The following is a 57462-nucleotide window of genomic DNA, read 5'->3' as shown; positions in this document are numbered from 1 at the left end:
ACTCGCGGCCCAGGGTCAGGAAGGCGATCAGGCCGGCGAGAAGCGTAAGGCCGGCGCCGGTCATCACCAGGCGAGGCCGGGCGATGGCGCGCTCCAGCAGCGGGGCGTATCGGGCCTTGGCGGCGCGGGTGAGCCGGGTCTCCTCATGATCCGCCTTGGGTTCCCTGACCAGCAGGGCGGCCATGGCGGGCACGAAGATGAAGCTGAGGACGAAGGCGGCGGCCAGGGCCAGCATGACGGTGGCGGCCATCGGCCCGAACATCTTGCCCTCCACCCCCTCGAACATCAGCAGGGGCGCATAGACCAGGAGGATGATCGCCTGGCCAAAGGCGGCCGGACGCGCCATCTCGCGCGCCGATGCGGCGGCGACCGACAACCGTTCGGCGACGGTCAGGGGACGCCCAGCCTCCGTGCGCTTCAGACCCAGACGGCGCAGGGTGTTCTCGATCACCACCACGGCGCCGTCGACGATGAGACCGAAGTCCAGCGCGCCCAGGCTCAGCAGATTGGCGCTGATGCCGAACCGGTTCATGGCCGAGGCGGCGAACAGGAAGCTGAGCGGAATGACTAGGGCGGTGATGATCGCCGCCCGCACATTGCCCAGGGCGAAGAACAGCACGGCGACGACCAGCAGGGCGCCGAGCAGCAGGTTGTGCTCCACCGTGCGGATGGTCGCCTCGACCAGTTCCGTCCGGCCCAGTTCGGGCCGCAGACGAACGCCGGGCGGCAGGCTGGGGGTGATCTCTTGGAGGCGGGCGCCAACGCGGCGGGCCACCTCGCGCGAGTTCTCGCCCTGCAGCATCAGTGCCGTTCCCACCACGGTCTCTCGGCCGTCGGCGCTGGCGGAGCCCAGGCGTGGGGCGCGACCGATCTCGACCGTCGCCACGTCCGACACGCGGATCACCTGGCCGCCCCGGTTCAGGATCGGCGTCTGGGCCAGATCTTTCAGGCTTTTCAGACGGGCGTCGGCGCGCACGATATAGGCCTCGCCCGCGCGGTTGACGTAGCCCGCGCCGGCGATGCGGTTGGCGTGCTCCAGCGCCTCGACCAGTTGCACCAGGCCGACGCCATAGGCGGCCAGGCGGCTGGGGTCGGGATGGACCGCATACTCCTTCACATAGCCCCCCAGCACGTCCACGCCAGCGACGCCGGGGACGGTCTTGAGCTGGGGCGCGACGATCCAGTCCTGGACGGTGCGCAGATAGGTGGCCTTCTCCTGGTCGGTGACCAGCCGCTCGCCCTCGGGCGTGAAATAGACGGCCCCGGGCCGGGCCGCCGGGCCCGTCAGCTCCAGCGTCCAGATATAGACCTCGCCCAGGCCGGTCACGACCGGTCCCATCGAGGGCGAGAGGCCCTCGGGCAGGTCTGCACGCGCGCCCTGCAGCCGTTCGTTGACCAGGTTGCGGGCGAAATAGATGTCGGTCGCGTCGGTGAAGACGGCGGTGATCTGCGAGAAGCCATGGCGCGACAGGGACCGCGTCTCGGTCAGGCCCGGCAGGCCCGCCAGCGCGGTCTCCAGCGGGAAGGTGACCTGGCTTTCGACCTCCTCCGGTCCCAGCGCCGGGGCGACGGTGGTGATCTGCACCTGCCGATTGGTGATGTCGGGCACGGCGTCGATGGGCAGATGCAACAGCTCGCGCCCGCCCAGTATGGCCAGCACCACGGCCAGTCCGACGACCAGCCAGCGGAAACGCACGGAGGCGTCGATGATCCGGTTCAGCATGATCAGTGTCCGTGCTCGGCTTCGCCCTTGGCCAGTTCGGCCTTGAGCAGGAAGGCGCCGGCGCCGGCGATGCGTTCGGACCCGGTCAGGCCCGACACGATCTCGATCCGACCGTCGGAGGTCCGCCCGGTCACGACCGGCCGCGCGCGGAACCCGCCGCCCTCCTGCACGAAGACGGACGGCGTTCCCTCAATGGTCTGGACGGCGTCCAGGGGCACGACGGGCGTTCCCGTCCCGACGCCGGTCGAGACGCGGGCCGACACGACGGACCCCGCCGGCGGGGTTTCGCCGGACGGATGGGCGCGAACGATGACAACGCCGTTCGCATTGGCCGGCGCGATGGCGATGACGACGCCCGACACGACGCGCGATCCGGCGATCGTGCTGTCCAGCGTGTCTCCGACTTTCAGGATCGCAGCCGCCGCAGGCGGGGCCTCGAACATCAGCTCGACGCGCCCGGGATTGGCGATTGCTGCGACCTGCAACGCCTCTTCGTGCAGCACCTGGCCGGGTGCGGCGCTCAGGCGGGTGACGACGCCGGCGATGGGGCTGCGCACCACCGTCAGCCCGTCCGACCCGGGCGCGCCGAAGGCGCCGACGCGGGCGCGGGCGGCGCGGTGCTGCGCTTCCGCACGACGGGTCTCGGCCGCGGTGACGTCCAATCGCGCCTGCGAAACCCAGCCCTGTTCGAACAGGGTGCGGTCGCGACGTTCGGCGGCGCGAGCTGCCTCGACCGTCGCACCGGCCGCGTCCGCGTCGGCGCGTGAGGCGGCGCCGTCCGGGCTTCGTACGGTGATCAGCGGCGAACCGGCCGCCACGCGATCGCCCAGGCCGACATGAACGCGCACCACGGCGCCGCCCAGAGGGGCGTCCACGGCGGCCTCGGCGCCGGGCGCGAAGACCACGCGGCCCGGCAGCTTCAGTTCGGCCCCGCCGCCCTGCTGCACAGCGGTGACGGAGACGCCGGCCCGCGCCGCCTCCTGGGGCGTCAGGGCGACGAAGGCCTCTTCGCCGGTTTCTTCGGCGTGGCCCGCCTCGGCATGTTCGGCCTCGGCTGGAGGACAGTCCAGAATGCGGGCGGCGCCGAAGCCCGCGCCCAGGGCGATGACGACGGCGGCGCCGGTCATCAGCCAGTGTTTCTTCAAGGTCATGATCGATCCTCGCCCGGCGCACGGCCGGGCCCAGAGTTCAGGACGCGCGGCGTCTCCGCCACGCGCAGGGCTCAGGAAGGGCCGGACGCCAGGTCCTGCCGAGGATCAGATCCTGGGCGGCCGCTCGGGACCGTCAGGCCGCCCGAGTGAGAAGGCGACGCTGTCGCTCCACGCCTGGGGCTGGCCGAAAACCGCGACGAAACGCGGCGTCGCCATGTCGTTGGACACGGCCGAATGCGGCGCATGGCAGCAGCCGTCGGCGCAGGCCGGGCCGCAGTCAGGGCACTGGGCGTCTTCGCCGGCCCCCGCATCGACGATCTCGACGCTGGTGGGCGCCTCCGTCTCGCAGGCATGGCTTTCGAAGGCGGGCATGGCGAACGCCAACGTCAGCAGCAGGGTGCTGACGAAGCCAAGTCGACGGACCATTTCCCGCAAAGATTTGAGCATTGCAGATGCGCTTATCACCCTTGGCCCTCAAAGTCCTCGCTGGAAAAGGCAGCGCTTCCCAGTCGAAGGAACGATCTGCAAGACCATGCGAAAAGGCGTCGATCCGCTGTCCTGCGGATCGACGCCTCATCGTGGGTCGATCAGAACCGCTTGGTCAGTTGCACGCCGTAGGTGCGCGGTTCGTTGACGAAGGCGGTCAGGTTGTTGAAGTCGATGCCGCCGATCACATTCTCTTCGTCGGTGATGTTGCGGACATAGGCGGCCGCCTCGATGCCGCGGTTCAGGTCGCGCCAGCCCGCACGCAGGCCGCCTTCGAACGCCGTGTCCTGCATGAACTCGACCGATTCATAGAGGAACAGGTTGAAGTCCTTCTGCATGACCCAGTCGGTCGAGGCGAACAGCTCGGTGTCGTTGCCCAGCGACCGGACATAGTTCAGCGTCACGTTGGCGGTGTATTCCGGCGCCTGCGGGAAGGGGTTGCCGTCGATGTTGGCGCGACGGGTCGTGCCCACGGTGACGATCGGATCGGTGACGGTGCAGTTGGCGCCGCAGATGGCCACCAGCAGATCGCTGTCCTTGATCTCGGTGTGGTTCCAGGCGGCGCCGGCCGACAGGCTGAAGCCCGCGCCCAGATCGATGTCGCCGTCCAGTTCCAGGCCGTAACCCTCGCCCTTATCGGCGTTGATCAGGCGGTTGGAGTTGTCCGCGCCGCCGATGGCGGTGAACTGCATGTCGCTGACTTCATAGACATAGGCCGTCGCGTTGAAACGCGCGCGGCCGTCCAGCAGGCGAGCCTTCAGCCCAGTCTCGTAGGACATGACCGTCTCGGAGTCGGCCGTCGTCAGGACCGGCAGGTTGCGGCCCTGGATCGACGGACCGCGATAACCCTTGGCCGCGCGGGCGAACAGATTGAGGCTGTCGTTGACCTCATACAGGGCGCTGACGTCCCAGCTGACCTGTTCGTCGCCGACGGAGACAGCGCCCGTGCCGCCGGCGCCCGTCCCCAACACGATGCGCCCGTTGTAGTCGCGGTTGTCGTCGGTGTAGCGGACGCCCGCCGTCACCTTCAGAGTGTCGGTCAACTTGTAGCTGCCCTGACCGAACACCGACCACGAGTCCGACTTCTGCACGATGTCGGTTACGCGCGTCGGCTGAAGGCCGCCGACGCCGTTGAACGTGCCCGAAACCAGGTTGATCCGCTCGTCCCAATAGAAGGCCCCGACCTGCCAGCCGATGCGTCCGTCGCCGTTCGAGGCCAGGCGCAGCTCATAGGTGTTCTGCAACAGGTCGCTGGAGAGGGTGCCGGTCTCGGAGTTGAACGGCGTCTTGTAAGGGGCGGTCGCCGGGGCCGAAGCCACGCCGCCGTCGATGTCGCCGTCACCCTGAGACCAGCCCTGGTACGAGCCGACGATGCCGGTCAGGGTGGCGGGGCCGAAATCATAGGCGACCTGCAGCGACTGCGAGGTCGTCTTCTGCTTCTGGAAGTTGTTGCGGCCGCCGTCGTAATAGACGGTGTCGCGGTCGAAATTGCCGTTCAGTTCGTTCGAGCCCTTGGTCAGGGCGTTGGCGCGGTTCATCGTGCCCGTGCCGTCATAGTCGCGAGCCTGAAGGGTCAGCAGGGTCGACAGACGATCGGTCGGGGTCCAGGCGACGTGGACGCGCGCGGCCAGATCAGTGAAGCCGCCCAGATCATCCTTGTCCGCATTGGCGAAGGACGGGTTGAAGGCGTTGTTCACCCAGTCGTCGCGGTGGTTCCACAGGATGGCGCCGCGCACCTGAAGCGTGTCCGATGCCGGCAGGGTGACGGCGGCCTCGGCCCGGGTCGAACCCAGGTTGCCGTAGGTCAGCGAGCCGAAGCCGGTGAAGTCATCCGACGGTTTGACGGTGTCGATCTTGACCACGCCGGCCGGCGTGTTGCGGCCGAACAGGGTGCCTTGCGGACCGCGCAGAACTTCCAGCTGCTGCACGTCGAACAGGGGGAAGCCCTTCAGATAGACGCTTTCCAGCACGACATTGTCCAGCACGACCGAAACCGGCTGCGAGGCGGTGAAGTCGAAATCCACATTGCCCAGGCCGCGGATGTAGAAGCGCGGGGCGTAACGGCCGTTCGAGCTTTCGACCTGAAGGCTTGGCACGCGCGCCGACAGCGACAGGATGTCGGCGCCGCCGGCCGAAACGTCCTGCAGGGTCTGGGTGTTCAGGGCGGTGACGGCGAACGGCACCTCGCGGATGTTCTCGCTGCGGCGCTGGGCGGTGACGACGATGTCGTCGACGCCGGCGGGTTCGGCGGCGGTGTCCGTCGTCTGGGCGAGAACCGAGCCGGCGCTCAGCAGGGCGATGCCGCTGACGGTGGCGGCCAGAAGGGCTTGGCGAAGCATGGGCGAGATTTCCTTGGCGACAGGGAGGAGGACGTGTCGCGCGACGCCGTAGAGCTTCGCAACGACAGCCGCCAGTGCAGAGCGCGCCTGTTTCTTGAACCTTTGAAGACGCAGCCACACCCGTGTGACAATCTGTCCTTCGGCGGCGTGTGCAGCGCCGGCCGGCATTGTGCCGCGAGGGGCGAAATGCGATGTTGAAAGGGTGCGTGAGTCCGCTCCGCACGCCCTCCCAGACATCGTTTGGATAGCGTATGCCCCTCGTCACGCCCTCCCGTCGCCGGCTCCTGCAACTCGCCGGGGCGACGGCGTTCGCGCCAGGGCTGACCGGGATGAAACGGGCGGATGTGATCGGCCGCGTGCTGGCCGTATCCGACATGCATTCGGCCTATGAGCGGACCGCCCAGTTGCTGGCCGCCTTCGAAACCGAAGTCCGCTCCAACCCCGTCCCCCATGTCATCGCCATCGACGGCGACATTTTCGAGCACGGCAATGTCGTCGCCGTGCGGTCGGGCGGCGTGGTGGACTGGGCCTTCCTGGCGGCCTTGCCGGCGATCGCGCCGACGGTGTTCAACCTGGGCAATCACGACAACGACCTGACCCCCGACCTGGCCCAGGTCGTCGCCCGGATGAAGAGCCTGGGCGTTCATGTCGTCAGCACCATCGGCGATACGCGCACGGGCGCCGGCTATGCAGACCCGTCCACGACCCTGCCGTTCGGTCGTCGTTCACTGCGGGTCGTGGGCCTGGCGACCAATTCGCTGACTACCTACCCCAAGGCCTCGCGCGACCAACTGTCGATCCCGGCCGCCGCCGACTGGGCCAGCGCCAATCTGGCCGATAACCTGGCCGGCGCGGATCTGGTCATGGTGATGAGCCACGCCGGGGTGGCCGCCGACCGGGACATCCTGCCGCTATTGCCGGACGGCAGCCTGATGATTGGCGGCCATAACCACCTGCTGTTTCAGCATCGCCAGGGCCGCAGCGCCTATATCCACACAGGCGCCTGGACCGCTGCCTATACGGTGGCCGAGTTCATGTCGGACGGCTCGGTCACGGCCAGATCCCACGCGGTCGCGCTGGACGCCCCCGCCTCTCCCGTGCTGGCGGACCTCATCGCCGCGACCCTGGCCGCCGACCTGACCGACGAGGAGCGGACCATCCTGGGGACCAGCCCTCGCGCCCTGTCGTTGGGCGACACCGGACGGCGCGTCGCAGCCGGCCTGGCCCAGGCGGCCAATGCCGAAGCCGGCTTCATCGGCCACACCACCTTGGGCACGGGCGTCCCCGCCGGCCCGGTCAGCCACTACGTCTTCGATTCCGTCGTTCGCTTCGACGGCAAGCTGATGGTCACGTCCATCTCGCGCGCGCAGTTCGACGGCTTCATGGCCCGCGCCAACCAGGACCGCCCGATGTCCCTGGCCGACCGCAGCGGCGACTTCCTCTACGCCTCAGGCGTTTCGCCGAAAGCCGATCCAGTCCGCATTTGCACGACCGACTGGTGCGCGACGAACCAGCGGGAGTATTTCGGAACAACCGGCATGATTTTCGAAGAGCGGTCAGATCTTAAGGTCAAGCATTTAGCCGCAGAGGCTCTGCTGGACAGTTAAAAGGGCGCGCATCCGCTCGGGCTTAAGCCCTTTTGGGATCGTTAGACTGGAGGGGTGCGTAAACGCGGCGGATCAGGCTCATGGCGCGACCTGCGTCTGCGTTTCGATCTCCACCATCACCACGTCGTGGACTCGCATTGCCACGTCCATTTGACCTCGCCCATCTGCGCCGACCGTCAAGACACGAGTTTCCGGCTCGTCCTGCGTCAACGCCTGTAGCTCGCCTAGCTGGGCGTCGCTGAGCGCCGCCGGCGATCCCATTTCCAGATAGGCCGTGTAGGCGTCATTGGCCTTGAACCCGACGCGGCGGACGCTGGCGGTGTGAACGCCGGGGCGCAGGCCCCCCACTTCGATCCGCAAGGGCGCCGCAGCGGCCGGCTCGCGCACCTGACGGAAGAAGGGCCGGTTGCTGATCGGCTGATCCGGCAGTTCATAGCGCCAGGCCAGCACCTGAACCGTGTCCCCCTTCAGCGCTGCGATGCTCTGGGCGTCGCCGGTCGCCAGCTCGCGGTCGCCCAGGCTGTTCAGATATTTGTAGGCGAAGAAGGTCGGCTTGCGGATCCCTTGCGGATTCATCAGGCCGAACCCGCCGTCGAACGGCTTGGTCTGCGGCCCCGGCTCCTCGAACAGGTCGCTGAAGGCCCAGTAGCTCATGCCCTGAACCAGGCCCTCGCTCTCGCGCAGCTTGGTCAGGATGTAGGAGGCGCCGAAATAGTCGTCGTGGATCGGGTCGCGCGGATTATAGCTGGTGCTCCATTCGGTGAAGAACAGCGGCAGGCCCGGCCGGGTCGAGGCCTCGATCTCGCCCCTCACCTTGCGCACGTCGCTGACCACGGCGTCGGGCGCGCGCGACAGCTTGTTGTCGCCCTCCCCCTTCTCGTCCAGGAAGCCGCCCTCGACCCCATAGGTATGGGTGGTGACGAAATCGACCGGCAGCTGATGCTGGTCGGCATAGGCCAGGAACTCGGGCACCCAGGCCGCGCCGGCGGTCGACGGCCCGCCCACTCGAAGCGTCGGATCCACAGCCTTGATGGCCCGAACCGTACGTCCGTAATAGTCGAAATAGGCCGCCTGATCGGCCCGTTCCCAGAAGCCGTCCAGATTCGGCTCGTTCCAGAACTCGAAATACCAGGACCGCACCTCCTCTGCGCCGTAGCGGTCGATCAGATGACGCACGAAGGCGTCGATCAGCCCGGTCCATTTCTCGGGCTGCGGATGGGAGGTGTTGCCCTTCCAGTAGAAGATGGTCTGGTCCGAGGTCTTCATCGCATCCGGCGTGAAGCCCAGCTCGATGAAGGGCTTGATCCCGATGCCCAGGAAGCGGTCGTACAGTTGATCGACCCGGGTCCAGTCATAGACCGGCCGGCCGTCCACCTCGCGATAGACGCCCATGTCGTCGTGGAAGATGTCGTGGAAACGAATGTATCGGAACCCCAGTTCGTCGCGCACCGTTTTCAACTGGGCCAGCGCCTCCTCGCGGATCGTCGTGCCCGGATAGTCGGCGCCCACCGAGAACTCGGCCATTCTGTCGCGCGGCGTCCCCGGTGCGGCCGCGTCGATCACCAGCGACCTCACCATCGGCCGATCTTGGGCGTTTGCAGCACTGGCTAGCCCGCCCAGACCAATCACCGCCGCCATTACAAGCCCGCCCAGCGCCGCCTTCCGCATCACTTCCACCCATGATCATGTTTTCATCATTGGTAGCGCTATCATAGTTGCGCCACAAGCAGGATCGATCTGCTGCCGCATGCGGCTCGACGTTCCGGAGACGCGCGCCAGAAAGCCGTACACCAGGTTCGCGACGCCATGTCCCCGTGCGCCAGGAAAGACGGAATGATGGGTTGGCGGTTCTGTCAGTCTAACGCTAACTCGTCTCCGCTTCAGGGCCGCTTCAGGGGCTGATCGGAGCTCGCATGTCGTGCAGCCGCTATCGCTTCACCGCAGCGGTGATCCGCCAAACCGTATGGCTCTACTTACGCTTCAGCCTCAGCCTTCTTGACGTTGAAGAGTTGATGGCAGCTCCAAATTACGGGTGAACAGCCCGAACCTTCATCGCCAGGATTTCGCGGGTGCGGCGGGTGATGCCGTAGAGCATGCCGGGCTGGGTCTCGTCCCAGTCGACTGCCTGTCCCTCGGCCTCGATGCCCAGCGTCTCGACGTGATCCAGCACGCCGCCGCCCATCGGGAGGGCCACGACGTAAAGCTCGGGCAGATCGTGGCCGGTCAGATACAGCCGCCCATCCGGCCCCCAGCCGCCGCCGGAGATGCTCATCGGCGCGATCCGCTCCAGGATCGAGGGCGGCAGGGCCCACCCCTCAAGCCGGCGCCACTCGTCGTCGAAACGGACCAAAGTGGTGTGGCGATGATCGCGCGGCGCCTCGCCGCCCCGCCCGTCATAGTTGGCGAACATGGCCCACCATGATCCCTCGTGACGATCAACCCAGGTGATCGAGCCGGTTCCCAGGCCTAGCGACAAGCTGCGCTTGTGGTGCAGATTGATCGGATCGAACACCTCGACCGTGCTGACGTGCGGCGTGGCGGGAAAGTTTGAGCTGGCGCAGACCAGTTCGGCCGCGATCACATTGCACGAGTTGATGTGCGGAAACCGCGCGCGGTCGCCGGTCCATTCCGCCTGTTTCTCGCCGCTGGCCTTGTCATAGCGAACGAGGGACCAGTTCGAAACCGCATAGACGGCGTCCGGCCCCACCGCCACGCCCTGGCGCGCGTCCGACGCATAGCGCCGCAGGGTCTCGGCCCTCCCCGCCAGAACGACCGGCGCAGGCGCGGCGTGTTCCACAGGCGCCGGCGCCGCCTGGACGGCCGACAGCATCAGGGCGGACAGGCTAGAGACGGACATGGCGGACCTTTCGAAGGCGAGAGCGGCGGCCCCCCTGAAGGAAGCGACCGTTCGAATCGGGATCAGAAGCTGGCCGACAGACCGACCCAGTAGGTCCGGCCATAGTTGGCCGATTCCTGCAGATAGGTGCGGCCCGGTCCGGTCACTTCGCGACGGCCGGAGTTCGACAGGTTCTGACCCTCGGCGAAGACGGTGACGCCGTTGGCGAACCGCCAGCTGACCGAGGCGTCATAGGAATGGCGGCCCTTCCAGTACTGGTCGGCATTGGGGATGGTGTCGTTGATCGTCTCCAGGAAACCGCCGATATAATTGTGCGATACCCGCGCCTCAATCGGCCCGCGCTGGTACCAGATCGACTCGTTTGTCGTGGTCGAGGGCTGCTGGAACAGACCCGTGTGACGCTTGCCCGCTGTGGTCAGGAAGGTGAACTCGGTGTCCAGGAAGGTGGCGTTGGCGCTGACGCCGAACCCGTCGAACGGCGCCGGCAGCATGGTCAGGGCCTGCTGGAACGCGACCTCGACGCCGCGGATCTTGGCCGTCTCGGCGTTCGTAGGCGTCGAGACGATCACCGCCTCAACGCCCCGGCCCACGTCCAGGTTCTGGACCGAGTTGAGGGTGAAGATCTCGTTGGCGATGTCCTTGGTGAACAGGGCGACCGACATCAGGCCGTCAGTCGGGTAATATTCGAAGGACAGGTCCAGCCCTTCGCTCTCGCGCGCCTTCAGGCCGGGGTTGCCGCGTGACAGCGTCGCCTGAGACCCGTCGAAACTGACGTTCTCGCTGGCCGCCAGCGAGCCGAAGTCGGGCCGGCCGATGGTGTTGGTCCAGGCGGCCCGCACCACCACGTCGTCGCGTACGTCCCAACGCAGGTGAAGGCTGGGCAGCCAGTTGTCGTAGTCGCCGCTGTTCGACACCGGCGTCAAAGTCGTTCCCGTGGCGCGCACGGCGTCCGAACCTACCTCGGTGCTCTCGTAGCGAAGTCCGCCCAGAAGGGTCAGGTCGCCCATCCGATAGCTGGCCTGGGCGTAGCCTGCGAAGACGTCCTCGTTGACGTCATAGTCCCCGGTCGGCGCGGCGGTTGTCGCGACGAAGTTGGCGACGTTGGCCTCATAAAAATCTTCGGCCGTCGCCACGTCGATGCGCGGGGTCAGGCGATACTGCCCCTCAATCAGCTTGTCCGGTCCCGGCCGATCAACCTGATCCAGCGTGTAGATGAAGCCGGTTCTGGCGGTGTAATCCGTGCGGCTGGAGGTATAGCTGCGGTCGCTGGAGCGCAGCACGGCGCCGAACTTCGCCTTCAGATTCCGCGTGTCGCCGCCGTCGTCGAAGGCGAGGTTGAACCGGGCCTGGGTGGTGTTCTCGTCGGTCTCGACCAGCGAGACGCGGCGTTGCTGAAGATTGAACAGGGCCGGATTGCTGAAGGCCGTCGGGTTGGTCGGCGTGAAGACCGGGAAGAAGTCCGACGTGTCGTAGCTGAAGCCGAAGTTGGCGTTCGACGCCGTGCGGAACTCCATCGAGGTGTTCGGCGTCTCCAGCCCGGCCTGCGAATAGACCAGGTCGCCGTCAAGTCGCCATTGCGGCGTGGCGTCCCAGCGGAAGGCGGTGCGGCCCAGGCCGATCTCACGGCGAGTGATCGGCTGGTTCAGGCCGACGATGTTGCGGCCCGTGGCGAAGCTGCCCGAGGTGCGCGTCTGGTTGGTCACGTTTCCGGTCGGCTCGGTGCGGAACTCGATGCGTTCCTCGTCGTCTTCCATACGGGCGTACAGCGCAGACGCCTCCCAGCGGAAGTCCACGTTCGGCCGCCACTCCAGCTTGCCGTTCACGCCCGAGCGCTGCTTGGTGTTGTTGTACCAGAACAGACGCAACTGGGTCGGCACCTGGATGCCGTTGCCGGTCGCCGCGCCTGAGTTCACCGGCGCGCCGGCCGGGGTGTATTCGCGGATCGAGGGGGCGGCGGCCTCTACTTGGGGAATGTCGTAGTCGAGCTGTTCGTGCGAGGCGCCGATCACCACGCCCCATTCGTCGGCCGCGCCGAACCGGCGACCGGCGGCGAAGGACAGGCGATAGGACGGATCGTCATTGCGCACGTCGCCGTGCTGCTCGTAGACGCCATAGGAGGCCATGCCGTTGAAGAAGGGCCTGGAGGCGTCGAAGGCGCTGCGGGTGGCGATGTTGATGACGCCGCCGATGGCGTTGCCGTCGTTCTCGGGCGTCACCGTCTTGATGACCTCGACCCGGCCGGCCATGACCGAAGGCACAATATCCATCGGCACGGTGCGCGCGCTCTCATCCACCGAACCGACGAAGGCGCCGTCGATGGTCGTGCGGTTATAGGTCGAGGCCAGACCGCGCAGGATCGGCCAGCGTGGCTCGCCCTGGTCCTCCATGACCGACACGCCCGGAATGCGACGCAGGGCGGCGGCGGTGTTGTGATCGGGCAGTTTGCCGATGTCGTCCGCCGACACCGCGTCCATGACCTCGAACTCGGCGCGTTTGACGGCGATGGCGGCGCGCTGGGCCTCGCGCTGGCCGGTCACGACGATCTCGTCGACCTCGGCGGCCTGATCTGTTTCCTGTGCCCGCGCCGAGGCGGCGAAGGCGGCCGTGGCCAGGGCTGTGGTGGCGAGAAGCAGCGGCCCATAGGCCCGCCGTGCGATCTTGATGGTCATGGCATCCCCCGATGTCGATCAGACGACCGCGCCCTAAGGCGAGCCGATGACGCTCGGATCACTCTTCGACGGCGCCTGGACGAACTCTTGGTGACGCGGGCGTTGCGGATCGGTCGTCACGCGGAGCAATCAACGCGGGGTGGTTAGAGCTTGAGGTGCAAAATGTTGGGATGCGGAAAACAGCAGCGCCCAACTGTCTCTCGGTGGCCCCCGACGCTTCTGTGAATGCCGCTTAGGCTCGAAGCGCCCTGCCCCTGCTTGCTTACCTTGGTCTGCAAGGCGCCTTGGCCGATCACGGAGAGCGGCAACCCAGCGGTGCTGTCAGTCTAACGCTAACTTGTCTCCACTTCAGACCGCCTAATGGCCTGATCGGAGATCGCATTTCGTGAAGCCACTCTCGTTTAAGCGCCATCGCTTTCCAGCGGCGGTGATCCGGCAGGCCGTGTGGCTCTACTTTCGCTTCAGCCTCAGCCTTCGCGACGTCGAAGAGCTGATGACCGCACGCGGAATCGACGTCAGCTACGAGACGATCCGTTGTTGGACGATCAAGTTTGGACCTCAGATTGCACGACGGCTGAAGAAGCTTCGCCCCTCCCCTTCTCCCCGCTGGCATCTCGATGAGGGCGTTTGCTCAATCGGGGGAAAGCGGATGTTCCTATGGCGCGCGGTCGATGATGAAGGCGAGGTGCTGGAAGTTGTTGTCCAGCGACGGCGGGACACCGACGCGGCCTTGAAGCTGCTGCGGCGCTTGCTGCGTAACCAGCTTGTCGAGCCCGAGAAGATCGTCGGATCGTTTCCAAGCAATGAATTTCCCAGCGGGATGGGCCGCGCGAAGCGGAATGCCGATCGGCGCATTTCCAGACAAGACGCCGTGTGCGCCTAATGCGCACTGTCGCCTGAACCCTTCGAGGAGCCGAACATGGCGATGACCGTCGCAGACCTGCTGGCGAAGACCCTGGCCTCGGCCGGCGTGCGCCGAATATGGGGCGTTACGGGCGACAGCCTGAACGGGTTGAACGACAGCCTGCGCCGCTTCGACGACATCCAGTGGATGCATGTCCGCCACGAGGAGACGGCCGCCTTCGCTGCGGGCGCCGAGGCGGCGATCACCGGCGAACTGGCGGTCTGCGCCGGCAGCTGCGGGCCGGGAAACCTGCATCTGATCAACGGCCTGTTCGATTGTCATCGCAACCGGGTTCCGGTGCTGGCCATCGCCGCCCACATCCCCTCCTCCGAGATCGGCCTGGGCTATTTCCAGGAGACCCATCCGCAGGAGCTGTTCCGCGAATGCAGCGACTTCTGCGAACTGGTGTCCAATCCCGCCCAGATGCCGGGCGTCCTGGCGCGCGCCCTGAACACCGCCGTCGGCAAGGGCGGGGTGGCGGTGATTGTCCTGCCCGGCGACGTGGCCCTGGCCAAGGCGCCCGACGGCGCCTCGCCCGACTGGAGCCCGCCCGGCAAGCCGCGCATCAGCCCTGCGCTGGCCGATGTGGCGCGCGCGGCCGAACTGCTGAACGGCGCCGACAAGGTCACCATCCTGGCCGGCAGCGGCTGCGCCGGAGCCCACGATCAGGTCCTGGCTCTCGCCGAGGCGCTTCAGGCCCCCGTCGTCCATGCCCTACGCGGCAAGGAGCACGTCGAATGGGACAATCCCTATGACGTGGGCATGACCGGCCTGATCGGCTTCTCGTCCGGCTACCACGCCATGATGAACTGCGACGCCCTGGTCATGCTGGGCACCGACTTCCCCTATCGCAACTTCTATCCGTCGGACGCCAAGATCATTCAGATCGACCATGACCCGTCCAGCCTGGGCAAGCGCGCCCACCTGGCCCAGGGCGTGGTCGGGGACGTGGCCGAAACCGTCGCCGCCCTGCTGCCGCAGCTGAAGCCCGAGCGGTCTTCGCGCTTCCTTGACGCCGCGCGCAAACACTATGGCGAGGCGCGCGAAGGCCTGGATGATCTGGCGCGGGCGTCGGCGAAGGGGCGGCCCATCCATCCTCAGTATGTGGCCGAGGTGGTCAGCCGACTGGCCTCCGACGACGCCATCTTCACCGCCGACGTCGGCACCCCGACCGTCTGGGCGGCCCGCTATCTGAAGATGAACGGTCGGCGGCGGCTGCTGGGGTCGTTCAACCACGGCTCCATGGCCAATGCGATGCTCCAGGGCATCGGCGCCCAGGCGGCCGCGCCGGACCGTCAGGTGATCTCCCTGTCCGGCGACGGCGGCTTCACCATGATGATGGGCGACTTCATCAGCCTGTCGCAGCTGAATCTGCCGTTGAAGGTGGTGGTATTCAACAACGGCTCGCTGGGGTTTGTGGCCATGGAGATGAAGGCGGGCGGCTTTCTGGACACCGGCACGGACCTGAAGAACCCCGACTTCGCCGCCATGGCGACGGCCATGGGCGTCAAGGCCTTCCGCGTCGAGGAGTCCGACCAGCTTGAGGACGCCATCGCCCAAGCCCTGGCCCACCCCGGCCCCGCCCTGGTTGATGTCGTCACCGCCAGCCAGGAACTGGTCATCCCACCCAAGATCAAGCTGGAACAGGCCAAGGGCTTCAGCCTGTTCATGCTCAAGGCCATCATGAATGGCCGCGGCGACGAGGTCCTCGAACTGGCTCGCACCAACCTCTGAAGTCCGGACAGCAAAACACCGCCCCGCATCGCTGCGGGGCGGCGTCTTCATATCGAGCCGATCAGGACTGGATGAAGGCCAGCAGGTCCGGGTTGATGACGTCGCCGTGCGTCGTCAGCATGCCGTGCGGGAAGCCTGGATAGATCTTCAGCGTACCGTTCGGCAGAAGCGCGGCGGCTTTCACGGCCGCATCCTTGTAGGGGACGATCTGGTCGTCATCGCCCTGGATCACGAGGGTCGGCACGGTCATGACCTTCAGCTCTTCTGTGAAATCGGTCTCCGAGAAGGCCTTGATGCCGTCGTAGTGGGCCTTGGCGCCGCCGATCATACCCTGACGCCACCAGTTATCGACCACCGCCGGCATCTGCGTCGCGCCCGGACGGTTGAAGCCATAGAAGGGACCGGAGGCGACAGCCTTGTAGAATTCGGCGCGGTTGGCGGCGAGGCTGGCGCGGAAGCCATCGAAAACTTCGAGCGAGGTGCCCTCGGGATTGGCGGCGGTCTTCAGCATCAACGGTGGGACCGCGCTGACCAGCACGGCCTTGGCCACACGTCCGGTGCCGTGTTTGACGACGTAGCGCACCACTTCGCCGCCGCCGGTCGAGTGGCCGATGTGGACAGCGTTGCGCAGGTCGAGATGTTCGAAAACGGCTGCGGCGTCGGCGGCGTAATGATCCATATCGTGCCCTTCGGACACCTGGCTGGAGCGGCCGTGACCCCGGCGGTCATGGGCGACGACGCGGAAACCTTTCAGGACGAAATACATCATCTGGGCGTCCCAGTCGTCCGAGCTGAGCGGCCAGCCGTGGTGGAAGACGATGGGCTGGGCGTCCTTGGGACCCCAGTCCTTGTAGAAGATTTCAACGCCGTCCGAGGTGGTGACGTAGGCCATGGTGTCGTCTCCGTTTGAAAATGCCGAAGCGGTCGATGCCGCCGAGGCGAGGGAAGGAAGAAGGGAGGACAGTCCGAGCGCGACGCCCCCGGCCAGAAGGCCGCGACGAGACGCCTGGGGGAAGTCGGATGCGAATGCCGTCATTTGCACAGGTCCCAGTGGGTCACGCGGTGCGGCCGCGCCCGTAATCGACACCGGCAGATTGACCCTGTGGTCCGGCGCGGTCTTGGACCGAACCGCTGCACTTGGCGCCGCTGCATCAGCGAGCGTGTCAGGCAGCCATCCGACTCTCGCGCCGCCATTGGAACGGCGTGGTGTCCAGGTGGCGGCGGAAAAGGCGGGTCAGGTGGGCCTGGTCGGCCAGGCCGCAGGCGTCGGCGATCTGGCAAAGGCTCTCGTCGGTCTGGAGCATCAGGGCCTTTGCCTTGTCCAGGCGGCGGCGCATGACATAGGCGTGCGGTGTCTCGCCGGTCGTGACCTTGAAGGCGCGGCAGAAGTGGCTGGGGCTGAGCCGGGCGCGCGCGGCCAGATCCTCGACATGGATTCGCTCGTCCAGGCTGGCGTCGACGAAGGCCGCCACCTGCTTCATCTGCCAGGGCGCCAGGCCGCCGCGCACCGGTTCGACGGCGCGGACCGATTCACGCGACCGATCATAGGCCTCGCCCGACCAGACCGGCAGGGCGCGCAGCAGGGCCTGGAGCTGACCGACGCCTTGGCGCGCGGCGGCGGCGTTGCGATCCAGCGCGCCCTCGACTTCGGCCAGGATGCGGAATGCCGCCGGGCCCAGGTTCTCCAGCGTCGGCGCGCCGACGCTGGTCTGCGGGAAGGATAAGAGTGCATCGGTCATGGCGGCCTCCAGGCATTTATCTTGCCCCCAGACTGACGCCGCGCGCCACGGGCCGCCATCGCACGAAGGGGTGGTGAAATACCGACTTGGTCTTGCCTGCCTATCCTTTGGTATGGGTTTGGCGCCGCGCGGGTTTCATCCAAGCCTGCAAACGCAGCTTCAGCGATGATGTCGTCATCGCCAGCCTGAAGGATCGCCATGTCATCCGCCGACCCCATGATCACGGACGACCCCTATGCCCGCACGGCCCAAGTCTATCCCCGGCTGAGCGAAGAGATGATGGCGCGCGTGCGCAACTACGGCGAGGAGGAAGCCGTCGCCCCCGGTCAGGTGCTGTTCCGGCGCGGCGATCGACGGGCGGACTTCTTCGTCGTGGTGAACGGCGAGATCGCCATCGTCCGCCAAAGCGACACCGGCGGCGACGAAATCCTGATCACCCATCAGCCGCATCAGTTCACCGGCGAACTGGACCAGGTGTCGGAACGCGCACTGCTGGTCGAGGGTCGCTCGACGGCCGACGGTCGGGTGATCCGCGTCCATCACGGCGACCTGTCGCGGCTGATGTCCTCCGAACCCGACATCGGCGAGCTGATCATGCGCGCCTTCATCCTGCGTCGGATGGGCTTCCTCTACTACGGTCAGGCGGGCGTGGTTCTGATCGGAGAGCCCAATGACGGTGACACCCAGCGACTGGAGCGGTTCATCATTCGCAACTCCTACCCGCTGCGCACCGTCGATCCCAAGACCGACCCGGCCGCCGCCAACCTGATGAAGATCTTCTCCGTCGGCGAGGGCGATCTGCCTGTGTTGATTTCGCCCGACCGGGCGGTGCTGTCGAACCCCAGCCTGCCGGACCTGGCCGATCATCTAGGCCTGACCGAACGGTTCGACCCCGCCGAGATCTGGGACGTGGTGGTGGTCGGCGCCGGGCCTGCGGGTCTGGCGGCGGCGACCTATGCGGCGTCGGAGGGGCTCTCGACAGCCGTGATCGAGACCCTGGCCCCCGGCGGTCAGGCGGGCACCAGCTCCAAGATCGAGAACTATCTGGGTTTTCCCACCGGCATATCGGGCCAGGCCCTGGCGGGGCGCGCCCTGGTCCAGGCGCAGAAGTTCGGAACCCGGATGTCTGTCTCTCGCGCCGCCGTCGCGCTGGATTGCGCCGCACATCCCTTCACGATCCAGCTGGAGGATGACCAGGTCGTGCAGGCTCGCGCCGTGGTGGTCGCGACCGGCGCCCATTATCGCAAGCTGGATGTCGCCGACTATGCCCGGTTCGAGGGCCACGGCATTCACTACGCCGCCACCGCGATGGAGGCGAAACTGTGCAGCGGCCTGGACGTCGTCGTTGTCGGCGGCGGCAACTCGGCCGGACAGGCGGCCATGTACCTGTCCCAGCACGTCGGCCATGTGCATCTGCTGGTGCGCGGCCCGGGACTGGCGGCGACCATGTCGGACTATCTGGTCCAGCGCATCCATCGCTCGCCGCGCATCACCCTGTATACCCACAGCGAGGTGACGAAGCTGGAGGGCGACCATCTGCTGTCCGGCGTGACCTGGACGGACCGATCGACGGGCGCACAGACGCAGGTGCCGGCCCACGCCCTGTTCGTCATGATCGGCGCGCGCCCCAATACGGACTGGGTCAAGGACTGCCTGCCGCTGGACGACAGCGGGTTCGTGATCACGGGCATGCCGTCCGAGACGGCGCCCGGCGCCTCGCCCTACGAGACCAGCCGGCCGGGCATCTACGCTGTCGGCGACGTGAGATCCGGCTCCGTCAAGCGCGTGGCGGCGGGCGTGGGCGAAGGCTCCGTCGTGGTCCAGGCCATCCACGCCTATCTGGCGAGCGTCGATCAGGATTGACGCAAACGAAAACGGCCGCCTCTCGAAAGAAGCGGCCGTTCGATATGTCATTCAAAAGAAGCGCGGGATCGGTCCCGGATGCGGCGTCGGCGCGCCGACATCCACCTCCTGCTGGTCGATGTAGCACCAGCCCCACCCCTCGGGCGGATCATAACCCTCGATGATGGGGTGTCGCGTCGCCTCGAAATGCGCACGGGCGTGGCGGTTCGGGGATTCGTCGCAGCATCCGACGTGACCGCACGCGCGGCACAGCCGCAGATGCACCCACCAGCTGCCGATCTTCAGGCATTCCTCGCATCCCGCCGCGCTGGGCGTCACAGGCGCGATGGTGTTCAGGTGGGAGCAGGTCATGGCGGCCTCGGTCAAAGGTTGAGCGCGCGGTCGAGACAGCGCGACAGATCATCGGCGGAACACGGCTTCTCCAGATAACAGCCCGCCCCCTCCGCCATGGCCCGTGTGCGGGTCACCGCGTCGGGAAAGGCGGTCATGAAGATCACCGGGAGTGCGGGTCGACTGGCGCGTATCACCCGCTGCAGCGCCAGGCCGCTCATCCCGGGCATCTGCATGTCGGAGATCACGCAATCGACCGCTTCGTTCGAACCCGCCAGAAAGGCCTCGGCGGAGTCGAACGCGCGCGCCTGAAGCCCCATGGATCGCAGCAGTCGTGTCAGACTGGAACGAACCATGCTGTCGTCATCGACGACTGCGACCAGAGGGGGCGACTGCATTTTAGGATACTCGGCGACCGCCACAAGCGAGCCAGGTTGGGTGATCAGACGTTTCCGCGACGGCTGGTCTCGAACAGGAACCAGACGCGGCGTTCGGTCTCGTCGATGCAGTTCTCCAGCAGGCTGGTGGTCGCCACGTCACCCAGATCGCTGGTGACGGTGTGGGCGGCGCGCATGCGCTGGGCCAGTTCGGCGTTGTCGTCGCGCAACTCGGCCAGCATATCCTCGGGACTGACGTAGTCGGCGTCATTGTCCAGCACCCGCTGCAGCGTCTTGATCTGGCCGATGGAGCGCAGGGTCGTTCCTCCGATCTTGCGCACGCGTTCGGCGATGGGATCGGTCATGGCGATGATCTGGTCGCCCTGATCGTCCAGCATCAGATGATAGTCGCGGAAGTGCGGACCGGACATGTGCCAGTGAAAGTTCTTGGTTTTCAGATAGAGGGCGAAAACATCTGCCAGCAGGGCGTTCAGCGCGCCGCCGATGTCCTGGGTCGCTTCGGTAGTCAGACCCGTCGGGGTCCGAAGCGGCGCCAGACGGCGGGTCTTGAGGGCTTGGTCATCCATGTCGCGATCCTTTCGGGGCTTGTTCGTTGACTGCACCCTTAGGCCTGCGTGTCGGTAACCTATTGCTCGCGCCCTCTGCAATTTGGATGGAAACGCGGACATCGGATCGGCCGCGTCATCCTTTCGTTGCCGCTGCGCCGCTGCCTGCCGTAAGCGTGGATAGCAGTCAGGGGGAGAAGCAGCGCGATGTCAGTCCGACCGGATCAGGCGCGACCCTGGCCTGCCTCCAAGGCCCTGCGCCGCCTGCGGCTGTGGATCAGTCCTCCGCTGATCCTGGCCATCTTCCTGCTGGACACCTTCACGCCGCTGATCAGCGCCGTCGCCGTCTTCTACGTCGTGCCTCTGCTGATGCTGGGCGAGTTCCTGTCGGTCCGAAAGATCCAGTTCCTGTTTGCGGGAATGATCGGGCTGGCGACCTTCAGCCTGCTGTACGACCATGGCCCCAACCCGGAATTCGCCACCCTGCTGCGGTTTTGCGTCAGCATCGCCGCCATCAGCATCACCGGCCTTCTGGTCGTCAGGACCCTGCGGGACCGTCAGACGCTGCTAAGCCAGGCGGCAGCCTTGCGTGTCAGCGAAGCGCGCTATCGCAACATCTTCAACACCCTGGCCGTCGGCATCTGGGAGCACGATCTCGCCCCACTGAGGACGGCCCTGCGGCGGCTCCGCGAGACGGGGGTGGAGGATCTGCGCGGCTATCTGATGCAGCGCCCCGAGTTCGTTCGCGAAACCCAGCAGATGATCCCGATCACCGACGCCAACGACACGGCGCTGAGGCTGCTGGGCGTCGAACGCAAGGAGGACTTCTTCCAGACGCTGGCGGAGATCCTGCCCCCGACGGGCGGCAGTTTCATCGACTTCCTAGTCGCGTTCGACGAGGGTCACAGCTACTATCAGGCCGAGACCGAGGTGCTGGACCGGCACGGTCGCGCCATACCGATCATCGTCGCCATCACCTTCCCGCCGCCGGGCGGCGAGACGGATCGGGTCCAGGCGGTCATCCTGAACATCGCCGAGCGTCGTCGCCTTCAGCTCGCCTTCGACCTCGCCAAACAGGACGCTGACCAGGCCCTGCGCGCCGCCGCCATGGGCGAACTGTCGGCCTCCATCGCGCATGAGGTGAACCAGCCTCTGGCGGCTATCATGACCTCGTCCGAGGCGGCGCTGCGCTGGATGGACCGGTCCCCGCCCAATCTGGACGAGACGCGCGAGGCTCTGGCCGATGTCCTGCACGCCACCCGCCACGCCACAGGCGTGGTGAAGCGGGTGCGCAAACTGGTCAGCCGCAACCGGCCCGAGACCGAACGGGTGGCCGTGGACGTGCTGACGACCGAGGCGCTGGGTCTGGTCCATCACGATCTCGGCCGCATGGGCGTTTCCGTCAGCGCGCAACTGGCCGCCGCTGACGCCGTCATCCAGGCGGATCGCGTTCTGTTGCAACAGGTCGTGGTCAATCTGTTGATGAATGCGGCCCAGGCCATGACCGCGGCCGAAACACCCGATCCGACCATCGCTGTGCGAACCAACCTGCACGATGGCCAGGCCGTCATCGACATCATCGACAACGGCCCAGGGTTCGACGCCGACAGTGCCCAGCGCGCGTTCGACGCCTTCTACACCACCAAGGCCGAGGGAATGGGCCTGGGCCTGGCGATCTGCCGTTCGACCGTGGAGGCGCACGACGGTAACATCGCCATCATTTCCGAACCGGACGCCGGCGCCAGGCTGTCGATCACCTTGCCTGTCCTCGCCGATTGACGGTCAGGCGCGGGCCTTGGGCGTCAGGTCTTGGGACAGCCGCACGAGATCCGCGACCGTGTGGACCTGCATCTTCCGCATCAGGCTGGATCGGTGCAGTTTGACGGTGACCTCGCTGAGACCCAGCTCAGCCGCCGCCTGCTTGTTCATCAAGCCGCCGACGACCAGGTCCATCACCTGCCGCTCACGCGGCGTCAGTTGTGCATAGCGCGCCTCGACGCCGGCGACGTCTCCGGCGCGTTCGCGCGTTCGACGGTCTCGCTCAAGCGCTTCGTTCACCGCATCGATCAGGTCCTGATCCCGGAAGGGCTTGGTCAGGAAGTCCACCGCCCCGGCCTTCATCGCCCCCACGGACATCGGCACGTCGCCATGGCCGGTTATGACGATGACCGGCGTCGTGACCCCCTGCGCCGTCAACGCCTTTTGAAAGTCCAAGCCGCTGACGCCGGGCATCCGCACATCGGTGATGATGCAACTGACCCGGCTGGGCGCCTGAGCCGCCAGAAAGGCCGTCGCGGATTCATAGAGGGTCGTGGCCAGGCCGATGGACCGGAACAGCGAATCCAGGGCGCGGCGCACCATTGGATCGTCGTCGATCACGATCACGACCGGCGCTTCGAGCTCAGTTCCGGTCAATCGCCCCTCTCCGGATGATCCATTCCCCACCTGCCTACGGAAGCTGGGCCGTCAGATCAATCCGGTGGACGCTCGACCAAGGGTCAGGTCGGATCGACCGCTCAACGCCTCGACATCAGGCTGCGAACCTGAAGCGCGACAGCCATCGTCGCCGCAACGGCGCCGAGCATGACGACGCCGGCCCAGCCGAACTGTGACCAGGCGACCGTGGCGAGCGCCGAACCCGCCGCGCCGCCCAGGAACATTGAGCCCATGAACAGGGTGTTGATCCGGCTGCGCGCCTCCGGCCGCAGGGCGTAGACGACGTGCTGGTTCGACACGAGAGCGCTCTGCACGGCGAAGTCCAGCAGTATGACCCCGACGACCAGACCAGCGATCGAGGTCCAGGCGCCGAAGATGATCCAGGACGCCAGGGTCAGAAGCGCCCCCAAGGCGATCACCTCGTGTGGCCCGCGCCTGTCCGCGATCCGGCCTGCGAGGGGCGCGGCGATGATCCCGACCGCCCCGACCACACCGAAAAGTCCCGCGACATCGGAACCCAGGCCGAAGCGCGGCTCCTGCAACCGCAACGCCAGTATGGTCCAGAAGGCCGCAAAGGCTCCGAACAACAGCGCCTGGGTCAGGGCGGCAAGCCTCAGGGCCGGGAACTCTCGCCACAGATCGATCAACGTGCGCAGCAGGGCGGGATAGGACAGTCGGCTATCGGGCCGGCTTGTCGGCAGGACCGCGAACATCAATCCACCGGCGATCAGGGCTAGCGGCGCACCCAGCCAGAACATCTCGCGCCAGCCGAAGTGGGCGCCGACGAAGCCCGCCAATGTCCGGCTGAGAAGGATGCCGCACAGGACGCCTGACATGACCGTTCCGACCGTCGCGCCCCGCTTCGCCGGCGACGAAAGGTGGGCCGCAAACGGCACGATCTGCTGCGCGACGGTCGCCGTCACCCCGACCACCAGCGACGCGACGATGACCAGGGCCGCACCGGGCGCCGCCGCTGTCGCCGCCAGCGCAAGAGCCAGCACCACGAACTGCCCGACGATCAGCCTTTTGCGCTCGATCAGATCGCCCAGCGGCAGCAGAAGGAACAGACCCAGCGCATACCCCAGTTGAGTGACCGTAGGCACGAACCGCGTCGCGTCGCCGGGTAAATCGCGTTCCATCAGCCCCAGCATCGGCTGATTGTAATAGATGTTGGCGACGGCCAGCCCTGCGGCGACGGCCATGGCGAAGATCAAGCCGCCGCCCACGCCCGGCGCGCTGGCCGCGTTGGCCGCGTTTGCGGGTGCAGGCTGGTTTTGCTCTGTCATAAGAGGTTCCAGTTCAAAGGCGCGGACGTATCCTGCCCAGTCTGACACCCGCGTTCTTGTTCATTTCCGCTACTATGGCTCGACCTTCACCGGTGAGCGCATCCGCGACAAGATCGCGGCCTCCAAGAAGAAGGGCTTTTGGACGGGTGGCCGGGATGCGGCCTGGGCGGTCGCTGTCGCATCAATTTCGCCAGTTCGCGCAAGTTTCGGCCCACAGCGCTTAATCTGACAGCGCTGACCACAGCAGGACGCCCGAAGCCATAGCGGCTTTGGCGAAATATTGGCCGTCAGACAGACTTTGATGATTGCCTTCAAAACCGACGATGAAAGCACAGCAGCAGTTCCAACACCCGGAGACGCCTCATCAGCCGACCAACCCTCCGATGCTTTCGCGCGCGGGCCGAAACAGCTTGGCGGCGGCAGCTTGAGATTTGGTCCGGTCAGGCAGGCTGCATCCCGCGACGTTCAACCTGAGCGCAGGTCGTTCTGATCGGCGCCGTCACAGGCTTCCGGGCAAGACGCCCGGAAGCCTGCATTGGATCAGAAGTAGAAGCGAACGGCCGCCGTGACGGTGCGGCCAGGCAGAGCCTGGGCCAGCACGACGCCGCTGGCGGGAAGCGCGTCGGCCGACACTTCCGTCAGTGCGGTTTCGTCGAACAGGTTGTTGGCGGTCACCGACAGCACGACGCGGTCGATGGGGCGCACCTGGACGAAGGCGTTGACCGTGGCGTAGCCCGGCATCTTCAGCAGGTTGGCATCCTGGGTATAGCTGTCGGTCGTGCCGACGACGCTGGCGCCGACGGTGAACAGGTCCGTCTCGTACTGGGGCATGACCTGGAAGATCAGGTCGGCCTGACGACGCGGCGAGTTGCCGACCAGGGCCGCATCCTCGGCCTTGGTGATCTCGGCGCTGGTCACGGTGGCGCTGCCGGTCAGGCTGAACGGACCGCGACGCACCCCGGCTTCGAACTCGGCGCCCTTGGCCTCGTAGCTGCGCTGGACCAGCACCAGACGGGTGACGCCGCCGGCATCCGCACGGATCTGCTGATTGGTTTCGCTCACCTCGGCCCAGAAGCCCGTGACGTTGGCGAACAGGCCGTTGGCGCGATACTTCATGCCGACTTCGGCCTGATTCACCGGATCGTAGGCCGCGTCCGCCTGCAGCAGGTCGCCGTCGATGGAGCTGATGGCCGGCGAACGCAGGATCTTGTCCGCCGCCGCGCGTGCGCCCTCGCTGTAGCGGGCGAACGTCGAGAAGCTGTCCGAGACGCGATAGTTCGCGCTGACGGAATACGAAACATAGTCGTAGTCGTAGTCGACCGGCGTGGCGCTGGCCGCGGGGGCGAAGGCGAAGGTGCGCTCGGCTTCCGAAATGACGCCATCGTTGTCCACGTCGATCGTGCGCACGTCGGTCAGGCTATTGGCCACGGTGCGGCCGTTGACGTCGCCGCTGTCGAAGCGGATTGATCCGCCCAGCGCCAGCTTGCCCAGCCGGTAGTTCAGCGAGGCGTAGGGCGCCAGCACCTTGTAGGTCACGTCCGTGCGCGAGTTGGACCCGGCGCCCGAAGGACCGAAGAAGTTGACCACCCCGTCCTGGGTGCGGGGCGTGCCATTCGTATTGAAGATATCGACCAGGGCCGAGTTTCCGCCCCCCACGACGTCCTGAAGGAAGGGGATGTACTGGCGATCGAACTTCAGATCCTGCTGGGCCGAATAGACGCCCAAGGTGGTCGTCAGGTCGCCGCCGCCGATCTTCCAGACGCGGCTGGCGCGCAGGTCGTTGGTGAAGTTGTCCAGGCTGTCGATGTCGGTGTGGACCAAGGTCGAATAGGCCAGCAGGCCGTTGCCGTTCAGGGTCGTCGGGCTGGTGATCGCCTGACCGGCGCGCGGTCCCGTCGCATAGGCCAGGGTTCCGGGACGACGGCCGAACGCCAGGGGCGCCTGGGCCGCCGGCACCACGGCCAGCGGATAGTTGAAGGACTGATCGCCCGATTGTTGCGCGTAGCGCATGTGCTCGGAAATGGTCCAGCCGTGCAGGTTGAAGCGGGTCTGGAAGCCCAGCGCGCGCACCTGAACCTGATTGCCGTCCTGCAGATCGACCCGCTTCAGGTTGTTGTCGCCGTCCAGCAGCGGGAAGACTGTGGTGTTGCGCGACGTCAGGGTGTCACGCGTCATCGAGAAGTTCGGAACGTCGCTGTAGTTGGGATCGTCGTTAGTGCCGGACACCAGCAGGGGCGTCGGACCATAGGCGATGACGGTGTCGTCCAGGATCTTGCCGTACAGACGCACGAAGCCGCCGTCGAAGGTCTTGGTGATATTGGCCTTGATTTGGCCGCCCTTGTTGCCCGTGAAACCCGCGTCACGCGGGCCTTCGCCCTCGCGGTAGAAGCCGCCGACATGGAAGCGCACGGTGTCGCTCAGGTGGCCGCCATAGCTGAAGTCGCCGCGGTAGGTGTCGTAATCCAGCCCAGAAGAGACCTGGACCGAGCCGCCTTCGATTTCACCCGTCTGCGAGATCAGGTTGATCACGCCGCCGGGCGCGTTGGAGGCGAAGGTCGAGGACGACCCGCCGCGGATCGACTCGATCTGTCCGACGTTGAAATCGTAACGCAGAAAGTAGTCGGGCGTCAGCGCCAGGATGTCGCCGAACTCCAGGACCGGCAAACCGTCCTCCTGGAACTGCAGATATTTGGAGCCGGTGCTGACCATGGGCAGGCCGCGGATCGTGTAGTTACCGTTGACCTCGCCCGTGCTGGCCTCGGCGCGAATGCCTGGAATGGTGCGAAACAGGTCATTGACCGAATAGGCGCCGATCTTGGCGATCTCGACGTCATTGATCGAGCTGGTCGAGGTCGCGCTGTCCAGCCTGTCGCGCGCCTTGGCCACGCCCGTCACGATCACGTCGTCATTGGCCCGCGTCCGGCTGGCCTCCCAGGCGGTCTGACGCTGGGGCGCAGGCTGCGTCTGCGCGTAGGCAGGCATGGCGAGGATAAGCGGCGCGATCGCGGCCGTGAAGTACAGGGATTTCAAGGAAGCCTCCAAGGCGTTGTCTTGCAGTGCGATGACTGGACAACTGATTTTCGTTCGGAAATTCTTCCATGCAGTTTCTTGCATGGCTCTCATCAATAAAACACGGATGTGTTTGATGATTTATAATGCCAGACTACGGATTAATACTGACATAACGGCGCTTAAAAAGCTCGGATTGCTACGCCGGTTTCTTCTACAATCAACTGGATCGATATCTTAGAACTCGTTCCAGTCGTCATCGGCGGCCTCGCTCGACAGGGCGAGCGCACCGACCGTGCGGATGGCCTTGGGCGCCGGCCTGGGGGGGGACACAATGTCTCGGCGTGGCGCCGGCGCGGCGGACAGCGACCCAGAGGTCGCCGCATTCAGCCTGAACCTCGAAACCAGGGTCGCCAGTTCGTCGGCTTCGGTCGCCAGTATGCGCGCGGCGGCGGTCGCCTCTTCCGCCATGGCGGCGTTCTGCTGGGTCATGCGGTCCATGCTGCCGACGGCGCTGTTGACCTGCTTCAGGTTCTCGGACTGAACCTGCGCCCCGTGCGCGATGTCCACGATCAGAGTGTTGGCGTCGCCGATCTTGGACACGACCCGCGCCAGCATCTCGCTGGTTTCGCCGACGCGATCGACGCCCAGTTTAACTTCCTCCGACGACCGGCTGATCAGTTGCTTGATGTCCTTGGCGGCGTCGACGGTGCGCTTGGCCAGTTCGCGCACCTCGCCGGCGACGACGGCGAACCCGCGTCCGGCATCGCCCGCCCGCGCGGCCTCGACGCCGGCGTTCAAGGCCAGCAGATTGGTCTGCAAGGCGATGGCGTCGATCATGTTGATGATCTCGCCGATCTCCTGCGATCCGGCCTTGATGGCGTCCATCGCGACGATCGCTTCCTCAACGATCACTCGGCCGTCCGCGGCGTCGCCATTGGCCAGGGTGATGGAGTTGCGGGCGTTGGCCGCGCTGCGCGCCGTGTCCCCGACCATGTCGGTGACGTGATTGGTCGCGGTGGTCGTCTGCTGAAGGCTGGACGCCTGCTGTTCGGTTCTCAGCGACAGGGTTTCGGAGGCCGAGCAGATTTGCGTGGCGCCCAGACGAACGCTCTGAGCCGACCCAGCCACGCTGGCCAGACTCTCTTCCAGACCCTGCACCGCCACGTTGAAGGCCGTGCGCAGACGCTCGTACTCCGGAGCGAACGGTGTGCGAATGGTGTGGGTCAGATCGCCGGCGGCCAGAGCTTCCAGGGCCGTGTCCAACTCCTCCACGACGTGACGTTGCGCGGTGTCGGCGACCATCTTCTCGCGTTCGGCCGCGTCCTTAGCCAGGTCGGCGGCCGCCTTGGCCCGTTCGGCATCAGCCTTGGCCAGCGCCGTGTCGCGGAAGACCAGGACGGCGCGCGCCATATCCCCCAGTTCGTCGGCATGGCTGGCGTCCACGACGATGTCGTTGTCGCCCTTGGCCAGCTGGCCCATGGCCTCGGTCAGGACCGTGATGGGACGGGCGATCATGCGGCTGAGCATGGCCGACAGAACCATGGCGATCGTGATCAGGGCGATGCCGCCGACGATCAATGCGATGATCGCCGTGACGATCGCGGCTTCCTGACGCTTCAGATTCGCCTCGGTGACGGCGGCTTCCGCCTCACGCAGATCGCGCAGAGGCAGGACGGCGTCGCTGACCAGCACCTTCTTTCCCGCGTCACGCACCTCTTGCTGCGCCTGCTCGCGCTTGCCCGCCCGCACTTCGGCGATCATGCGATCGCCCCAGTCGGCTCTCCAGGCCAGGGTGGCCAGGCGCGATTTTTCGAGCAGCGCCTGCTTATCGGCGCCTTCAAGTTGCCCCTTCAGCTCGACGACGACCTTGTCGAACTCGTCGCGCCCTTCGAAGTAGGATTTCAGATAGGTTTCGTCGCCGGTGACCAGAAAGCCCCGGAACTGACTGTTCTGACGCAGGATCGCGGTTTCCAGCGACATCGCCTGGGCTTCGATCGTGCGGCTGAGATTGTTGCTCTCGATGGACGAGCGGATCATCATGATCGTCGCGAAGAAGACCGCCATCATGATCGCCGCCGAAACGCAGATCAGAATGAAAGAAAGCCGGAGCTTTCTTGGAATTCGCATCTTAGACATCATGAGCCCGCCCCTTTTACGCACTTATACTTACGACTATGAGGCAGGCCGATTACTCAGCCGACACCACCCCCCATGACCCAAATAATGTCCGAGCCAGTCAAAACACCCTGCTTTTCAGGTGACTAGACCTCCTTAGAGCGCAACGGTTAAAAAGATAGTTAAACTTGGAACGTTGAAATTCGCATGCCAGGGCCGCTTCAGACGCGTATAATTCATCCGTCGTTAAACCATGTGATCATAGGTAAGTCACACTGACGGTCGGCGGTTCAAACAACGCCGGCCCACAACTTCAGGGCGAAATCAGTTTCGCGCCGGAAGTCTACTGGTGACAGTTCGTTTTATTCGGAATGCGTAATGATGCGATTGGTGACTGGATGACTTGCCCCGTCGCCGACCCCTTTAACGACGAGCTCCTGCGCCAGGCCGAGCGTTGCCGCGCCATGGGGTCCCCCTTCATCGCCGAGGTTCTTGACTCGGCTGGCAGACAGCTGTTTCGCGCGCCCGCCACGGCCGCAAGGATACGGGATTGGCAGGGCGATCAGACCGCCGCAGCTCTGGCCCTGCGGCTCAACGGCGCCTTGCACGCTCTGGCGCGCGCAGGCCGATCGCAATCTCTTGCCAGTCTGTATCGTCGTGAACATCAAGACTTCGACGGCGCCGTCGCAGAGGCTTTCGCCCAGAACGACCGATACATTGCCGATTGGATGCTTCAACCGCCGCAAACCAATGAGGTGGCGCGGGCCGCCGCGCTCATGGCTGCACTGATGGCTGCGCCGCTTGAGCATGCGATGCCGTTCGAACTGCTTGAGCTCGGGTCCAGCTGCGGCCTTAACCTGAATCTGGATCGCTACAGCTATTCCTTGGGGCCGGTCAGGGCTGGAGACGCTTTCTCTGAGGTCAAGATCGAGCCTCTGTGGCGCGGCGCGTCACCGGCCCGCAACCCGATCTCGATCGTGGCGGCGCGCGGCGTCGATCTCCATCCCCTCCATGCCGGCAATCCGATCCACCGTGAGCGATTGTTGGCGTTCGCTTGGGCCGACCAACCGGCGCGGGGCCAGCGCCTGGAACACGCCCTGCGTATCGCCGCAGCCCATCCCCCGCGCATTGATCAGGGGCATGCGACGACCTGGCTGGCCGATCGCTTGGCGGAGCCCCAGGCTGAAGGACGATGTCGCGTCGTCATGCACACAATGGTGCTGCAGTATCTGAGCGACGACGACCGACACGAAATTTCTTCGCTGCTGTCGGCCGCCGGCGGACGTGCGGACGCTGCCCATCCTCTCCTCTGGATCAGCTTCGAGTGGACCCCCGACCGCCGCCAGGTGGAATTGCGCCTCACCGTTTGGCCGACTGGAGAAACCCGCGTCCTCGCCCATTGCCATCCCTACGGCGACTGGCTGGAATGGCTGCCCTCTCCCGCCGCAGCCTTGGCGGCTTGAGCCTTATTCAATCATCGCCGCCAGCCTTCGATCCGACGCGCGCCGGTGTTGCGAAGTCAACTTTCGCACGCTCTGCTTAGGTCGCCAGACCACCGATCTCCCTACCAAAAAATGCAGCAACTTCTGTGAGAGATGGATCAAGGAGTGAGCCATCTCGCTCGGGCGCTATCAGTCTAACGCTGATTTGTCTCCACTTCAGGCCACTTAAGGGTGTGATCGGAGATCGCATTCTGTGAAGCCGCTATCCTTCAAGCCTCATCGCTTCCCCGTGGCGGTCATCCGCCAGCAGCTGTTCAAATCCCAAGGCTTCAGCCCAGCGCTTTACTCACCACTCACGCCGCGATCTACAGCACCTTCGACACCGCAACGACATCCCGTCAGCCGACGCGTCCTTCGTCGCTTTCGCGACGGGGCTGAGGCAGCTTTGGCATAAATCCACGTAACAGGTGAAACAGACTTTCGCGACGAAACCGGGTGCGGCCGAAAGTGCGCAGAGACGCGCATCGACATCAGGCTGGAAAACGCGCGAAACGCCCAGAAGTCCAGCGCGGGCGGTTCACAATAGCGAGGCAAATGCGCCAGCTGTCGCGGGCTTAGAGGTCGGCATGCAGAGTAAGGAGTTGCCAGGGTGCGTGGCGGACAGAGAGGAAGTCGTTTCTTCTCGTGAATTCAAAGCCTTGACCCGTCTAACGGGGTGTAAGGCGCATATTGAAATCCCTAGGGATTTTTTCCGTTTGGCTAACCCCTCGGGACGCCGCTCGGACACGAAAAACCCCGCCAGCGTTGCAGCGCTCGGCGGGGTTCGAATGGGCTTGGCACAACACTCAAGGCCGCAGGCATCTTACCCCCTGCCCTACCCGGTCGCAACGTCGGAGGTTCGCTCATGATCCGCCGCCTCGCCCCGGAGAACTTCGTCGCCGAAAAACTGGCCTGGCATCAGCGGATCGCCAGCGACCCCAAGATCAGCCTCCAGGCTAAGGCCGTCGCCGGCTTCATCCTTCACGACCTGAACCCCTGCGAGGGCGGCGCCTGGCGCGGCCAGGAGAGCATGGCGGCCAGCCTGGGCGTCAGCCCCCGCCAACTGCGACGCCTGCTCGACGAGTTGAAGACCGCAAACTATCTCGAGATCGAGGTCCGCAAGGGACGTGGCCGCACCAACATCTGCCGCGCAACCGTTCCCGACGAAGCGGCCGAGGCGCCGCAAAACCGGACATCTGCGACCGATCAAACCCGCGAAAAGCGGACGCAGGCGACCGCTCAAACGCCAGAAAACCGGACATCAGCGACACGAAAAGCGGTCACCGGTGACCGACAATACCTTTATGACCCCATTAAAAGATTTCGCGCCGCCGAAAGCCGACGACCAGATGGGGGCTCCTGGACGACGGCGCGGCCCATCCCGTTCGCCCAGACCGACATCCGCCAGGCGGTCGTCCAGATCGCGGGGGAAGGCGCGGCGGTAAGCTACCTGGATCACGCCAGATGGGAGCCCGACGAACGGCGCATCCTCTGCAATAGCCCCATTGCCTTCACCCGACTGAATGATCTCGTTGGCCGGCCGCTGGCGGCGCGAGGGGTATCCATCGTGCTCCAGCGCCGGGACACCCAGCAGTTGGCGGCCTGATCGAGAGAGGCGTGGCGTCGCCGTGAGAGCCTGGTTTGGGTCAGCGACAATGCCGGTCGTTTGGTCCGGGAGCGGCGGGAGCGTCGGCGATCTGTGATGTCCTGACGGACCGACGCCTAGCCAAGAGGTTGATGGACCTCGTCCACGACCTCTATCTCACCGCCGCGCTTCCCAGTGATTGGGAAATCGAATTTGCCAAAAACATCCCGAGCTGGACTCGTCGCGCACCAACGCTCGCGCAAGCCGCAAAGTTGCTGGAGATCAGTCAGGAGCGTCGCAAGCGAACTGATGGACTCACGATGAGCGTTTCCGAAGGACTTCAAGCTCTCAAGGATTGTGACTTAGAGGATTGGGAAAAAGCGGCTCTGGCTGAACTCGTCGATGGTTGGATGGGCTACTTACAGCTTCGCGACTACAACCACTTGAGCGGGATGCTCCGAAGCCACGGCATCGATTTTCCGCCGGTCGTCGAGTTGAACTTCCGGTTGGGTCGACACGAACTCGCTGATATTGCGCGACAGCTGCGTGTACGAAAGCAGGATGAGCGAAAGGCGAGAAGGGCTGCGAGGATCCCTCAGCCGCGACATCAAACCTCCGGGTCTAAAAAGGGCTGCGGCAATGACATGGCACAGGTCCATGCAGCGATCTTGATGCTGCAAAAGGCGATGGGATCAGCGGACCTGAAGCCAACGTAAATTGCCACGACAGAACGCAGCTCAGCCCCACCTAACCCGCGCCAAGTTCTAGCCGAGTCCATCTGGCGATTTGACATCGGGAGACACTGGTGGCGCGATCTCGCACTTCGACCAGGCTTTCAGCAGTTCATCATGCTCCGCCTTCACCACCTGCCGCGCCTCGTCGCACGTCAGATTATGTTTGCGCATAAGGGTGTCGTAGTCGGTCTTCTCGTGCCGGACGTAGGTGGACATCACGATGCCCACGGCTTGTCCAAGGCTGACCGGCGGCTGCCAAATCCGGTCGGCGATCTCGCCGCCAAAGCGCTGACGCAGTTCGGGCGGGAGCCCAGGATGTTTGTTGTCGAGGTGGGAAAGCACCCGTTCGAGTGTGAACTGGGCGGCCTTCTTCGCGCGGCGTGATTTTGCCATTCGGGTTCCTAACGGCTGAGCTCTGGGCCGCTTCGACCCCGTGAGTGATCGCGCTCCCTCTCGATCTGGATCAACCGCTCATCACCTCGCAGTTCAGCAATAGGCGCGGTCGCCCTTCGGACTGGCTCCGGCGCCGGATATTTCCGCTCTTCCTCGTGCGCGACGCTTCTCAGCGCCTTCTCTAAGGCAGGGTCTGCGAACGTCACCTGGAAGATGGGGTTAAGCGACATTTCGAGGACCGCCGCCCGGAAGGCGGGGCTGCCTTCCACAACAAGCGGCTGGCCGGGGAAGCGATCCGACGCCAGGGCTAGGGCCAGAAACGCGGCTTCGCGTGACAGGGTGTCGGTCCGGACCTCGGCGGCTCGATCCGTGACGCGGCCGCCGTCCTGGGTCTGGTAGACCACATCACCGTTCCGCATGACGGTCGGCATGCGCACCTGATATAAGACGTCCTGCACGGCCCGGAGATCCTGGGCGGTGATGATGTCGCCAAAGGCGCCAGCCCGGCGAATCGTGCGCGAGCGCAGAGCCGACAGGGCCGCCTCATCCCCACGCGATGCTTGCTCCTCGAGAAACCCCTGCCAAGTCGGAAGAGGGTGCGCGGCCTTCGCCGCCGCCCGGTCCTCGGCCAGGAGCCGGTCCCGCTCGGCGTAGGCCGACTTTCTGGACGCTTCGACGCGAGCGAGGGCTTCGCGGCGTAGCGGCCCTCGCAAGTCGTGTCTTATGCGGATGCCCGCCTTCTCCTTGCGATAATGCTCGCGGAGACGCTGGGCGTAGTCGCCGTGCCGCGTATTGACCTCGGCCAAGGCGGCGGCGCGCCCTCGCTCGGCCGCGGTGCGGGCTGCCCGATAGTCGGCGTGCAGACGGCGGGCTTGGGCGCTGCGCTGGACGGCGCCGTCATAGGTCTGTTGCGGTCGCCCATAGTCGTAGAACTGCGCCTTATAGGCGCCGAGACGGTCGGTCAGCGCCTTTGCGGACAGACTCCGGTCGATGCTGCTGGCCTTCACCCAGGTTTTTGTGCCCGGCACGCCGGCGACCAGCCCTGCCCCCTTTGGCCGAAGCTCCAAGCCGTATCGGGCGAAGACCTCATGAACGACCTCCCAAGACGAGGCCGTAGCGGCGACCGTCAGAATGTCATCGCGCGCATGGGTCGCGATCCAGCCCGAAAGCGATTGGCGCCCGGAATGCGCCTCCATCGTCTTGGCCCGTTCCGGCGTCCGCGTCGGCTCCGCCTCCTGGCCAAGAGTGTGGATCTTATCACTGACCAGTCCGTGATTATCCTGAAGGAGATCATGGCGTATCTCCAGCTCGCGACACGCCGCCATCAGCTTGGGATAGTCGTTATGGGGGGCGACATTCCTCAGGGTCTTCGGATGCACCTTGTTGATCGCCACATGGACGTGAAGATTATCCGTGTCGTCGTGGACGGCGGAGATCCGCTGGTGCTCCGAGAAGCCGATGGCCGCGACGAGGTGATCCTCGATGTCGCGGAGTTGCTCCAGTGTCGGCCGTTCGCCTTCGGGAAAGCTGATGACCAGGTGATAGGATTTGTCCGACTGCGACCGTGTGTTCCGGGCCTGCACCAGTTCAATCTCGGTGATGGCCATCTCGAGGTCGTCATCGGCGCAGTTAGTCACCCGCGCGGCGACCACCCGATGCCCGCCGCCGACGCGATCGACGACATAGCCGGCGAGCCGGTCGAAGGCCTGTTCGTCGGTGGGATGTTTGATGTCGAGGATGTAGCAGCCGAGCCGCGCATAGGCGCCGGCTCCCGCCTTGCGCGCGATGTGATGCGCGATCAAAGGGCGCGCACCTTGTGACGGATTTCCTCCGATGTGGCCGCGATCTGCTCGGCTAGGGCCGCGACCTCCTGAGAACTCGCGCCCTCGCCTGGGCGCTGATCGAGCCACAGCTTCAAAAGGTTGCCCAGGCGGTTCAGATCGCCCCTGGTGCGGATAATCTCCTCGACCCGCTCCCCGTCTAATCGGGACTTGAGTTCGACCCCCCTCGTGAGCCGGCGTACCACCTCCGCCATCGACATCCCGGCCCGTGCGGCGGTGGCCTTGATGTGCGCGTGTTCCTCTTCGCTCAAAACGATGCGAAGTCCAGCTGTGGCTGCCGGCCTGCCGCACTGCTCGGCCCACGGATTACGAAAAGCGGCGGCCCGTCGCTTGGCGGAAGCAGGCTGCTCGCCCCATGAAATCATGGCGATCACCGGCCACCAAAGCCTCAAGGAAGTCGAGCGCTACACGCGCGAGGCAAACCGTCGCGGACTCGCCGACGGTGCCATGACACGCATCGCCTAAAGCACGAAGACGGAACAAACCTGTCTAACTTCCGTCAAAGAGTTAGACAAACCAGAGGACAACCACATGAAATGTAATGATATTTTTAGCGAGGTGGCGGACAGAGAGGGATTCGAACCCTCGGTAGGCTTTCACCTACACACGCTTTCCAAGCGTGCGCGATCGACCACTCCGCCACCTGTCCGTTTCACGCCACGTCTTGCGCGCCGCCGGAGGTCGATCCGGCGGGAGGCGGGCCTGATAGAACACACTCGCCCCCTCGGCAAGCGCCTCTGACGTCCCCATATAGGCGTCGAAGTCATTTTTCGTCCGAGGAGCCCCCGATGTTGTTCAAGAAAAGCGCCGAACTGCCCACCGCAGAGACCGCCCTGCCCGGCCGCGCCGAGGCCCTGGCGACCGACGAAAACCATTTCGTCAGCGGCAACCCGCTGAAAGGGCCATATCCCGAGGGTTTTCAGACGGCGATCTTCGGCATGGGCTGTTTCTGGGGCGTGGAGCGGATCTTCTGGTCCCTGCCGGGCGTCTGGGTGACCTCGGCCGGCTATTCCGGCGGGATCACGCCCAATCCCACCTATGAAGAAACCTGCACTGGCCGCACGGGCCACACCGAGGTGGTCAAGGTCGTGTTCGACCCTAGCGTCATCACCTATGCCGAACTGCTGAAGGCCTTCTGGGAAAACCACGACCCCACCCAGGGCATGCGCCAGGGCAACGACATCGGCACCACCTATCGCTCCGCCATCTACACCCTGAACGCCGAGCAGCAGGCCGAGGCCGAAAGCTCGCGCGACGCCTATCAGGCGGCCCTGACGGCGGCGGGACGCGGCACGATCACCACCGAGATCGAACCGGCCGGCGAATATTTCTACGCCGAGGGTTACCATCAGGGCTATCTGGCCAAGAACCCGGCCGGATACTGCGGCATCGGTGGGACCGGCGTGGTCTGCCCGATCGGGATCGGCGTCGACGCCTGACGCATCCGACGGCCGCCGGGTTCCAACCGGCGGCCGACCGGCCTATGGATCGGCGAAAACGTGGGAGTGAGTATGTCCGCCTTCGTCCATCCTGACGAGATTCGCAGCCGGTTCTCGGCCGCCCTGTCCGCCATGTACCGGGCCGAGGTGCTGCAATACGGCGCCCTGCTGACGCTGGTGGCCGACATCAACGCCCAGGCGATCAAGGCCGATGCGAGCGGGTCGGACCGACTGGCGGCGTCGGACGAACTGGCCCGCCTGTCCGAGGAACGCCACGGCGCCATTCGCGTCGGCACGGCCGACGAACTGGCCACCATCGCCCACGCCTTTGCGGTCATGGGCATGGAGCCGGTCAGCTATTACAATTTGGCCCCGGCCGGGGTGCCGGTCCATTCCACCGCCTTCCGCCCCGTCGATCCGGCGGCTCTGGCGCGCAATCCGTTCCGGGTCTTCACGTCCCTGCTGCGGCTGGAGCTGATCGAAGACGAAGCCCTGCGCGAAGAGGCCGCTTCGACCTTGGCCCGCCGCGACATCTTCACCCCCGGCGCACGTGAGTTGATTCAGACGGCCGCGTCCGCCGGCGGACTGGACGAGAACGAGGCCGACCGGTTCGTGTCCGAACTGCTGGAGACCTTCCGCTGGCACGCCCAGGCGACGGTCAGCGCCGAAACCTACGAACGGCTGGTCGCCGCCCACCGCCTGATCGCCGACGTGGTCAGCTTCAAGGGGCCGCACATCAACCACCTTACCCCGCGCACCCTGGACATCGACGCGGCCCAGGCGGCCATGCCCGAACACGGCATCACTCCCAAGGAAACCATCGAGGGCCCGCCCGCCCGCGCCTGTCCCATCCTGCTGCGCCAGACCAGCTTCAAGGCGCTGGAGGAGGCCATCGCCTTCCCCGATGCAGAGGGGACGACCGCCGGAACCCACACCGCCCGCTTCGGCGAGATCGAGCAGCGTGGCTGCGCCCTGACCCCCGCCGGTCGTGCGCTTTATGACGCCGCCTTGGCGTCCAAGGACTTTTCCGCCCTGCCCGACGACTGGGACGCGCTGCGACGCGGCGAGCTGGCCTGGTTCCGCTATCGCGCGACGCCGCAAGGGTTGGCCGCCCGCGCAGAGACCGCCGATCTGGAAGACCTGATCGCCTTGGGCCACGTCGTCGCCGAACCGATCACCTACGAGGACTTCCTGCCCGTCAGCGCCGCCGGCATCTTCCAGTCCAACCTGGGCTCCGAGGCCCGCGCCGCCGCCTATGCCGTCGATCCAGCCAAGGCCGAGTTCGAACAGGCTCTGGGCCGCCCGGTCCAGGACGAGATGGCCCTGTACCGCGCCGAACAGGACGCCTCCATCGACGCGACCCTGAAGGCGCTGGGTCTCGAACAGGTCGCCGAAATCTGATCCCGCCTTAACGGCGACCGTAGATCAGGCTGTCCAGATGGTTGGGGTCGTTGGCGACGCGGGACGTGGAATAGGTCGTCTTGGTCCCGTCCGGATTCTGGATGGTGCTGGTCACCTTCTGTCCGAATTCGGATGTGCCGGAGTGCACATGGTTGGAGCCGGCGGCTATGGTTCGCCCGGTCTCGTCGCGATCGCGCCAGGCGCCCTCGCCCCTGGCGCTTGGCTCCATGGACCCGAGATCCACTGCTACGCCGCCGGTCACGCCCCTGCCCACCTGGACGCCCAGCCGGTCGATGGCGCCTTCGGGACCGGGGGTGGAGCTGAAGACGCCCATCACCAGTCCCCCGGGCGAAAGCGGGGCGCTGTAGGTCGCGACGCCGTTCTCGGTGCTGATCGCGGCGCCCACGCCGCGTACGGAGGCGCCGATGTCCAGCCCCATGCTGACGCCGGGGTTCGCTCCACCGAACTGGGCCGTCACATTGGGCTGGGCGAAGCCCAGTTCGGCCCCGACGCTGACATTGAAACCTTCCCACGCCCGCGGCGTCACATCCGGCGCCGCCGCATAGGGGGCGAAGGACAGGTCCGCCATCGCCGCCTCGAACTTGGCGTTGTCGAAGACATTCAGCTTCTGCTCGACGGCCGCCATCACCGCCTGACGCATCTCGACCGGGGTCTGCATCACCGCCTGGGCCAGAGCCTGCGGATCGACCACGCCCATCGCCCTGGTGGCCGCCTCGACGGCGCTCTCCGCCGCCGCCTGGGCGGGCGAAGCCGCCATGGCTTCGGCTGCGGCCCGCGCGTCATCCGCGCGATCCGCGCCGTTCGCGCCGGACACGCCCGAAACGCCGTTGGATTGACTGTCGCTCATTGGAAGTCTCCTTCAAAGCCAAGCCCCAAGGCTGGCAGGATCGGATGAGCGGATCGACTGGGGTTTTCCCCTATCGACAGCGACAGGCGCGTCGAAACGGCGACTTGTGCGACGACCGTGTCGGGATCATAGACGCGGCCGTGAACCCGTCCGTATCCTCGTCCGTGCGCCGTTATGATCTGGACTGGATCCGGATCGGCGCCTTCGGCCTGCTGATCCTGTATCACGTCGGCCTGGTCTACGGGGTCTACGACTGGCACATCCACAGCGCCCACACCTTCGAGTGGATGCGCGAAGCCATATTGATCACCAATCCGTGGCGGCTGACCCTGCTGTTCCTGGTGTCGGGCGCGGCGCTGCGGTTCATGACCTTCAGGCGCACCCCGCGCCAGGTCGCCCGCACGCGGTTCGCGCGGCTGGTTCCGCCCCTGATCTTCGGGGCTCTGGTTCTGGTGCCGATCCAGTCCTGGATCGAGTCGATGGACAAGGGCGGCTGGCCGGGCGGCGTCTCCGGCTATGTCGCCTGGCTGGGACATGAGTTCAGCTGGAGCGGCCTCGCCGACGGCGTCCCGGTCAACCACCTGTGGTTCATCGTCTATATCGCGGTCTACAGCCTCGTCGCCGTCCTGCTGTGGCGCGTGCCGGGCCTGATCGATCGGCTGGGCGACGGACTGGAGAAGACGCTCAGGGGGCCGTGGCTGCTGATCCTGCCGATCCTGTATCTGATCGCCATCCGCATCGGCCTGTTCCCCTGGTTCGGCCTGACCAACACCCTGCACAACGACTGGTACAATCACGCCCTGTCGCTGGTCGCCTTCCTGTTCGGCTTCAGCATCGTCCGGCGCGAGAGCCTGTGGCGCACGATGGAACGCTATCGCTGGATCGCCCTGGCCCTGGCGGCGGTGGCCCTGCCGATCATGATGATCCAGGTCTGGCATCCGGGCGGCCGCGCCTTCTGGGGCGTGCCCAAGGCCGTGGTCTATGGCATCGACCAGTGGGCGGTGATCGTCGCCATCCTGGGCTTTGGCTCGAAGCATCTGCGCGACCGGGGCGGGCCGGTGCTCAACTACCTGACCCAGGCCACCTTCCCCTTCTATCTGGCGCACCAGACGGTGCTGGTGGCGGCGGTCTGGATCATCCGTCCGGCCAACCTGCCGGCGCCGATCGAACTGCTGTCCCTGATTGTCATCACCTTCGTCGGCAGCCTGGCGGTCTATGAGGTCGTGCGGCGCATTCCCGTCATCCGGCCGCTGTGGGGGCTGAAGCCGCTGGACGACCGGCCCTGGCCGCTGGACCTCCAGGCCCTGCTGAAGCCCCGGCTGCGCTATCACCGCCGCCGTCGCCTGCTGGGCGTGGGCGTCGCCGCGCCGCTTCTGGCCCTGACGGTCGTGGCCGCCGCAATCCTGGCCTACCCCGGCTTCAACAATGCGACCCAGTATCTCAGCGAACTGGGCGGGGCGACGGCGCGTGCGCCGATGATCTTCAACGGCGGGGTCTTCGTCGCCGGGGTCATGGCGGCGCTGGCGGGCGTCGGCTTCGGTCTTGCCGTCTATGCCCTGACCGGGGCGCGCGTCGCCGGGGTCGTCATCGCCGTGGTCTTCGTCCTGGCGGGGGCGGGCATGTCCGCCTCGACCCTGTGGCCCTGGCCCGACCCGCGCCACATGGTCATCAACCTGGCGCTGGGGATCCAGCTGGCCCCCGTCCTTCTGCTGTGGGGCCTGGCCAGGCGCCGCGACCTGCCGCGCCTGAAGATTTTCCTGGCCGTGACCTTCGTCGTCATGGCGATCCTGACGGTCCTGACCAAGCATCTGGTCTTCCCGGGCACGGTCAACGACGCCAACGTCGGCTGGTGGGAGCGTATCTACGCCATCGTCCTGGTGTGCTGGGTCGGGGTTGCGGCCTGGGTTCTGGATCGTAAACTGCTGTCGGTCGCCACGGAATCGCCGGCCCCGCGCCCGTCTTCCGCCGCGATCGAAGCTCCGCTGTAATTTTCCCCCTCTTTTTTTGCCCTGATCAACATTGCGTGATTGAAAATCGCGCGAATGTGATCGATTATGCATTTCGTGTTGCAGTGCAGCACTCCGCGTCTTCCCAGCCCTCGGGAGGACATCCGGTTCACACGGGGGCGTCCAGAGCGGCATGAACAAGCTGGCGATCCGGCCTGTCGAACAGGCTGATATCGAGACGACGATCCACGGCGCTCACACGCCGAGCTGGTCGTGGCTGCCCGACGAGGCGCCGCTGGCCATGCCGGTTCAGTCTCTGAGCGCACCCGACGCCGTCGCCGACGTGACGCCCGCGACCTCGCCGCGCACCGTCGCCATGCGCCGCATGATGCTGCTGGCCGGCACCATCGCCCTGACCAGCCTGTCGGCCATCACGCCCTTCTACCTGTACGCCCGCAAGGGTTGGGACGGGACCGAGATCCTGGCCTTCGGCATCTTCATGGTCCTGATCACCGCCATCTCCTGCTGGTTCATCAGCGGCCTGATGGGCCTGTTCGTCATGCTGCGCGGCAAGGACCAGGCGGACCTGGCCTTCTCGCCGCACCCGCCCCTGCCGCGCACCCGCACGGCCCTGCTGATGCCGCTGTATAATGAAGACGCCCGCGCCTCCTTCGCGCGCCTGGCGATGATCGACGGCTCGCTGGCCCGCCTGGGCGCGTCCTCGGCCTTCGACATCTTCGTGCTCAGCGATTCGACCAAGGAAGACGCCGCCGCCGACGAGCGTTCGGTGTTCCAGTCGTTCCGCATGGCCGCCAACTCCAAGGCCTTCTATCGCCGCCGCACCGACAATGCCGAGCGCAAGGCCGGCAATCTGGCCGAATGGGTCCGTCGTTTCGGCGGCGCCTATGAGAACATGATCGTTCTGGACGCCGACAGCACCATGGCCGGCGAAACCCTGCTGCGCATGGTCGACGCCATGGAACGCAATCCGGGCATCGGCCTGATCCAGACCGCTCCGGTCATCATCAAGGCCCGCACCATCTTCGCCCGCGTGTCTCAGTATTCGGTGCGCCTGTACGGCCGCGTCGCCGCAGCGGGCCTGGCCTACTGGACCGGTTCGGAATCCAGCTATTGGGGCCACAACGCCATCCTGCGCACCCGCGCCTTCGCCGCCTGCTGCGGCCTGCCGCACCTGAGAGGTCGCAAGCCCTTCGGCGGTCACGTCATGAGCCATGACGTCGTCGAGGCCGCCCTGATGCGCCGCGCCGGCTGGGCCGTCCACGTCACCGCCGCCCTGGACGGATCGTGGGAAGAGACCCCGCCGTCGATCACCGACTTCATCCGCCGCGACCACCGCTGGTTCCAGGGCAACCTGCAACACCTGGGCCTGATCGGCGCCAAGGGCCTGTCGCCCATGAGCCGCCTGCAGCTGGCCATGGGCTGCATGGCCTATCTATCCTCGCCTCTGTGGCTGGCGTCGCTGATGGTTGGCCTGTTCATCCAGATGTTCTATCCGGTCGACTGGTCCAGCTTCTTCTACATCCTGAACCCCCAGTTCACGCCGTTCATGCTGGCCTCCTTCCTGTCGGGCGTGCTGCTGATCGGGCCGAAATTCATGGGCGCCGCCCTGGTCCTCAGCCGTCCGGCCGAGCTGCGCGCCTTCGGCGGGCGTCGCGCCATCGCCAAGGGTATGGCGGCCGAGATCGCCCTGTCGGCCATCCTGGCCCCCATCCTGATGGTCGCCAACACCAAGGCCTTCATCCAGATCGTCTCGGGCCACGACACCGGCTGGTCGACCCAGCAGCGCGAGGCCGACGGCCTGGCCTGGTCCGACGCCTTCCGCGCCATGCGCTGGCAGATGATCGTCGGCGTCGGCTTCATGATCCCGCTGTGCGTCCGCCCCGACCTGGCCACCTGGTTCGCCCCGATCGTCCTGCCGCTGCTGCTGGCCGCGCCCATCGTCGTCTGGACCTCGCGCGTCCGTTCGGGCGACGCCCTGGCCGCCAAGGGCTATCTGGTCACCCCGGTCCAGGAAGGCGTCAGCGTCAATCCCGCCGTCCTGCACACGCCGCGCTCGCCGCTGCGTGCGGTCGCCGGCGGCGTCCTGGCCCCCGTCGCCGCACCGGCCATGGTCCCGGCCCGCGCGCCCGAGCTTTAAGCCACCGATGCGTGGCGGCCACAGTGTCGCCACAACCGTTACGGCCAAGCTCGACGTGCGACGGGATCGCGTTCACCTTCGACTTTCAGCTCCTGCTGTGGACCCGATTCCATGACCAAGAAGACCAGCGCCGACACCAAGCCCGACCTGCGGATCGTCGAGAGCGAATCCGCCGTCTATGATCTGATGCGCGCGCCAGAGACCACCGCCGACCGCGTCAAACGCCTTCAGATGGAGGCGCATTCCCTGGCGCTGGAAGAGATCGAGGCGCTGGAGAAACTGCTCCTCGACGCCGCCGCCAAGGCCAAAGCCATCGCCGATGGCGGCGACGCCTATCCCGTCGGCGCCCGCGAGATCGCCTCGCGCCTCGCCGCCGACCTGCCCACCAAGGCCGAGACCATCAAGACCATCGTCCACCGCGTCGGCTAAATCGGAACCTGAGCCGTCGGAACGACCGGCGCGCTCGTCCGCTACCTGAAGACCCCCATCTTCAGGAGCCTCCCATGGACGACCAAACCCACGCGCGCGCCGAAGACGTCGCCGACCACGAACGCGCCATCCAGCGCGACATCGACGCCAAGGATCAGGCGGCCGGCGACGACAAACCGTCCGGCGCGGTCCAGGCCGGCGCCCGGCCCTACCCTGTGCCGCCCTTCCCCAAACAGCATCAGACCAAGCCCGGCGACGAGGCCGCGCTCGATCCCGCCCCGATGTACGACGCCCCCTTCTGGAAGGGTTCGGGCAAGCTGGACGGGTTCGCCGCCCTGATCACCGGCGCCGATTCCGGCATCGGCCGTTCGGTCGCCGTCCTGTTCGCCCGCGAAGGCTGCGATGTCGTCATCTGCCATCTGGACGAGGACGCCGACGCCGAAACCACCAAGGCCGCCGTCGAGGCCGAGGGTCGCCGCGCCGTGGTGCTCAAGGGCGACGTGTCCGACCCGGCCTTCGCTGAAATGGCGGTCAAGGCCACGCTGGACGCCTTCGGCCGCCTGGACGTCCTGGTGCCCAACGCCGCCTTCCAGGAACACGTCAGCGCCTTCGAGGACCTGACCTACGAACACTTCGACCGCACGCTGAAGACCAACCTCTACGGCTATTTCAACATGACCAAGGCGGCGGTGCCGCACATGAAGTCCGGCGGCGCCATCGTCATGACCGGCTCGGTCACCGGGCTTCAGGGCAACAAGGACCTGCTGGACTATTCCCTGACCAAGGGCGGCATCCATGCCTACGCCCGCTCGCTGGGCACCCATCTGGCCCCGCGCGGCATCCGCGTGAACGTGGTCGCGCCCGGCCCGGTCTGGACCCCGCTGAACCCCGCCGACAAGGACGCCGAAGACACGTCCCAGTTCGGCGCGCAGACGGTGATGAAACGCCCGGCCCAGCCCGAGGAGATCGCGCCCGCCTACGTCTTCCTGGCCTCGCCCCAGATGTCGAGCTTCATCACCGGCGAGATCCTGCCCATCATCGGCGGCTATTCTGGCGGCTAGGGAAGGCCGATGATCCAGCTGTTCTTGCCGGCGGGGGTCCAGGCCTCCGCCGGCGCCCAGGCGTTGTGACCGCCGCTCCATCTGGCCTGCAAGAAGGCTTCGGGCGCGATCTCCACGCCTTCCAGCATCGCCTGGCAGCTTATGCCGTTCACCCGCGCGCGCAGCCGGATCGCCAGTTCGCCCTCGCCTGTCGGCGTCAGCCAGTCTTCCTTGAAGTCGCGCGAGATGCCGAACCAGCCGCCGGCCGTTCGGACCGGCTCTTCATTGACGATCAGTCGCTCCTGCGCCCATCCGATCCAGGCGAAGGCGTTCTCCACCCGCACCAGCGAATTGCCGACGCGATAGACCCAGGCCTGTCCGATCAGTTGCATGCGCCCACCTTAGCGCTCGGCTGCAGATCCGCCCTGCGACCTAAGCGCCGATCTCAGGCCAGCACGTCGTCGTAATCGGGATGCCGCTTGTGCCAGGCGACGGCATAGCTGCAGCGCGGAAACAGCTTCAGCCCCGTCTCGCGCGCATGTTCGGCCATCGCCTGCATGAACCGCCCAGCCGCGCCCGATCCGCGCAGCGACTGTTCCGCCTCGACGTGCAGGATCATCCGCGCGTCGCCCTTCACGGCATAGTCGGCCCAGACCAGGCCCGACCCCTTGTCGTCGTCGAACGCCTGCTCGAACCGGTTGTCGCCCTCGACGTCTTTGAACTGTCCCATGCGTCTCTCCTTTTGACGATCAACCGCCAAGGCCGCGCGGACGTTCCGTAAGGCTCAGATAGGCTTGTTGTTCAGCAGGTTCAGCAGGCCAATCACGCTCTTGATCGTGAACCAGACGCTGAGCAGGAACCAGGCCAGCAGGAACAGCAGCAGGAAGGGAATGCCGATCAGCACCAGCGAGGCCAGGGCGCTGATCGCGATCCCCACCCAGGCCGCGATGGTCCACCAGAACACCGACCAGAACAGCGCGATCTGCGCGTCGATATGCTGGCGCGCCACGCCCGTCGCCGTCCCGCGCGTCACATAGGACACCACCAGCCCGACCAGGACCAGCACGTTGGCGCTGGGGATCGACAGGATGAACAGCGCCCAGGCGATCAGCGCCCCGACCTTGCCCTCGGACTCGCGTCCGGCGATGAAATTCGGTTCGTTGGTCATCGTCGGTCCTTCAGAACAGCCAGCTGCGAGGATTGGGAACGGCCTGACCGCTCTTCAGTTTCAGCACCCCGAACGCGCCGCGCGCCAGGACCCAGATCGCCAGGGCGAACAGCACCAGCACGCCGATATTGACCACCACCAGGATCGCCCCGACCACGGCCGCCGCGACCGTCCCGAACAGGGTCCGCTGCTGATAGACGGCATGGCTGTGCTCCAGCGCATCCGTCGCCCCGTCGCGCCGCATCACCGCCAGCAAGGCCACCAGGCACGACACGCCCAGCGTCGGCACCGCCAACAGGATCAGCACATAGATCGCATACAGCCGCATCGGCACGGCCGGCCCCTCGCGGCGCGGCGCGGCGTCGGACGTCATCTGCTCGCGCATCGCGCGGGTTACGGGCGTCGGCGCAACGGGCGTCTCCACGCTCGGCTCAGGCTTTTGCGGGAACGGCGCCGTCGGCCGCGTCATCTGTCCCGACAGGTCGAACGGTCCCGGCCCCGGCTCCAGCTCAGGCGGATCGAACAGGTCCGGCTCACGCGCATCCTGAGCGACCGGCTCCGGCGCCCGCGCCCGCCCGGCCAGCGACGCCGGCGAGACGAAGCCGACCTGGGCGTCGTGATCGTGATCGTCGTTGGGGACCGCAGGGTCTTTCGGATCGCCGGGCTCGGCCATGAACATCGCTTCTCACACGCCGGACGCCCGGCTGGACTCAAGGTCGCGACAATGGCCGTCCGTCAGTTTCGACGCAACCGCCCTTACCGCCCCAGCACGATCTCGCACCCCGGCGCGATCACGCCCACCAGCGCCCCCGGCTTTTCGATCCGCACCGTCGCCCGCTGCACGCAGCCGTCCTCCAGGCACGCCCGCGCCAGCCGTTCGGCGAAGGTCTCGACCAGCCCCACATGCCCCTCGGCCGCGATCGCCCGCGCCGCATTGGCCACGGTCTCATAGTTGATGGTGTCGCCCAGCCGCTCGATGGGCCGGGGCTCCAGCTCCAGGGTCACGTCGATCACCAGCCGCTGCAGCCGCCCCTGTTCGTGGTCATAGACCCCGATCCCGGCCTCGACCTCCAGCCCGCGCACGAACACGCTCAGCCGCTCGAAGCGCAGCGGCTCTTCCGCCGGAAACGGCGTCACGTGAGAGGATGCAACCACGCGCTACTCCTGGATGTCGGGGGTGCGCCAGGCCAGATGCTGGCCCCCGTCGACGGCGATCATCTGGCCCGTCACCATGCGGGCGTCAATCAGCCACAGCACGGCCTGCGCCACCGCCTCAGGGCTGCCGGGCGTCTGCAACAGGGTGGCGCGCGCCTCGGCGGCGAACTCTTCCGGCGTCTGGTGGATGGACGGCAGGGTCGGCCCCGGCCCCACCCCATTGACCCGAATGCCCGGCGCCAGCGCCTGGGCCAGGGTCTGCGTCGCCCACCACAGGCCGTTGCGCGACAGGCTGTAGGAGAAGAAGCGCGGATCCGGCTTCAGCACCTTCTGGTCCAGCAGGTTGACGATGGCCCCCTCGACCGCCTGGGCGGCGAACGCCTCGGCCAGCACGATGGGCGCCCTCAGATTGGTCTCGATATGCAGGTCCCAGCTGTCGCGCGTCAGCCCGCCGACCCGGTCGTCCTCGAACACCGAGGCGTTGTTGACCAGCACGCCGACCGGCCCCAGCGCCTCCGCCGCCGCCGGAACCAGCGCCCGCACCTTGGCCTCGTCCGTCAGGTCCGCCTGCAACAGACACGCGCGTCGGCCCAGGCCCGCAATCTCGTCGGCCAGGGTCCGGGCGTCCTCGCCCGACGCATGATGATGGATCGCCACGTCGAACCCGGCCTGGGCCAGCCTCAGACAGATGGCCCGCCCGATCCGCCGCGCCCCGCCCGTGACCAGGGCGACGCCCCTCGCCGGATGGGACGCAGGCGTGCTCGTCTCAGTCAACCCGACCAAACTCGAACGCATTGAAAGCCGCCAGAACGGCGACGAAGCCGAAGATGATGCCGAGAGCCAGCATGGGATGCTCCTGTTGTCCGTCCCCGATTAGAGCGGACCGGGGCGGGGTTCAAGCGGGGACGGTGTTCAACGGTCCAGACACCACGCCTATCCTAAGACAGATATCGCAAAAAGAACGGCGGCCGAGACAAACTCGGCCGCCGCAGTCGAAACTTCAGAGCGAAAGGGCGTCAGCCAAAGAATGACCGACGCCCGGACCATTCGCCAGGTCAGAAGGTGTAGCGAACACCCAGATAGGCCCGACGCGGCGCCACCCAGGCATTCGCTTCGCCAAAGAGATACTGACCGCTGCCGGCGACCAGCTTCTGCTCGGCGGTGGCGGCCTGGTTGTCCAGGATGTTGAAGATATCCAGAAACAGTTCGGCGTTCCCGATCGGCAGCGGCCGCTGATAGCGGAAACGCATGTCGAAGGTATAGTAGGACGGGCCGGTCGCCGACCCGACATTGTTCGGCAGCACGAAGGTGTCCTGCACGCCGCCCGAGGTCGAGCCATCGTCCATTAATGGCAGATAGCGTCCGCTGATCAACTGAGCTGGAGTGTACAGCGCCCCGCTGTTCCAGTTGAAGACACCCGAAACCTGAAGACCAAAGTCGAAGTCATACGAGGCATAGGCCTTGAACTGATGTTCGATATTGCCGGGTTGTGGCCCGTACATATTCGGCGCACGCGGATCCAAGGCGATCCAGTCACCCTGGAAGTCGGCGTTGGAGTCGGAGTTCGAGTTCCCCTCGGCCTTGTTATAGGTATAGGAGGCTTGACCCTGCCAGTTGTCGGTCTTGAACTTGGTGACCGTGACTTCGAAGCCGGTGTAGTTCCGCTCGCCGCCCGGCAAGGTGCCGATAACATAGTTCGAATTCGGCTTGGACGCATAGCCGAAGTACGAATACGGCAGATAGTAGGACGACCCGGGATAGGCATAGCCGAACGGCGCCGTCGCGGCCGTCAACGACGGATCCGAATACAACCCCAGATCGAAGTCTTCCAGGATATCGCGCGTTTCCCGACGTGTGACGGTCGCCGTCACGCCGATGCTGGATCCGATCGTCGTCGATGCGCCCAGCATGAACTCGTCAGTGTAGGGTGTCTCCGTCGACGGAGAAAACAGGGCGTCCGGCGTCGTGGCTCCGCCGCGTGTGCGGAAGGTGACCCAGGTGCCGTTGATGTTGATCTGCTCCTCATCGACGGGGCCGGTCAGTGCGCCCGCGAAGTCGGACATGTTGTTGCGGATAGGATCGTAATAGCGACCGGCGAAGCCGAACACCTTGGAGCGTCCGTCGCCGAGCACGTCATAGACGGCGCTCAGACGGGGAGCGAGTTCCCAATCGAACGTCGCCGTCTTCGATCCGTCCGAAGCGAAATGCTCCCACTTCTCGGCGCGGACGCCGGCGTTGATGGTCAGTTGGTTCAGCGTCCAGGTATCCTGAAGATACAGGCTCTGCCCTTCGCTCTTGACCTCATAGGGCGCACTGATGGTTCGCAAGGCGCGATAGACGTTGACGTTGCCGTAGGGTGCGCCGTTGGTGTCTGTGAAAGTATAGGCGTTCAACTCGGCCTGCGACACGATGCCGTCTAGGCTTCTGTCGATCAACGCCTTCGCCATCACGTTGCCCTGGATGGCGGCCAGAATCCGCGCGTTGTCGGCCTGAACGATCGCACGACCAGTCCAGCCGTTCGTTGCGCCGCTGGACGTCGTATAGTCGAGGTAAGTCGTGCCCGCATAGATTGGAGCCAGCGACTGATAGGTCACGCCGCCTGGGACAGTTCCGTTTTCCTCATAGACGTTTTCGGTGTTGATATAGCCGCCCTTGAACGTGTGGCTGCCGAACGCGGTGTCGAGATAGTATTCGAAATTCAGTCCGAACTCGTCGCGATTGCGGTGGGTTTCGAGATTGGAACCGACACCACCCAGGCTACGTTGAGCCAAGGTCGATCCCGCCGAGTTCCGGTAGGTGACCGTATCGGCTACAGACTGATCCGCTGCAGTCGTCGTGACCTCGCCTTCGTGGCGGAACCAGTAGGCGCCCAACTGCAAGTCGCCCCACGTGCGGCCGTACTCGACCTTATAATTCTTGCCGCCCTGTTCCTGCGCTCTGTCGCGATTGTTTAGCGTTCCAGACGAGTTCGAACCACTGATGCTGGTGGGATCTTCGAAATAGCTTGCCGTCAGACGATCGTCGTCGGTGATCTGCCAGGTCAGTTTGCCGAATGTATATTCGGCATCGTTGGTGACGGTGCGCAGCACATCGCCGCTGTTGATGTCCAGAACCTCGTCTTCACGGTGCTTCTTCTGGTACGATCCGTAGAACCACAGACGGTCACGGATGATCGGCCCGCCCAGGGTCGCGGCGGTATCGTAGGTCGAGAAGCCACCAGACGTCGTATGCTCATCCTTGGCCACCAGACCGTCGTTTTGGAAGTAATAGTTCAGCGAACCGTGGAACTCATTACCCCCCGACTTGGTGATGACACGCGAAATCAGGCCTGATCCACCCGCATATTCGGCCGGAACACCGCTGACGATAACCTGCTGCTCTTGGATGATTTCGGAGTTGAAGTTCGTGCCGAATGTCCCCGTGGACGGATCGGTGACATCGACGCCGTCCAGATAATAGACGTTGTCGGAGGACGAGCCGGTCGCGCCGCCGATATCGGAATAGTTGATGCCGGATCGCGAAGAAGGGTTTCCGCCGCTCGACGGCTTAACGCCCGGCACGAGCTGAAGGTAGCTTTGATAGCTGCGACCTGTCGGAAGCGACTCCACGACGCCCAAGGTCAAGGTCGTTCCAACAGTCGCGGACGTCACGTCGATGGAGGCCAAAGATGCGCCGGTGACCACGATGTCGCCCAGAGTGGAAACGTTGCTTCCGCTCAGGGCATAGCCGATCGACCGCTCCTGGCCGCTAACTACGGCGACATTGTTGGCGGTGAAAGCGTCGTAGCCAGACGCCACAACGACAACGGAATAGTTGATTGCGGGGTCCAGGCCAGCCAGGCGCACGAAACCGGCTGCGTCGGTCACGCCGCTCCTGCTGACCAGGCTGTTGGGCGAACTCACCGTCACGGTCGCGCCAGGAATCGGCTGTCCGCCTGTCTGCACGGAAATTCGGAGCGCGCCTGTTTGTGATTGGGCGCGGGCTGGCGTCGGCGCCGCCACGAGCGCCATGATCGGCATGACAGTCATTAAGGCGCCGCCCACGATGGTGCTTGCCAAAAGCCGCTGACGGATATTTCGATTTTTCAAAACGTACCCCTCTTTGAAAAAAGCCGGATCGCCGAACGACATCCCCATGTCGCCAGACCCTCCGATGCACCCCCAGGTGGGAATGCTCACAAGAGCCTAAGCGGCTTTGCGTAGGGCGCCACGATTATTACAGCCGCTTCATAAAACGACGTCATGTCGTAACAATAATGCCACGTATGCGCCTTATTTCGCATTGCGACGTTATAACGCATTCGGCGTTTGCGGGGACTGAAGAGTTGCTCCATGAGACTTTTTGCGCTGACAAATGAATTTAGCTTTCGATGATCGAGACGCTCTCCATGACCTGGCGCATCCACGTCGAACCCTTCACCCGCCCCCTCTTCTTCGCCTGGTCGCGCCTGACGCGCGGCAAGACGCTGGGCGTGCGAGCGGTGGCGGTGGATGCGCAGGGGCGGGTGCTGATGATCCGGCACACCTATCTGGCCGGCTGGTGGTTGCCGGGCGGCGGGGTGGATCGGGGCGAGACGACCCACTCCGCCGTGGTGCGCGAACTGCACGAAGAGGCCGGGCTGATCGCGCGGGCGGCGCCGCGCCTGGTCTCGATCCATTCCAACGACCGCTTCTTTCCCGGCGACCATGTCGTCGTCTTCCGCCTGGACGACTTCGATCGGGGCGCGCGCACCAGCCATGGCGAGATCGCCGAGGTCGGCTGGTTTTCTCCCTCCGACCTGCCGGCCGACACCAACCGGGGGTGCCTCGCGCGTCTGGCCGAGATCTTCGACGGCGCCCCGGTCGATCCGAACTGGTGAGAGACGTCCGCATCTGACGCAGGCGCGTGCCAGCGTCCGCCCATGACCCAAGCCGCCCCCGTCTATCGCGTCCGTTCGCAGCAGGTCTGGGACCTGGCCCGCGACGACTATCTGGCGGGCGAGCCGGCGCGCGTCGTCTGCCGCCGCTACGACCTGGGCATCTCGGCCTTTCGCGTTCGCGCCCGCAAGGCGGGCTGGCGGCTACAGGATCAGGACGACCCCAATATGCATGATCCCGCCGTCGAGCTTGAGGACATCGAGGACATCGACCTGTCGGCCATGGCCCTGTCGGCGCGGCGTCGCCTGCAACTGTCGCTGATGGACGGCGAGGCGACCGAGGCCCTGCGCTGGCTCAAGATCTTCGAGACCTTGTCGTCCCTGGCGGCTGAAACGCCCGACGAAACCCAGAATGTGCACAGATTGCACCCTGATTTTTCGCGCCCCGCGTCCGATCTGGACGAAGTGCACACTTTGCACCCCGTTTTCAACGACGCCGGATCCGATCTGGACGAAGTGCACAGATTGCACCCTGTTTTGACGCCGCCCGCCCCTCAACCCCTGAACCGCGCCGAGCGCCGTCGCCTGCGTCGCGCCGGCCGCCTCAAGCCGCCCTCCGCATCCGGCGAAAGCCGTGCTAGCCAGGGGCCATGAACCCGTCCCTGCTCGCCATCCTCGTCGTCATCCTGGCCGGCGGCGCCACCGCCCTCCAGGCGCCGACCAACGCCAAGCTGGCCACGGCCGTCGCCTCGCCGGTCAACGCCGCCTTCATCTCCTTCGCCGTCGGCACGACGGTGCTGGGGATCGTGGCGGCCCTGATGCACACGCGGCCGGACTTCGCCGCCACGCGCGCCCTGCCCTGGTATGCCTGGCTGGGCGGGGTCTACGGCGCCTGTTTCGTGGTCGCCGCCGCCTGGGGCGTGCCGCGCCTGGGCGTGGCCATGACCATCACCCTGATGGTCGGCGGCCAGCTGCTGCTCAGCCTGATCCTCGACCATTTCGGCGCCCTGGGCGTGCCGCGCCAGCCGCTGAACATCGGCCGCATCGCCGGCGTGGGCCTGGTTCTGGCGGGCGTCCTTCTGGTTCGGCGGTCGTGAGCCTATATCCCCCCGGATGACCGAGGAGACGCTCGATTCGAACCTGACGGCCGCCGCCCTGATCGCCGACGAGGCGCGTCGGGCGCCCGACAAGCCGGGCGTCTACCGCATGTATGGCGAGGACGGGTCCTGCCTGTACGTCGGCAAGGCCAAGTCGCTGAAGAAGCGCATTGTCCAGTACGCCCAGGGCCGCTTCCACACCCAGCGCATCGGCCTGATGGTGGCCCAGACCCGGTCGATGGAACTGGTCGTCACCGCCTCCGAGACCGAGGCCCTGCTGCTGGAATCCAACTTCATCAAGAAGCTGAAGCCGCGCTTCAACGTCCTGCTGCGTGACGACAAGTCCTTCGCCGAGCTGATGATCCGCAGCGACCACCGCGCCCCCCAGGTCAGGAAACATCGCGGCGCCCATGTCACCCCCGGCCACTATTTCGGCCCCTTCGCCTCGACCTGGGCGGTCAACCGCACGCTGAACACGCTGCAGAAGGCCTTCCTGCTGCGCTCCTGTTCCGACAGCGTCTACGAGACCCGCACCCGTCCCTGCATGCTGCACCAGATCAAGCGCTGCTCGGCCCCCTGCACCGGCCTGATCTCGCTTGAGGACTACGGCGAACTGGTCACCGAGGCCGAACAGTTCCTGCGCGGCAAGTCGCGCGCCGTCATCGGCCGCCTGTCGCAGGAGATGCAGGCGGCGTCGGACGAGATGGACTTCGAACAGGCCGCCCGCGTCCGCGACCGCATTCGCGCCCTTTCGGCCATCTCGATGGAAAACTCCGTCAGCGCCGACAGCGTGGCCGAGGGCGACGTCTTCGCCCTACATTCCGACGGCGGCCAGGCCTGCGTCCAGGTCTTCTTCTATCGCGCCGGCCAGAACTGGGGCGGCCGCGCCTACTTCCCCCGCGTGGACAAGACCGACACGGACCCGGAGATCCTGGCCGCCTTCCTGGGTCAGTTCTACGAGGACAAGCCGATCCCTCGCCTGATCCTGTCCAACGTCCGCCCGCACGAGCTGGAGCTGCTGGAAGAGGCCTTCTCGATGAAGGCGGACCGCAAGATCGAGATCGTCCGCCCCCAGCGCGGCGAGAAGCTGGCCCTGGTCGACCACGCCCTGACCAACGCCCGCGAGGCCCTGGGCCGCCGCCTGGCCGAAAGCTCGGCCCAAGGGAAAATCCTGGACGAGGTCTGCGAGGCCTTCGGCCTGGAGACCCGGCCCGAACGGATCGAGATCTACGACAATGCTCATATCCAGGGCACCAATGCAGTCGGCGGCATGGTCGTGGCCGGCCCCGACGGCTTCCAGAAGTCCCAGTATCGCAAGTTCAACATCCGGGGCGAGGACCTGACGCCCGGCGACGACTACGGCATGATGCGCGAGGTGATGCGCCGCCGCTTCGCCCGTCTGGTCAAGGACGAGGAAGAGGGCGAGGACGCCGTCCGCCCCGACCTGCTGCTGATCGACGGCGGCGCGGGCCAGTTGGCCGAAGTGCTGGCGGTCCTGGCCGATCTGGGCCTGGACGACATCGCCGTGGTCGGGGTCGCCAAGGGGCCGGACCGCGATGCGGGCATGGAAAAGTTCTTCATGCCTGGCAAACCGCCCTTCATGCTGCCGCTGAAGTCGCCGGCCCTCTACTACCTGCAACGTCTGCGCGACGAGGCCCACCGTTTCGCCAACGGCGCCCACGCCAAGCGCCGCTCGATGGACATCAAGAAGAATCCCCTCGACGAGATCGAAGGCGTCGGCCCCGGCCGAAAGAAGGCCCTGCTCCACGCCTTCGGCTCCGCCAAGGGCGTCGGTCGGGCGTCGGTCAGCGACCTGGTCAAGGTGGACGGCATCAACCAGCCCCTGGCCGAACGCATCCACGCCTTCTTCAGGAAGAGCTGACCCTCAGTCGATCGTCTGACGCAAGTCCGGATCGTCGCGCAGACCGTTTTCGGCCTTCAGCCTAGCGACCCGGCCGGGATCGATCTCCGCGGCCTTTCGCCCCCCGGCCGCACGGATGGCGGCGGCCATGGCGTGGCGATTGCGCTGCTCGGCCTCGTCCAGCGGCGATGCGCCGTTCACGTAAATCGCATTGATGTCGCCTACGCCCAAGGCGATCAGGGCGGCCACCGTGCGTGGGTCCCTACAGGTCGCGGCGATACTCCAGAAGACGGGTGCAGGCGCGTCGTCAAACGCATCGACGCCATTCCAGTCCAACCCGCCCTCGGCCAGGAAACGCGCCGTAGTCGGACGGCACTGGCCGTTGAAGCCCGACCAGGCCATCACCACGCTTCCCGGTCGCTCCGCCTCCGAGAAACGGTAACCCAGAGCCACCCAGTCCGCGATCACATCGTCCCAACCGGCGGAGACGGCGTGACGCATCGGCGCGTCCAGACCCCGCGGCCCATCCGCCGCCAGGATCGCAGGGGCCGCGACCTTAAGCAGAGCGTCCAACCGTTCCGTGGGTCGGGTCGGCAGGGCCCCCGTGTCCACCTCGCCCGGGTAGTAGCTCATGTCCGCCGTATCCGCCCGTTCCATCGGAAAGACGATCAGCTTGCCGAGATGCTTCACCGGCCGACGGGTCAGCGCCGCCAGCATGACGGCCTCCTGACGGTCAATGGCGGTCGAGATCGGCGCGGCCCAACTCACGCCCCGCAGCGCCTCGTCATGCCCCGGTTCAGCCGCCCAGCGTTCCACCTCGTCTTTCAACGGTCCGCTATAGAAGCCGCCCGCCCGCACGCTGCTGCGCGGCTCCATCGGGCCGGTGTTGGGGTTGGCGTCCATCAGTATGGGCAGCCCGGCCTCGACCAGGGCGCCGACGAAGGCGGAATCCCCGGTCGCGAAGGCGACGGCCGCCAGTCCCCCCTTCTGACGCTCCTCCAGATCGGCGGCGCGCATGATCTCGACAGCCGCTTCTACGTCACGGGCTTGGGCAGCGGCGACGAACCGCTCCCGCACAGCCTGGGCGTCCCGCACACAGGCGAACAGACCAGCCACGTCTCCCGCACCGGCCATCACACGACATGTCGTCAGACGGTCGGACGACAGCAGGTTCAGGTCCGCACCGCGATCCATCAGGAAGGTCAGGGCGTCCCACTTGCGGGCCTGCGCCGCCGTGGCCCATAGTTCCGCCTCAGCCAGGGTTCGAGCCGATGTCCGGAAACTATCCGGCTGCGCCTGGGCAAGTAATGTCCAAGCGCCGACCTTCACATAACCGGCGATCATTTGGTCCGGCATCAGATGAGGCTCTCGCCCTTGAACCGGCAGAACGCCGATGCGCTCGACCGTTTCCAGATCGCCAGCCGCCAGCGCCTCGCGCAGAACCATAGCGCCTTCGTAGCCGAGGTCGCCTCCACGTTTTCGAAAGTCCTCCAGCAGGCTCCACTGTCGGTTGAGGATCAGCAGACCTTGCCAGGTGCAGCCGCGATTTTCCTCCGGCGGCGGTCCCCACAGCTCGAACTTGCAACTATGGGTGTCCGACGTCGGATGGCCGGCCGCCGCGACGATCCGCGCCGCCAGCGCCTGCCGCCCGTTCGCCATGGCGTGCGCGGCCAGCGGCGTCTCATACTCACGTACCGTCACGTCTTGGGTTCGAGCCAGCAGCCAGTCGGCGATGGCTTCGTCGCCGTTGTAGACCGCCCACGCCAGCGGGCTGCGTTCGAATCGGTCCCGCACGGCGTAGTCTGTGCGCCCCGCCGCTTCCAGAGCTTCCAGCGTCTCCAGTCGCCGGCTGCGCGCTGCCGCTGCATAGTCGACGATCTGTCCGCTATAGGCTTCGGCGCGGCGGCGCCCCTTCACCGCGCAAATGTCCTTGTCCGCATAAGCCGGCGATTCGACCAGGGCGCGGTTGTAGCCTTCGATGAAGCGCGTGGCGGCTTCCGTATGTCGCAGCTCCGCCTCGGTCATGTAGTCGTCGTAGGCCAGCCACTTGCCCACCTGCTCCCGCCCCACAGCGTTGCGGCAATCAAGGCCCGGCAGATCCCAGGACCCGCCACCAGGACCGAAAGCTTGCACCGCCGCCGGTCGAAAGTCTCCGGCCGCAACCGCCGCTCGTGCTTCATCCGCCGGGTCGCGGCGCGACAGTCTGCGCGTCTTTTCCTCCAACGCTGCGCATAAGGCGTCGCCAGCCTCACACCGCATCACGATCATGCCGCCCAGGCGTGAAAGCGGCGAATCTTGCGCCTCGCTCGCGGCGGCGACCGCCGCGAGAGCCGTCCCGATCAAGACCCGCATCAATCCCCGCATGAAATCCCCCCTTCTGCCGACAATCAGTCATGGTCATGCCTGTGGCATGCAGACCGCCGAGAGTTGTGTGGCGCCGATAGACGAAACGGACGACACAAAAGCCGTGATGATCGCACCTTTCTTGCCTCTCCAACGCCCGCTAGAGGTAGCGCCATGACCAGCCACGAAGACGAACTGACCGCCGGCTACCGCCGCTTCCGGGCCGAGCATTGGCCGACGGCCCATGCCGAATATGAGGCCCTGGCGACGAAGGGCCAGAAGCCGCACACCCTGATCGTGGCCTGCTCGGACAGCCGCGCCGATCCGGCCCTGATCTTCGACGCCAAGCCGGGCGAGCTGTTCGTCGTGCGCAACGTCGCCAATCTTGTTCCGCCCTACGAACCGGACGGCAAGCTGCACGGCGTTTCGGCGGCGCTGGAGTTCGGCGTCAAGGTGCTGGGCGTCAAGCGCATC

General features: G+C 65.8%; 48 protein-coding genes, 1 tRNA gene and 1 pseudogene (2 of these 50 cut by a window edge). 21 read left to right on the top strand and 29 right to left on the bottom strand.

The features are described 5' to 3' along the window. The 4 genes from ACP693_RS06990 to ACP693_RS06975 all read right to left on the bottom strand — a co-directional run. Positions 1-1723: the 5' portion of an efflux RND transporter permease subunit gene (locus ACP693_RS06990; protein WP_426017909.1), read on the bottom strand. It extends 1451 nt beyond the left edge of the window; only the first 1723 of its 3174 coding nucleotides appear in the window; it begins with the start codon at positions 1721-1723; the stop codon falls past the left edge of the window. A 2-nt stretch (positions 1724-1725) separates the two neighbouring features. Next, positions 1726-2874, bottom strand: coding sequence for an efflux RND transporter periplasmic adaptor subunit (locus ACP693_RS06985; RefSeq protein ID WP_426017911.1), 1149 nt, complete (start codon positions 2872-2874; stop codon positions 1726-1728). 105 nt (positions 2875-2979) lie between these two features. Then, the gene (locus ACP693_RS06980) at positions 2980-3300 is read right to left on the bottom strand and encodes a hypothetical protein (protein WP_426017913.1); all 321 of its coding nucleotides are present in this window, start codon (positions 3298-3300) and stop codon (positions 2980-2982) included. 161 nt (positions 3301-3461) lie between these two features. Continuing rightward, positions 3462-5699 carry a TonB-dependent receptor gene (locus ACP693_RS06975; RefSeq protein WP_426017915.1) on the bottom strand — a complete coding sequence of 746 codons (2238 nt, stop codon included), beginning with the start codon at positions 5697-5699 and terminating at the stop codon, positions 3462-3464. A 251-nt stretch (positions 5700-5950) separates the two neighbouring features. Here ACP693_RS06975 and ACP693_RS06970 point away from each other — a divergent pair, with 251 nt between their 5' ends. After that, the gene (locus ACP693_RS06970) at positions 5951-7306 is read left to right on the top strand and encodes a metallophosphoesterase (protein WP_426017917.1); all 1356 of its coding nucleotides are present in this window, start codon (positions 5951-5953) and stop codon (positions 7304-7306) included. Positions 7307-7384: 78 nt separating this feature from the next. Here ACP693_RS06970 and ACP693_RS06965 read toward each other — a convergent pair whose 3' ends face one another. From ACP693_RS06965 to ACP693_RS06955, 3 genes are all read right to left on the bottom strand, one after another. Then, the gene (locus ACP693_RS06965) at positions 7385-8974 is read right to left on the bottom strand and encodes a GH39 family glycosyl hydrolase (RefSeq protein WP_426017918.1); all 1590 of its coding nucleotides are present in this window, start codon (positions 8972-8974) and stop codon (positions 7385-7387) included. A 358-nt stretch (positions 8975-9332) separates the two neighbouring features. Next, positions 9333-10163, bottom strand: coding sequence for a hypothetical protein (locus ACP693_RS06960; protein ID WP_426017920.1), 831 nt, complete (start codon positions 10161-10163; stop codon positions 9333-9335). A 62-nt stretch (positions 10164-10225) separates the two neighbouring features. Further along, entirely contained in the window at positions 10226-12832 is a 2607-nt protein-coding gene (locus tag ACP693_RS06955; RefSeq protein ID WP_426017922.1) for a TonB-dependent receptor, read from the bottom strand. Between the two features lie 385 nt (positions 12833-13217). Here ACP693_RS06955 and ACP693_RS06950 point away from each other — a divergent pair. Both ACP693_RS06950 and poxB read left to right on the top strand, forming a co-directional pair. After that, positions 13218-13616, top strand: a pseudogene (locus tag ACP693_RS06950) (IS6 family transposase); the annotation flags it as partial. Between the two features lie 135 nt (positions 13617-13751). After that, a complete protein-coding gene (poxB, locus tag ACP693_RS06945) occupies positions 13752-15470 on the top strand; it encodes a ubiquinone-dependent pyruvate dehydrogenase (RefSeq protein ID WP_426017924.1) in 1719 nt (572 codons plus the stop codon). A gap of 61 nt (positions 15471-15531) precedes the next feature. Here poxB and ACP693_RS06940 read toward each other — a convergent pair whose 3' ends face one another. Continuing rightward, a complete protein-coding gene (locus tag ACP693_RS06940) occupies positions 15532-16362 on the bottom strand; it encodes an alpha/beta fold hydrolase (RefSeq protein WP_426017925.1) in 831 nt (276 codons plus the stop codon). Between the two features lie 271 nt (positions 16363-16633). Further along, positions 16634-17209: a helix-turn-helix transcriptional regulator gene (locus ACP693_RS06935; protein WP_426017926.1), complete on the bottom strand. Its 576-nt coding sequence runs from the start codon at positions 17207-17209 to the stop codon at positions 16634-16636. 198 nt (positions 17210-17407) lie between these two features. On the opposite strand from ACP693_RS06935, the gene ACP693_RS06930 reads away from it, so the two are divergent. Further along, on the top strand, positions 17408-19072 hold the full coding sequence (locus tag ACP693_RS06930; RefSeq protein WP_426017928.1) for an FAD-dependent oxidoreductase: 1665 nt from the start codon (positions 17408-17410) through the stop codon (positions 19070-19072). A 51-nt stretch (positions 19073-19123) separates the two neighbouring features. Here ACP693_RS06930 and ACP693_RS06925 read toward each other — a convergent pair whose 3' ends face one another. From ACP693_RS06925 to ACP693_RS06915, 3 genes are read right to left on the bottom strand one after another with little or no spacing between them, the layout of a single operon-like run. Beyond that, positions 19124-19423, bottom strand: coding sequence for a UBP-type zinc finger domain-containing protein (locus ACP693_RS06925; RefSeq protein WP_426017929.1), 300 nt, complete (start codon positions 19421-19423; stop codon positions 19124-19126). An 11-nt stretch (positions 19424-19434) separates the two neighbouring features. Next, positions 19435-19800, bottom strand: coding sequence for a response regulator transcription factor (locus ACP693_RS06920; protein WP_425982689.1), 366 nt, complete (start codon positions 19798-19800; stop codon positions 19435-19437). Between the two features lie 44 nt (positions 19801-19844). Beyond that, a complete protein-coding gene (locus tag ACP693_RS06915) occupies positions 19845-20366 on the bottom strand; it encodes a Dps family protein (protein WP_426017931.1) in 522 nt (173 codons plus the stop codon). Positions 20367-20552: 186 nt separating this feature from the next. Between ACP693_RS06915 and ACP693_RS06910 the strand changes: the two genes are divergently transcribed. Next, entirely contained in the window at positions 20553-22124 is a 1572-nt protein-coding gene (locus ACP693_RS06910) for an ATP-binding protein (protein WP_426017933.1), read from the top strand. A 3-nt stretch (positions 22125-22127) separates the two neighbouring features. On the opposite strand, the gene ACP693_RS06905 is transcribed toward ACP693_RS06910, so the two are convergent. Next, the gene (locus tag ACP693_RS06905; protein WP_426017935.1) at positions 22128-22760 is read right to left on the bottom strand and encodes a response regulator transcription factor; all 633 of its coding nucleotides are present in this window, start codon (positions 22758-22760) and stop codon (positions 22128-22130) included. 101 nt (positions 22761-22861) lie between these two features. Next, entirely contained in the window at positions 22862-23983 is a 1122-nt protein-coding gene (locus ACP693_RS06900; protein WP_426017936.1) for an MFS transporter, read from the bottom strand. Between ACP693_RS06900 and ACP693_RS06895 the strand changes: the two genes are divergently transcribed. Continuing rightward, the gene (locus ACP693_RS06895) at positions 23982-24296 is read left to right on the top strand and encodes a hypothetical protein (protein WP_426017937.1); all 315 of its coding nucleotides are present in this window, start codon (positions 23982-23984) and stop codon (positions 24294-24296) included. The two genes, ACP693_RS06900 and ACP693_RS06895, sit on opposite strands and share 2 nt — an antisense overlap. Before the next feature lie 311 nt (positions 24297-24607). Here ACP693_RS06895 and ACP693_RS06890 read toward each other — a convergent pair whose 3' ends face one another. Together ACP693_RS06890 and ACP693_RS06885 are read right to left on the bottom strand one after the other, a co-directional pair. Beyond that, positions 24608-27097, bottom strand: a complete 2490-nt coding sequence (locus ACP693_RS06890; protein WP_426017938.1) for a TonB-dependent receptor domain-containing protein — start codon at positions 27095-27097, stop codon at positions 24608-24610. A 216-nt stretch (positions 27098-27313) separates the two neighbouring features. Continuing rightward, positions 27314-29146 carry a methyl-accepting chemotaxis protein gene (locus tag ACP693_RS06885; RefSeq protein WP_426017940.1) on the bottom strand — a complete coding sequence of 611 codons (1833 nt, stop codon included), beginning with the start codon at positions 29144-29146 and terminating at the stop codon, positions 27314-27316. A gap of 419 nt (positions 29147-29565) precedes the next feature. Between ACP693_RS06885 and ACP693_RS06880 the strand changes: the two genes are divergently transcribed. From ACP693_RS06880 to ACP693_RS06870, 3 genes are all read left to right on the top strand, one after another. Next, complete coding sequence (locus tag ACP693_RS06880; RefSeq protein WP_425982672.1) at positions 29566-30657, top strand: DUF2332 domain-containing protein; 1092 nt, start codon at positions 29566-29568, stop codon at positions 30655-30657. Positions 30658-31540: 883 nt separating this feature from the next. Further along, the gene (locus ACP693_RS06875) at positions 31541-32281 is read left to right on the top strand and encodes a hypothetical protein (protein WP_426017941.1); all 741 of its coding nucleotides are present in this window, start codon (positions 31541-31543) and stop codon (positions 32279-32281) included. 131 nt (positions 32282-32412) lie between these two features. Further along, positions 32413-32976, top strand: a complete 564-nt coding sequence (locus ACP693_RS06870; protein WP_426017943.1) for a hypothetical protein — start codon at positions 32413-32415, stop codon at positions 32974-32976. A gap of 48 nt (positions 32977-33024) precedes the next feature. On the opposite strand, the gene ACP693_RS06865 is transcribed toward ACP693_RS06870, so the two are convergent. From ACP693_RS06865 to ACP693_RS06855, 3 genes are read right to left on the bottom strand one after another with little or no spacing between them, the layout of a single operon-like run. Continuing rightward, positions 33025-33387 carry a DUF2293 domain-containing protein gene (locus ACP693_RS06865; protein ID WP_426017945.1) on the bottom strand — a complete coding sequence of 121 codons (363 nt, stop codon included), beginning with the start codon at positions 33385-33387 and terminating at the stop codon, positions 33025-33027. Between the two features lie 8 nt (positions 33388-33395). After that, complete coding sequence (traI, locus tag ACP693_RS06860; protein WP_426017947.1) at positions 33396-35189, bottom strand: TraI/MobA(P) family conjugative relaxase; 1794 nt, start codon at positions 35187-35189, stop codon at positions 33396-33398. Next, entirely contained in the window at positions 35186-35593 is a 408-nt protein-coding gene (locus tag ACP693_RS06855; RefSeq protein WP_426017949.1) for a plasmid mobilization protein, read from the bottom strand. Before ACP693_RS06855 ends, traI begins: the two co-directional genes overlap by 4 nt. Between ACP693_RS06855 and ACP693_RS06850 the strand changes: the two genes are divergently transcribed. Next, positions 35499-35693, top strand: a complete 195-nt coding sequence (locus ACP693_RS06850) for a tyrosine-type recombinase/integrase (RefSeq protein WP_426017951.1) — start codon at positions 35499-35501, stop codon at positions 35691-35693. The two genes, ACP693_RS06855 and ACP693_RS06850, sit on opposite strands and share 95 nt — an antisense overlap. A gap of 94 nt (positions 35694-35787) precedes the next feature. Here the strand turns inward: ACP693_RS06850 and ACP693_RS06845 are convergent. Beyond that, a tRNA-Ser gene (locus ACP693_RS06845) sits at positions 35788-35877 on the bottom strand. Positions 35878-36016: 139 nt separating this feature from the next. On the opposite strand from ACP693_RS06845, the gene msrA reads away from it, so the two are divergent. Together msrA and hglS are read left to right on the top strand one after the other, a co-directional pair. After that, the gene (gene msrA, locus ACP693_RS06840; RefSeq protein ID WP_426017953.1) at positions 36017-36667 is read left to right on the top strand and encodes a peptide-methionine (S)-S-oxide reductase MsrA; all 651 of its coding nucleotides are present in this window, start codon (positions 36017-36019) and stop codon (positions 36665-36667) included. A 72-nt stretch (positions 36668-36739) separates the two neighbouring features. Next, a complete protein-coding gene (gene hglS, locus ACP693_RS06835; protein WP_426017955.1) occupies positions 36740-38068 on the top strand; it encodes a 2-oxoadipate dioxygenase/decarboxylase HglS in 1329 nt (442 codons plus the stop codon). Positions 38069-38075: 7 nt separating this feature from the next. On the opposite strand, the gene ACP693_RS06830 is transcribed toward hglS, so the two are convergent. Next, complete coding sequence (locus ACP693_RS06830; protein ID WP_426017957.1) at positions 38076-38936, bottom strand: hypothetical protein; 861 nt, start codon at positions 38934-38936, stop codon at positions 38076-38078. Between the two features lie 44 nt (positions 38937-38980). Here ACP693_RS06830 and ACP693_RS06825 point away from each other — a divergent pair, with 44 nt between their 5' ends. The 4 genes from ACP693_RS06825 (at position 38981) to ACP693_RS06810 (ending at position 44530) form a co-directional block, all read left to right on the top strand. Next, positions 38981-40924: an acyltransferase family protein gene (locus ACP693_RS06825; RefSeq protein WP_426050116.1), complete on the top strand. Its 1944-nt coding sequence runs from the start codon at positions 38981-38983 to the stop codon at positions 40922-40924. A gap of 151 nt (positions 40925-41075) precedes the next feature. Further along, positions 41076-43040 carry a glucans biosynthesis glucosyltransferase MdoH gene (gene mdoH / locus ACP693_RS06820; RefSeq protein WP_425982637.1) on the top strand — a complete coding sequence of 655 codons (1965 nt, stop codon included), beginning with the start codon at positions 41076-41078 and terminating at the stop codon, positions 43038-43040. Between the two features lie 111 nt (positions 43041-43151). Then, positions 43152-43469, top strand: a complete 318-nt coding sequence (locus ACP693_RS06815; protein WP_346495020.1) for a hypothetical protein — start codon at positions 43152-43154, stop codon at positions 43467-43469. Between the two features lie 74 nt (positions 43470-43543). Continuing rightward, positions 43544-44530, top strand: coding sequence for an SDR family oxidoreductase (locus ACP693_RS06810; protein ID WP_426017961.1), 987 nt, complete (start codon positions 43544-43546; stop codon positions 44528-44530). Here ACP693_RS06810 and ACP693_RS06805 read toward each other — a convergent pair. The 7 genes from ACP693_RS06805 to ACP693_RS06775 form a co-directional block, all read right to left on the bottom strand. Further along, the gene (locus tag ACP693_RS06805; RefSeq protein WP_426017963.1) at positions 44527-44901 is read right to left on the bottom strand and encodes a hypothetical protein; all 375 of its coding nucleotides are present in this window, start codon (positions 44899-44901) and stop codon (positions 44527-44529) included. The genes ACP693_RS06810 and ACP693_RS06805 overlap by 4 nt on opposite strands. A 53-nt stretch (positions 44902-44954) precedes the next feature. Continuing rightward, the gene (locus ACP693_RS06800; protein WP_425982628.1) at positions 44955-45239 is read right to left on the bottom strand and encodes a GNAT family N-acetyltransferase; all 285 of its coding nucleotides are present in this window, start codon (positions 45237-45239) and stop codon (positions 44955-44957) included. A 54-nt stretch (positions 45240-45293) separates the two neighbouring features. Continuing rightward, complete coding sequence (locus ACP693_RS06795; RefSeq protein ID WP_425982625.1) at positions 45294-45677, bottom strand: hypothetical protein; 384 nt, start codon at positions 45675-45677, stop codon at positions 45294-45296. Positions 45678-45687: 10 nt separating this feature from the next. Next, on the bottom strand, positions 45688-46350 hold the full coding sequence (locus ACP693_RS06790; RefSeq protein WP_426017964.1) for a hypothetical protein: 663 nt from the start codon (positions 46348-46350) through the stop codon (positions 45688-45690). A gap of 83 nt (positions 46351-46433) precedes the next feature. Then, entirely contained in the window at positions 46434-46832 is a 399-nt protein-coding gene (gene folB, locus ACP693_RS06785; protein WP_426017966.1) for a dihydroneopterin aldolase, read from the bottom strand. A gap of 3 nt (positions 46833-46835) precedes the next feature. Beyond that, entirely contained in the window at positions 46836-47606 is a 771-nt protein-coding gene (locus ACP693_RS06780) for an SDR family oxidoreductase (protein WP_426017968.1), read from the bottom strand. Positions 47607-47887: 281 nt separating this feature from the next. Continuing rightward, positions 47888-50968 (bottom strand): TonB-dependent receptor, encoded by a 3081-nt coding sequence (locus ACP693_RS06775; protein ID WP_426017970.1) that lies wholly within the window; start codon positions 50966-50968, stop codon positions 47888-47890. 251 nt (positions 50969-51219) lie between these two features. On the opposite strand from ACP693_RS06775, the gene ACP693_RS06770 reads away from it, so the two are divergent. The 4 genes from ACP693_RS06770 to uvrC are packed head-to-tail and all read left to right on the top strand — an operon-like array spanning position 51220 to position 54666. After that, positions 51220-51690, top strand: a complete 471-nt coding sequence (locus ACP693_RS06770; protein WP_426019612.1) for an NUDIX domain-containing protein — start codon at positions 51220-51222, stop codon at positions 51688-51690. A 42-nt stretch (positions 51691-51732) separates the two neighbouring features. Next, complete coding sequence (locus ACP693_RS06765) at positions 51733-52341, top strand: hypothetical protein (protein WP_426017971.1); 609 nt, start codon at positions 51733-51735, stop codon at positions 52339-52341. Further along, a complete protein-coding gene (locus tag ACP693_RS06760) occupies positions 52338-52784 on the top strand; it encodes a DMT family transporter (protein WP_135193410.1) in 447 nt (148 codons plus the stop codon). Before ACP693_RS06765 ends, ACP693_RS06760 begins: the two co-directional genes overlap by 4 nt. 16 nt (positions 52785-52800) lie before the next feature. After that, positions 52801-54666: an excinuclease ABC subunit UvrC gene (gene uvrC, locus ACP693_RS06755; protein WP_426017973.1), complete on the top strand. Its 1866-nt coding sequence runs from the start codon at positions 52801-52803 to the stop codon at positions 54664-54666. 3 nt (positions 54667-54669) lie between these two features. On the opposite strand, the gene ACP693_RS06750 is transcribed toward uvrC, so the two are convergent. Next, on the bottom strand, positions 54670-57009 hold the full coding sequence (locus tag ACP693_RS06750) for a hypothetical protein (RefSeq protein WP_426017974.1): 2340 nt from the start codon (positions 57007-57009) through the stop codon (positions 54670-54672). Between the two features lie 153 nt (positions 57010-57162). On the opposite strand from ACP693_RS06750, the gene ACP693_RS06745 reads away from it, so the two are divergent. After that, positions 57163-57462 carry the 5' portion of a carbonic anhydrase gene (locus ACP693_RS06745; RefSeq protein ID WP_426017976.1) on the top strand. 324 nt of this gene lie beyond the right edge of the window, so only the first 300 of its 624 coding nucleotides appear in the window; it begins with the start codon at positions 57163-57165; its stop codon lies off the right edge, out of view.

The organism is Brevundimonas sp. TWP1-3 (genome assembly GCF_049896085.1).
GTDB lineage: Bacteria > Pseudomonadota > Alphaproteobacteria > Caulobacterales > Caulobacteraceae > Brevundimonas.
Note: the sequence above shows the minus strand (reverse complement) of the source record. Positions and strands in the feature narration are given on the sequence as shown.

Bases quoted from the DNA above. Each gene is read 5' to 3' on its own strand.
- ACP693_RS06985 (WP_426017911.1), bottom strand. From the start codon at position 2,874: ATGACCTTGAAGAAACACTGGCTGATGACCGGCGCCGCCGTCGTCATC.
- ACP693_RS06980 (WP_426017913.1), bottom strand. From the start codon at position 3,300: ATGGTCCGTCGACTTGGCTTCGTCAGCACCCTGCTGCTGACGTTGGCG.
- ACP693_RS06975 (WP_426017915.1), bottom strand. From the start codon at position 5,699: ATGCTTCGCCAAGCCCTTCTGGCCGCCACCGTCAGCGGCATCGCCCTG.
- ACP693_RS06970 (WP_426017917.1), top strand. From the start codon at position 5,951: ATGCCCCTCGTCACGCCCTCCCGTCGCCGGCTCCTGCAACTCGCCGGG.
- ACP693_RS06965 (WP_426017918.1), bottom strand. From the start codon at position 8,974: ATGCGGAAGGCGGCGCTGGGCGGGCTTGTAATGGCGGCGGTGATTGGT.
- ACP693_RS06960 (WP_426017920.1), bottom strand. From the start codon at position 10,163: ATGTCCGTCTCTAGCCTGTCCGCCCTGATGCTGTCGGCCGTCCAGGCG.
- ACP693_RS06955 (WP_426017922.1), bottom strand. From the start codon at position 12,832: ATGACCATCAAGATCGCACGGCGGGCCTATGGGCCGCTGCTTCTCGCC.
- poxB (WP_426017924.1), top strand. From the start codon at position 13,752: ATGGCGATGACCGTCGCAGACCTGCTGGCGAAGACCCTGGCCTCGGCC.
- ACP693_RS06940 (WP_426017925.1), bottom strand. From the start codon at position 16,362: ATGGCCTACGTCACCACCTCGGACGGCGTTGAAATCTTCTACAAGGAC.
- ACP693_RS06935 (WP_426017926.1), bottom strand. From the start codon at position 17,209: ATGACCGATGCACTCTTATCCTTCCCGCAGACCAGCGTCGGCGCGCCG.
- ACP693_RS06930 (WP_426017928.1), top strand. From the start codon at position 17,408: ATGTCATCCGCCGACCCCATGATCACGGACGACCCCTATGCCCGCACG.
- ACP693_RS06925 (WP_426017929.1), bottom strand. From the start codon at position 19,423: ATGACCTGCTCCCACCTGAACACCATCGCGCCTGTGACGCCCAGCGCG.
- ACP693_RS06920 (WP_425982689.1), bottom strand. From the start codon at position 19,800: ATGCAGTCGCCCCCTCTGGTCGCAGTCGTCGATGACGACAGCATGGTT.
- ACP693_RS06915 (WP_426017931.1), bottom strand. From the start codon at position 20,366: ATGGATGACCAAGCCCTCAAGACCCGCCGTCTGGCGCCGCTTCGGACC.
- ACP693_RS06910 (WP_426017933.1), top strand. From the start codon at position 20,553: ATGTCAGTCCGACCGGATCAGGCGCGACCCTGGCCTGCCTCCAAGGCC.
- ACP693_RS06895 (WP_426017937.1), top strand. From the start codon at position 23,982: ATGGCGAAGATCAAGCCGCCGCCCACGCCCGGCGCGCTGGCCGCGTTG.
- ACP693_RS06900 (WP_426017936.1), bottom strand. From the start codon at position 23,983: ATGGCCGTCGCCGCAGGGCTGGCCGTCGCCAACATCTATTACAATCAG.
- ACP693_RS06885 (WP_426017940.1), bottom strand. From the start codon at position 29,146: ATGATGGCGGTCTTCTTCGCGACGATCATGATGATCCGCTCGTCCATC.
- ACP693_RS06880 (WP_425982672.1), top strand. From the start codon at position 29,566: ATGCGTAATGATGCGATTGGTGACTGGATGACTTGCCCCGTCGCCGAC.
- ACP693_RS06875 (WP_426017941.1), top strand. From the start codon at position 31,541: ATGATCCGCCGCCTCGCCCCGGAGAACTTCGTCGCCGAAAAACTGGCC.
- ACP693_RS06870 (WP_426017943.1), top strand. From the start codon at position 32,413: ATGGACCTCGTCCACGACCTCTATCTCACCGCCGCGCTTCCCAGTGAT.
- ACP693_RS06865 (WP_426017945.1), bottom strand. From the start codon at position 33,387: ATGGCAAAATCACGCCGCGCGAAGAAGGCCGCCCAGTTCACACTCGAA.
- ACP693_RS06855 (WP_426017949.1), bottom strand. From the start codon at position 35,593: ATGATTTCATGGGGCGAGCAGCCTGCTTCCGCCAAGCGACGGGCCGCC.
- msrA (WP_426017953.1), top strand. From the start codon at position 36,017: ATGTTGTTCAAGAAAAGCGCCGAACTGCCCACCGCAGAGACCGCCCTG.
- hglS (WP_426017955.1), top strand. From the start codon at position 36,740: ATGTCCGCCTTCGTCCATCCTGACGAGATTCGCAGCCGGTTCTCGGCC.
- ACP693_RS06830 (WP_426017957.1), bottom strand. From the start codon at position 38,936: ATGAGCGACAGTCAATCCAACGGCGTTTCGGGCGTGTCCGGCGCGAAC.
- ACP693_RS06825 (WP_426050116.1), top strand. From the start codon at position 38,981: ATGAGCGGATCGACTGGGGTTTTCCCCTATCGACAGCGACAGGCGCGT.
- mdoH (WP_425982637.1), top strand. From the start codon at position 41,076: ATGAACAAGCTGGCGATCCGGCCTGTCGAACAGGCTGATATCGAGACG.
- ACP693_RS06815 (WP_346495020.1), top strand. From the start codon at position 43,152: ATGACCAAGAAGACCAGCGCCGACACCAAGCCCGACCTGCGGATCGTC.
- ACP693_RS06810 (WP_426017961.1), top strand. From the start codon at position 43,544: ATGGACGACCAAACCCACGCGCGCGCCGAAGACGTCGCCGACCACGAA.
- ACP693_RS06805 (WP_426017963.1), bottom strand. From the start codon at position 44,901: ATGCAACTGATCGGACAGGCCTGGGTCTATCGCGTCGGCAATTCGCTG.
- ACP693_RS06800 (WP_425982628.1), bottom strand. From the start codon at position 45,239: ATGGGACAGTTCAAAGACGTCGAGGGCGACAACCGGTTCGAGCAGGCG.
- ACP693_RS06795 (WP_425982625.1), bottom strand. From the start codon at position 45,677: ATGACCAACGAACCGAATTTCATCGCCGGACGCGAGTCCGAGGGCAAG.
- ACP693_RS06790 (WP_426017964.1), bottom strand. From the start codon at position 46,350: ATGGCCGAGCCCGGCGATCCGAAAGACCCTGCGGTCCCCAACGACGAT.
- ACP693_RS06775 (WP_426017970.1), bottom strand. From the start codon at position 50,968: ATGGGGATGTCGTTCGGCGATCCGGCTTTTTTCAAAGAGGGGTACGTT.
- ACP693_RS06770 (WP_426019612.1), top strand. From the start codon at position 51,220: ATGACCTGGCGCATCCACGTCGAACCCTTCACCCGCCCCCTCTTCTTC.
- ACP693_RS06765 (WP_426017971.1), top strand. From the start codon at position 51,733: ATGACCCAAGCCGCCCCCGTCTATCGCGTCCGTTCGCAGCAGGTCTGG.
- ACP693_RS06760 (WP_135193410.1), top strand. From the start codon at position 52,338: ATGAACCCGTCCCTGCTCGCCATCCTCGTCGTCATCCTGGCCGGCGGC.
- uvrC (WP_426017973.1), top strand. From the start codon at position 52,801: ATGACCGAGGAGACGCTCGATTCGAACCTGACGGCCGCCGCCCTGATC.
- ACP693_RS06750 (WP_426017974.1), bottom strand. From the start codon at position 57,009: ATGCGGGGATTGATGCGGGTCTTGATCGGGACGGCTCTCGCGGCGGTC.